The sequence below is a fragment of the Comamonas sp. 7D-2 genome, from assembly GCF_022749555.1.
Lineage (GTDB): Bacteria > Pseudomonadota > Gammaproteobacteria > Burkholderiales > Burkholderiaceae_C > Comamonas > Comamonas thiooxydans.
The window spans coordinates 3,314,175-3,369,751 of sequence record NZ_CP094238.1; the positions used below are offsets into that span (position 1 = coordinate 3,314,175).

The window sequence follows — 55,577 nt, forward strand, 5'->3', positions numbered from 1 at the left end:
CCAAAAAGCCTCTCCGCAGTCACACAGCATCTGCTTGAACAACGGCCTCGAGCCCCAGTGCCAGACGGCTACAACCATTGCTGCTTCTCGGCGTCGTATTTGTGGCAGTTATAGATGCCAGCCGCACCGGGAATCACATAACCCGAAATAGCGCCCATCACATCCTCTGGAGGGGCCTGGATGCATCGGTGAAACAGGTACTCGGCCAAGTCCCGAACCTGACCTGTCTCATACGCCCGTCTACCAGGGACTTATACCTATAAACCCAACTTTTAGCTTACGCAACAGCCTCCAGTCGCAACCCTGGACAACCTTGGATCACAATAGCATTCCCAGCGGACAGAGCTTTTGCGGCATGGGCATCAAGATAGATGCAACCTCCTTGGGCCAGCGTAGCTTTCAAAACCTGCGCCAAACCTACGCTAAGCTCTGGAGTGTGTAGGGTGCGCGTAGGGAATCTGGTGGCGTCGATTTGGCGTAAGTTTTCACAGAAGCAATCCTAAGCCTTTGATCGCATTGAATTTCATTCAATAAACTCAGCCACTTATTTAAGGATTCCAGTGGTGAACATCGTTATCCTGGACGATTACCAAGACGCGGTTCGCAAGCTCGATTGCGCCAAGCTGCTTGATGCCTTCAACGCAAAGGTCTATACCAACACCATCAAGGGCGTGGGTCAGCTCTCGGTTCGACTGCGCGACGCGGATGTCATCGTCCTGATTCGCGAACGCACCCAGATCTCGCGCCAGTTGCTCGATAAGCTGCCCCGGCTCAAGCTGATTGCCCAGACGGGCAAGGCTGGCGCCCATATCGATGTGCAGGCTTGCACCGAACGTGGCGTGGCGATTGCAGAGGGCGTGGGCTCTCCCATTGCGCCGGCAGAGCTGACCTGGTCTCTGATCATGTCGGCCATGCGCCGTCTGCCGCAGTACATCTCCAATCTCAAACATGGTGCATGGCAGCAGTCCGGTCTCAAGGCGGCCTCCATGCCGCCCAACTTCGGACTGGGCAGCGTGCTGCGCGGGCGCATGCTGGGTATCTGGGGCTACGGCCGCATCGGGCAACTGGTGGCGGGCTATGGCAAGGCCTTTGGCATGCAGGTCTGTGTCTGGGGCAGCGAAACCTCGCGCCGCAAGGCCGAGGCCGATGGTTATCTGAGCGCCCCGTCCAAGGAAGTCTTTTTCGAGCAATGCGATGTTCTGTCGCTGCATCTGCGCCTGCACGATGCGACGCGCGGCATTGTGACTGCACAGGACCTGGCACGGATGAAACCGACAGCCTTGTTCGTCAATACCTCGCGCGCCGAACTGGTGGAGCCCGAAGCATTGCTCTGTGCCCTGAACCGCGGCCGCCCGGGCCTGGCCGCGATCGATGTATTCGAGAGCGAGCCAATCCTGCAAGGCCATGCCCTGCTCAGACTGGAGAACTGCATCTGCACGCCCCATATCGGCTACGTGGAGCAGGACAGCTATGAGCTGTATTTCCGTGCTGCATTTGAGAACGTTGTGAACTTTGCCGACGGCCAGCCCAGCAACATTCTGAATCCTGAAGTTTTCAGCGGCCCACTGCGTTTGAACCGCTAACCGCTAACCGCTAACCGCGAGAGCTCGGCGACTACTGCCGGGCTTGGGCTTGCTGTGCCAGCTCGGCCTCCACGGCTTCGTAGACCGATTGACGCACCACGGTCTCCACTTCTTCACGAAGACGAAGCACCATGGATCGGGTCTGTGCTTCCACAACCTGAGCTATTGCTTCCTTGAGCTTGTGCTCCAGCACAATGTCCACCCGTTGCATCAGCCGGTGGACCAGATATTCTTCGGCCACCACGGCACCGTGCTCATCCAGTGCCTGCTGCAGGCCGACTGCCCCAAAGACCGGGGCGGGTTCAACAGCCTGCTCCACATCTTGTGCTTGGACGAGTGGCTCGGCGGCTTCCTCATCGAGTACCTCAGGCCCGGGTTGAAGTTCTTCATCCTGGGGCTGGCCAGCGTCCGTAACGGATGGCTGCTCCGCCTGGTCTGCAAGCGGAAATGCCTCCACGAGTTCGGCAGTTCCCAACTCAGTCTCAGGCTCCACCTGCCCGGCCGATATTGCCTCCACCACCTCCCCTGCCATGCTCTGCGCAAATGACTGCTGCGGCGGCAAGGATTCCGGCAAAGGGGGCAACTGATGCGGAATACCTGCAGGCCGGCCACGGCCGTAGAGACCATCCGCCAGCCATGAGGTGTGAAACGACGGCCTCGCCAGAGGGACAACGCTGTCTCCCAGCGTCCGCGGGCCTAGCACCTGCTGCACAGCTCCGTGAGACTGCTCCGGCGACGCAGACTGAGCGCTGTCCGCAGCGTCTTCGAGCGCGGCAGCTTCGGGCTGAACCACCTCGGTCAGGGTGGGGACGAAGCGTGGCGGAACTTTGGATGAGGAGTTCATGACCTAGCCCTTGAGATTCAGATCGTGCCGGACAATGGAAAAACCACGCGCTGCATAGTCGCGCCAGCGGGCACGCGCATCCTGGCGATCCATCTCATCGCCGGAAGAAACGATTTCCACCACGCGCGCGAAGCGCTCAAACCCCGACGGCACCTGCGGCATAAGATTGACCAGCACATCGTAATGAGGCAAGTCTTGCAGGTGTTCGGCCAGGATGACGGGAGAAGCAGCAAGCATCTGCGCTCCATCCGACTCACAAGCATGCGCGAGAAAATCCGTGGCCGACACGCTCCACAAACGGGGCGAAAGCCGGCTCAGCGCAGCTCCATCCCCCAGAACCACGATGCGCGCACCATGACGCAGAGCCTTGCGTGCGAATCGGCACACATAGCCCAGCTTGTCTGGTGCATTGAAATGAAAGGCAATTTCTGTCACAACTCTTGGCGGCAGATGCGGCCTGAAACCAGGCCGCATCTGCCGACTTTTCTTAAGCCGAAGCCTTGGCAGTCACACGCGCGCGGCGCGAAGCCGCAGGTTTGGTAGCACTCTTGCGAGCCGCCGGGGTCCTGGCAGCAGTCGCTGCTGCAGCGGCAACCCGGCCTTCCTGACCCAGCAGATATTGCACCAGCAGGCCTACGGGGCGACCCGTAGCTCCCTTGGCAGCACCGCTCTTCCAGGCAGTCCCGGCGATATCCAGATGTGCCCAGGGAATATCGCCCACAAATTTCTGCAGGAACTTGGCGGCCGTCACCGCACCTGCGGCGCGCCCTGCCACGTTGCCCATGTCCGCAAAATTGCTCTTGAGGCCATCGGCATACTCCTCGTCCAGAGGCATGCGCCAGCAAGGATCGAGTGCCATATCGCCAGCGGTCTGCAAGGCCGATGCCAGCTCGTCGCTGGTCGAAAACAGGCCGCTGCGCAAACCGCCCAGAGCGATCACGCAAGCGCCAGTCAGCGTGGCCATATCGACCAGCGCAGAAGGCTTGAAGCGCGCTGCGTAATGCAGCACATCGCACAGCACCAGGCGGCCTTCTGCGTCCGTGTTGAGGATTTCGATGGTCTGGCCGCTCATGCTGGTCACCACATCGCCGGGCTTGACGGCTGCACCGTCGGGCATGTTCTCGCATGCAGGGATCAGGCCCACGACATTGATAGCCGGCTGCAGCCTGGCCAGCGCCTGGAACACGCCCAGCACGCTGGCAGCACCGCCCATGTCGAACTTCATCTCGTCCATCTCGGCTGCAGGCTTGAGCGATATGCCGCCGGTGTCAAAAGTGATGCCCTTGCCCACCAGCACGATGGGAGCCACGCTCTTGGCCGCACCGTTGTAGTGCAATTCGATGAAGCGCAGGGGTTCGCGCGAGCCCTGGGCCACCGCCATGAAAGCGCCCATGCCCAGCTTGGCCACATCGGCAGGGCCGTGAATCTTGCAGCTCATGCGTGCTGCCTTGGCAATGCTCTTGGCAGCGTTGGCCAGCAAGGTGGGCGTTGCATGGTTGGCCGGGCGGTTGGCCCATTCGCGGGCCATGGCCACGCCCTCCTGCTGCGCCACTGCGGTATTGAAAGCAGCGGTAACAGCAGCCGTCTTGGACGATACGCCCAGCACGAGCTTGGTCAGCGCAATGGGCTTGGCCTGGGATTTGGTGTGGGTATAGAGGTAGGTCGCATCGGCAACCGCCTGTACGGCAGCCGCTACAGCCTGGGCATCGGCATCAAAGGCAAAGCTCACAACGGCCTTGGCAATGCCTTCGGTCTTGAGCACCGCGCCGCAGCCGGCCAAGGCATTGCGCACGTCCTTGGGAGTACCAGCTCCCGCGCCCAGCAGCACCACACGGCGTGCGGCAATGGCGGGCACTTGGTACAAAGGCAATTGCTTGCCGCAAGACAGGGCAAAATCACCCTGCTTCACCGCATGAGCCACCATGGCTCCGATGGCGTCGCTGCCGAATGTGCCCGATGCTGCCTGTTCAGAAACCAGCACCAACAGCAGATCACATTTTTCACGCGCTGCGGCGGCAGCGGTCAGAGCCTTCAGTTCAAAGTTCATAATCGGTGTTTTCCTTTTAGCCAATGTTATTCGATTCATCCATACGCAAAGAGCTGGCCCGCAGCTTTGGTGCGACGGCCGTGGTTCTGATCACTGTGGTGATGACCATGATGCTGATCCGCACCCTGGGTCAGGCTTACAAGGGCAGTGTCAGCCCTTCCGACGTGATGCTGGTCATGGGTTTCACCGTGCTCGGGCAACTCCCGACCATTCTGGGCCTGAGCCTGTTTGTCGCCATTGTGGGATCTCTTTCCCGCATGTACCGCGACAGCGAGATGGTCATCTGGTTTGCCGCCGGCCAGGGCCTGGCCAGTCTGCTCAAGCCCTTGCTGCGCTTTGCCTGGCCGGTGATTCTCATCACCGCCGTGCTGGCCCTCGGCGTGCTGCCCTGGTCCTATCAGCAAATCGAGCAGATCAAGACCCAGTTCCAGCAGCGCAGCGACTTGGATCGCATCGCACCCGGCGAGTTCCAGGAATCGGCGGGCGGCACACGCGTGTTCTTCGTCGACAAGGATTCCCCTTCTGACATGGCGGCCAGCAATGTCTTCGTGGTCTCGCGCGACCCCGGCAAGGAGTCCGTGACCTCCGCCAAGGGCGCGCATCTGGCCGTCATCAAGGGCCAGCGCATGGTGATTCTGGAGGACGGCCAGCGCATGGAGACGCGCAGCGACGACGGCTCGGTGCGCATCACCGAATTCAAGGAATACGGCGTGCAGGTCGACAACGACAACCCCGTCACCATCGAGGAGATGGCGGCGCGCAGCATGCCCACCAAGGACTTGATCGGCAAGGACGAGCCGATCGCCCGCTCCGTGCTGGCATGGCGCCTGGGCCTGCCCTTTGCCGCGCTGAATTTTGTCATTCTGGGCCTGGCCATCTCCAGCGTGAACCCGCGTGCGGGCAATAGCAGCAGCCTGATGATCGCCCTCTTCGCATTTATCGTTTACTACAACCTCATGACCCTTGGCGAGAGCTGGGTCAGCGCCAACAAGATAGGCATGTGGGGCATTCTGGGCCTGCTGCATGGAAGCATCCTGATCGTCAGCGTGCTGGTACTGCTGGCGCGCCACTTCCGCTGGTCACCGCGTGACCTGCTGCGGCGCTCGGGCAAGCGTCAGGAGAGCGCACGATGAAAGTTCTGCGCAACTTGATCTATCGCGAATTCATACAGGCCGTTCTGTACGTCTCGCTGGCCTTTCTGGCGCTGTTCTTCTTTTTTGATCTGGTCGATGAGATGCGCTGGGTGGGTAGCGGCAATGCAGGCTACACCGCCACGCGCGCGCTGCTGTTCGTGACTCTGTCCATTCCGGGCCACCTCTACGAGCTGATGCCGATTGCCGTGCTGATCGGCGCCATCTTCGTGATGGCAAAGTTCGCCCAGAGCTCGGAATTCACCATCATGCGCACCAGCGGCATGGGGCCCTGGCTGGCGCTGCGCACGCTGCTGGTACTGGGTATGAGCTTTGTAGTTCTCACCGTGCTGGTCGGTGACTATATTGCGCCCGCTGCCGACAACTTCAGCCAGAAATTGCGCGTGGTCGCCAAGGGGCAGATCTCCCGGGGCGCGACAGGCGCCTGGCTCAAGGAAAAGCAAGGCGATCACTCCGTCGCTATCAACGTCGGTGCCGTCAAGGCCCCTGGAGATTTCGTCAATGTGCGCATTTTTGAATTCGACAGCAAGGGCCGCATCGCTGCGCAGATCAACGCTCAATCCGCCCAGGTCGATGAAGACAAGGAGCTGTGGACCTTGAATGGTGTGCAGGGCAGCAAGGTCGCTCAAGAGGGCGATGTCACCAAGCTCAGCCGAATCAGCGAAGCCAGCATGAACTGGCCAACCAAGGTCACTGCGGCCATGGTCTCGGGCGCGCTGCTCAAGCCCGATCGCATGACCACGATTGCACTGTTCCAGTTCGTACGCCACCTGCAGGACAACGGCCAGGCGGCGCAGAAGTACGAAATCGAGTTCTGGCGCAAGGTCTTCTACCCGCTGAGCTGCCTGGTGATGGTGGTTCTAGCCCTGCCTTTTGCCTATCTGCATTTCCGCTCGGGCGGTATCACGGCCTATGTGTTTGGCGGGGTGATGGCCGGCATCAGCTTCTTCCTGCTCAACAACGTGTTCGGCTATATCGGCACCCTGCAGTCCTGGTGGCCCTGGCTGGCCGCCGCGGCGCCGGGCCTGCTCTACACCGCGCTATCGCTCTCGGCCTTTGGCTGGCTGGTACTGAGGCGCTAGGCCATGAACGACGAGCAACGCCCTTCTCCAGATCAAACCGGTCTGATCCTGCTGGCCCATGGCTCCAGAGACGCTCTCTGGCGCCAGCCCATAGAGGCAGTGCATCAGCTTGTACAGGCAATGCGCCCCGACCTGCCCTGCATCTGCGCCTATCTGGATGCCTGCGCACCGGATCTGCCTGCAGCCACGCAGACCCTGATTGCGCAAGGTGTCAAACATCTGATCGTGCTGCCGCTGTTTCTCGGTACCGGCAAACATGCACGAGAAGACATTCCGCGCCTGCTGGACGAATTGCGCCGACAGCATCCCGGCTGTCGGTTCGATCTGCAGACCGCGGCGGGTGAGAATCCTCGCGTCACGTCCCTGCTGGCGCAGCTGGCGATAGAGGCGGCAGCCGAGACCGAAGCACTCAAACATACAGATTTCAAATAAAAAATAGCTTCTTTAGATATTTGAAGCATAATGATGCAAGTTCTTAGTCCATGCCGTCATGAACCTGCATCAATTCCGCTTCGTTCAGGAAGCCGCCCGCCGCAATCTCAACCTCACCGAGGCGGCCAAGGCCCTGCACACCTCCCAGCCCGGAGTCTCCAAAGCCATCATCGAGCTTGAGGAAGAGCTGGGCATCGATATCTTTGCGCGCCACGGCAAGCGTCTCAAGCGCATCACCGAGCCGGGACAGGAAGTCCTCAAGAGCATAGAGCTGATCATGCGCGAGGTGGGCAATCTCAAGCGCATCGGCGAGCAATACAGCGCCCAGGACAGCGGCACGCTGAGCATCGCCACCACCCACACCCAGGCCCGTTATGTGCTGCCGCCCGCCGTGGCACGCCTGCGCGAGCTCTATCCCAAGGTCACCATCAGCCTGCACCAGGCCACTCCTGCCGAAGTCGCACGCATGGTGATCGACGAAGTCGCCGAGATCGGCATGGCCACCGAATCGCTGGCCGACTATCCCGATCTGGTGACCCTGCCCTGCTACGAATGGCAGCACGTGCTGGTCATCCCCACGGGCCACCCGCTGGCGCAGAAAGAGCGCATCACGCTGGAGGACATCGCCCAGGAGGCCCTGATCACCTACCACCCGTCGTTTACCGGACGCGGCAAGATCGACCAGGCCTTCGAGATGCGCCGCCTGCACCCGCATATCGTGCTGGAAGCCATCGATGCCGACGTGATCAAGACCTATGTGCGTCTGGGCCTGGGCATTGGCATCGTGGCCGAGATGGCCATGCGCGACGACCCCGTCAATGACCTGGTGGTACGCCCCGTCGGCCATCTGTTCGGCACCAGCGTGGCCCGTGTGGCCATCAAGCGCGGCGCATACTTGCGCAACTTCGTCTACAGGTTTGCCGAGCTGCTCAGCGACCGACTCTCGCGAGACCTCATCATGCGCGCCATGAACGGCAGCGTGGACGACTTCGGGCTCTGATCCGGCCCGCCTCAAGGGCTGGTGCCTGCGTGCCCGGCCCACGCATTGCAAGACTATCGTGACTCCCAACTTCCCCAGCAAGCTGCCCAATGTGGGCACCACCATCTTCACCGTCATGTCGGCGCTGGCCGCCGAGCACCAGGCCGTCAATCTGGGCCAGGGCTTCCCTGACTTCGGCTGCGACCCCAGGCTGCTCGACGCTGTCAACGATGCCATGCGCGCCGGTCACAACCAGTACCCGCCCATGGCGGGCTGGCCCGCGCTGCGCGAGGCCGTGGCTGCCAAGATCGAAACACTGCACGGCCGCCGCTATGACGCGGGCAGCGAAATCACCATTACCGCCGGTGCCACCCAGGCCATTCTCACAGCCATTCTGGCCACCGTGCATGCAGGCGACGAAGTCATCGTGCTCGACCCCTGCTACGACAGCTATGTGCCCAATATCGAGATGGCCGGCGGCGTGGCCGTGCGAGTGCCGCTGACTCCCGGCAGCTTCCGCCCCGACTTTGCCAGGATCGCGGCCGCCATCACGCCGCGCACGCGCCTGCTGATCATCAACAGCCCGCACAACCCCAGCGCCACCATCTGGACCGATGCGGAAATGCGCCAGCTCGAAGCCCTGCTGGCGCCCACCAATGTGCTGCTGATCAGCGACGAGGTCTACGAGCACATGGTCTTCGACGGTGCCGAGCATCTGAGCAGCGCCCGCTACCCGGGCCTGGCCGAGCGCGCCTTCATCGTCTCCAGCTTTGGCAAGACCTACCATGTCACGGGCTGGAAGGTCGGCACCGTGGCCGCGCCCGCCGCCCTCACCGCCGAATTCCGCAAGGTGCACCAGTTCAATGTGTTCACCGTGAACACGCCCATGCAGGCAGGTCTCGCGCAGTACATGCAGGACCCTGCGCCCTATATGGAGCTTTCGGCCTTCTACCAGGCCAAGCGCGATCTGTTCCTCGGCGGCCTGCGGGGCTCGCGCCTGAAGCTGCTGCCCACGGCCGGTACGTATTTCCTCTGTGCCGACATCTCCTCGGTCTCGGACCTCAACGAGGCCGAGTTCTGCCAGTGGCTGGTCCGGGAAATCGGTGTGGCAGCGATTCCGCTGTCGGCCTTCTACGGCGACGGTTTCGACCAGCGCGTGGTGCGCTTTTGCTTTGCCAAAAAGGACGAAACCCTGATCGAGGCAGCCGCGCGCCTGCGCAAGCTCTGAAACGCTGCGGCCCATAAAAAAGGAGCGCCTACCGCGCTCCTTTTCTCATTTTCAGCATATTTTCATGCTGAATCTGTTTATCAGCAAGCGCAAGCAGCTATCAAATTAACTCTGCTTCATGCCGTCTCTGCCAGATGGCGCAGCATCAGCACCGCCCCGAGCACAATGCCGGCCAGCGCCACAAAGCTGCCCAGGCTGAGCATGGAAATCGCACTGATGCCCTGGCCTACGGTGCAGCCCATGGCCGTCACGCCGCCCACGCCCATCATCAGCCCTCCCAGAAGATGGCGGGCCAGATCGCCACGGTCGGCAAAGCCCTGCCACTGAAAGTCCCTGCGCCACAGCGCATGGACAAAGCTGCCCAGAAGCACGCCCGCGACCGAGGCAATGCCCCAGGTCAGCACCTTGTTGCGGTCGCTGAAGAACATCAGCCAGTCCAGCGTGTGCGCTACCGGTGTGACAAAGCTGAAGGCCTCGATGCGACCGCTATAGGTCGCGGCATAGACCTGCTCCAGCGTCTCGGGGTGTTCGGCCACCAGCGCCAGATGGCCGCCTAGCCACCAGGCCGCCGTCACGCACAGGCCGACCAACAGCCCGCCCAGCAGCACGATCCGGCTGCGCTCGGCGCCGGGCCGGGGATCGAAGGCCAGCAACAGCAGCAAGCCCCCCAGGCCCAGGCCCAGCACGCCGCGCAATGGCGTCAAGGGCCAGGCCATATGGCCGGCCAGCCATTCGGGCAGCAGGGCCGGGGCCGGGAATTCAAGATGCACGCTGTCCAGCCAGCGCACCCGCGCCACGGCGGTAATGCCTTTGAGCGTGGCAAAGGCGGCCACGCCCATGACCAGCAGCACCACCAGCGCCTTGAGACTGCCGCTGCCCAGCCGGGTCAGATTCCTGGCCCCGCAACCCGATGCCAGCACCATGCCGCCGCCAAACAACAGCCCTCCCGCCAGGGCCGAAAGCCACAGCAAGCGGCGGCTGGCATAAAGGGCATCACCCACCTGCAACTGACCCCACAGCGCCAGCGCCGTGAAGCCCAGCATGCTCACGGCGATGGCCATGCACCACTGGCGTGCCCGTCCCCAGTCCTGCAGATACACCACATCGCTGATCGCGCCCACGGTGCAAAAGCGGGTCTCGCGCATCACAAAGCCCAGCACAGCGGCCAGCAACAAAATGGCCACCAGAACGGTGGCCGTCAGGGAATCAAACTCGGCAGGACTCATGCGGGCATTGGACGGCGCGGCCCGGCGTCAAGGCAATGGCATATACCCCAGCCCGCGCGATAACACTGTCTTAATCGGCTTTCCAATCAGCTTTCATCAGGCCTTGGCCAGCCCCTGATTGCCGCCGACATTGATCAGTCTTGGCTCGTCAAGCCGGCGCGGCCCGAGCGTCTTGCGGTCCTTGAGCCAGGGCTCGACCAGCTCCCAGATCGGCTTGTTGCCGGCCGTCCTAGCTTCCTCGGCCACCGGCGCCCAGCCGGCCACCTTGTATTTCTTGTCCGCCTCCAGCAGCTGACCGTTCAGGCGCATGTCGCTGATGCGCTGGCCCGCGCCGGCCGCCGGGTCGCACTGATAATGCAGGCCGCCCACGCGCACCATGTCGCCGCCCTGCTGGTAATAAGGATCGGGATTGAAGAGATTGTCGGCCACGTCTTCGAGCACGGTCTTGATCGTGACCCCTGTCATCTCGGTCACCGTGGCATAGGAATAAGTGGTGGCCGTCATGTCCATCAGCCATTCGCGCGTGATGTCCTGCCCGGCCAGCAACGATGTCCCCCAGCGAAAGCCCGGCGAGAAGGCAATCGGCGCATTCTGCACCTCCATCATGGCGTCCAGCAGCAACTGGTCGCCCGTGCCGTTGAAGTTGCCACGGCGGTACAGCGTGCCGTCGGTGCGCGCCAGCACTTCGCCCAGCCGGCTTTCATAGGGCGCACGCACTCGGGTGATCAGCGCCTGCATCTGGGCATCGGCCGGCAGGATGTTGGCGAACACCGGCAGCAGTCGGTACTGGAAGCCGCGCACCTTGCCGTCCCTCACATCAAAGTCCAGCACACCGAGAAACTTGCCGTTCGAGCCCGCGTTGGTGACTATGGTCTTGCCGCCCGCGTTCTGCACCAGCGTGGGCACAGGCATGCCGTCATGCGTGTGGCCGCCCAGGATGGCGTCTATGCCGCGCACGCGGCTGGCCATCTTGAGGTCCACGTCCATGCCGTTGTGCGAGAGCACGACCACCACCTTGGCGCCCTTGGTGCGAACCTCGTCCACCATCTTCTGCAGATTGTCGTCCTGGATGCCGAAGCTCCAGTCCGCCACCATGTAGCGCGGGTTGGCGATCGGCGTGTACGGAAAGGCCTGGCCGATGATGGCCACGGGCACGCCGTTGATCTCACGGATCACATAGGGCTTGAACACCGGATCGCCGAAATCGGCGGTCTTGACGTTTTGTGCCACAAAGTCGAGCTGCGTGCCGAAATCCTTGTCGATGATCTCCTGCACGCGCTGCATGCCGTAGGTGAATTCCCAATGGCCCGTCATCACGTCCACGCCCAGCAGCTTGCAGGCATCCACCATGTCCTGGGCATTGGTCCAGAGCGAAGTGGCAGAGCCCTGCCAGGTATCGCCGCCGTCCAGCAGCAGTGCGCCAGGACGCGAGGCGCGCATGCGCTTGACCAGCGTGGACAGATGGGCAAACCCGCCCACCTTGCCGTAGCGCCTGGCCGCCGCCTCAAAGTCCAGATAGCTGAAGGCATGGGCCGACGCCGAGCCTGGCTTGATGCCCACGGAGCGCAGCAGATGCTCGCCCACCAGATGCGGGCGCTGGTTCTTCATCGCAGCGATACCGAGATTGACACTGGGCTCGCGGAAGTGAATCGGGTTGAGCTGAGCATGGCAGTCCGTCATATGCAACAGGGACACATTGCCGAACGGTGCCACCTCATACAAGGCCTTGTCGGCCAGCGACTGATCGGCGTAGGCATAGCGCTGCAATCCCATGCCCGAGACACTGGCTGCCGCCAGCACTTGCAGAAATTCGCGTTTGGAAAGACTCATGGTGATATCCGTTGGTACTTGTGCCAACCAGGGACAAGCGCGGGCATTTCCGTCGACAGGACGCTCCGCGCTATCCAAACTGGCACAAGCCATGTCCGCAATGCTGCGCCGCCCGGTCTCGTCCCCCTGCCGGATGGCTCAGCACTGCGAGACGGGCAAGCAGCAAGGCCGCTTGAAGAAGGCTATTTGTTGACGGGAGAGGCAGGATCGACAAGCAAGGCGACAAGATCTCTTGTCTGCGCTTCGGTAAGGATGCCGGAGTGACCGAAGCGGGGCATGCCCGAGCAGGCGTTGTAGGCCTTGGCGTTCCAGATCTTGCCCCAGGTGTACTCGACGATGGCTCTGGATTCGGGGCTACCCGGATCCTTGATGCCGCGAATCTTTCCATAGTTGTAGAGACTGGGGCCCAGCGTGCCAAAGGAGATTTCTTCCTTGCTGATCTGATGGCAGTTGTAGCAATTGCCGCCATTGGCGCTGCCCGCCTTGTCGCTCCAGGTCATGCCACGACCGTTCTGGGCGATTTTTTCGCCCTCCTTCCAGTCGCCGAGCAGCTTGCCATCCTGAGGCCATTTGACGGTCTTGAGATTGGCAGCTTCGATGGCTTGCGCACGCGCAGGCGCAAGCGGCTTGCCGGATGCATCGGCAGCACTGCAGGCCGCATTCGATTCGTCCTGCTGCAGGCGATCGACCTTGGCGATGCCCTGATCGCGAAAAGAGGTCTGCACCATCTTGGCCGTCAAGGCATCGATGTCCGCAGCCCCGTCGACGGAGGCACAGCCCAGCACCAGCAACGATGCGGCTACGGCCAGGTACGACATGTGTTTTTGCTTGCGCATAGGGCCTCCTTATCGCTTGATGGCCGGTGCGGTCGACGTCCCGCCCTTGCCGTTGACGCCCATGAACACACCCAGCGCCACCGTCACGTCGCTGGCGTAACCGGGATAGGGAAAGCGCTGCTGACGGAAGCAGTCGTTGAGGCGGCGCTGCATGCTCCAAAGCTCGCCCGATGAGACCCGGTAGGCGGGCCATGCGCCAAAGCCTTCCGCAGCCCCGGGGTTCCTGGTCAGATTGGGCAGATCCTGCATGCGGATTCGCTTGCCATCCGCACCATGGCAGGAGGCACAGGCAAAATCATGCGGGCCGCCGCGCATATAGAACATGCGCTTGCCTGCCTCGTACATCTGCCTTTCCTGCGCATGGCCCTGGGGCAGGTTGAACTTCATGCCTTTGGACTGCGATGAAATCCAGGCCACCAGCCCTTCCATGTTCTTTTGCTCGTCCTTGCCGAACGGTGTTGCCGCAATCTTTTGCGCGTCCAGCCCCTGCAGCCTTTCCATGCAGGTCAGCAGGCGCGACTCCAGATCCTGCACCTTGCCCGTGTCGGCAAAATAGCGCGGCAGCTCCACAAATGCGCCCTTGACCACGCCCGCCCCCTTGCCCAGATCGCACTGCTCCATGGACGCCTTGCGGGGGCCGCGCTTTTGCTTCCACAGCTCCTCGCCCTTCATCTCGAACAGCTCGGCAGGGTTGCCGTCCTGCAGCATCTCGCGGTACTCGGCAATGCCGTCGGCTGTGGACTTTTGCGCCAGCACCGGCGCGGCCATGCACAAGGCCAGCACGGCAGCAGCCGCCTGGCCCGGGGAGGAATGTCTCATGGGGCACCTCTTTGTTTTTTGATTGATTCTGGACTGGGGTGAAGGCTGGCCGACGGCCAGCCGGTGTCTGCGCCGTGCTCAGCTCACGGTCGCTTCATCGGTGCGGGTCTCGCCCTTGTTGTCCTTCCAGCTCACCGAGATCTTGTCGCCAGCCTTGGCACCCTTGACCACGAACTGCAGAAACGGGTTCTTGGAAACCGCAGGCCCCCACTCAGCCTGCAGCACCTGCTTGCCGTTGTGCGCGGCCGTCACCTCCTGAATAAACCAGGCGGGCACGGTCTTGCCTTCCGCATCCTTGCGCTGGCCGGTCTCCATTTCATGGGACATCAGCACGCGCACGGTGGTCTTGTCACCTGCAGCCTGGGCACGAATACGCATTGGATCAGCCATGTTCTTCTCCTTTTTTAGATGATTGGTTGCAATCAACCGCCGCAGCCACCGAGGGTGACCTTGACTTCCTTCTTGGCATAGAAAGCCTTGCCGTCATTGGTGATGGCCACGGCATACACATCGGAGGACTGCCCCAGCTTGGCGCGGGTCAGGAAGTTGGCTTCCAGCGCCTCGTTGACGGTGAAGGCCGCAACCAGCGTATTGGGGTTCTTTTCCACCAGCACCAGCATCTGCTTCACATTGGGCAGGCTGGTCGCGGCGCCCAGGGGCACGACGGCCCCGTTTTCGGCGATGTCGGGCGCCGTCAGCGTCACGTCCTTGCTCTCGGCAGGCGCAGCAGCTCCCATGGCCTTGAGCACATCGGCCACGGTCTTGGCGTCGAAGGCGGTCTTGTTATAGGCCGCCTGCGCAGCCTGCGGCAGCAGACCGGCGGCCATCAGCATGCCGAGCACGGCCGCGCTGTTCCTGAGGGCGTCTCTACGTTTCATCTTTGTCTCCTTTTCATTCACTTCACAGTCGCACGACACAAGCTGCATCAGGGCTTGGCGCCCGCCGCCAGCCACTGGGCAATCACCTTGGCATCAGCATCGCTGAGATTGGGCTGGGGCGGCATGGGTGTTGATCCCCAGACGCCGGAGCCTCCGACCCTGATCTTGTTTTCCAGATAGTCCAGCTGGCCACCGTGCTTGCTGGCAATTTCGCTGAAGGCCGGGCCGACGATTTTCTGCGCCATGCCGTGGCAAGCCATGCAGGCGTTCTTCTCCAGCAATGCCGTCGGTGCCGCACTGCCCGATTTCTTGTCAACCGCAGGCTTGACCGCCTTGCTTGCACCGCCATCGGTCTCGATGCCGCGCTGGGCACCGACCAGCCGGTTCTGCTGGGCCAGATTGCCGTGGTTGTTGCTGGCATGCTCGGGCAAGGCCGAGCGCAGCCTGGGCGCGGGGCCGCAGTTGCTCATGCAGGCAGTGGCCTGCACATCGGGCCTGGCGCCTTTGCCGAACTCATTGCCGGGCCACAGAGCATGCCGAGTCGTCATGCCATTGCGGTTGGGCAGCTTCCGCTGCACCTCGGCAATGTTCGTGTCGCTGAGCGTGAAGCTCTCGGGCACCACGCCACCGAGGTTGAGCAGATAGGCCGTGACGGCATACACCTCCTCGGTGGACAGCGACTTGGGCGCATTCCAGGGCATGGCACGATTGATGTAATCCCACAGCGTGGACACCGTGGCCACCTTCATCATGGTCGTGCGGCCCGGAAAGGCCGGATCCTTGAGCCGCGCCACATGTCCGGTCTTGATGTCCTCGGCCGTGGTGCCGCCGACCAGCGGGCTGAACACCTCGTTGGATTCGCCGAACACCCCATGGCAGGACGCGCATTTGGCTTCCCACACATCCATGCCTTTTTGCACCGAGCCCGAGCCTGCGGGCAGCCCCTTGAAGTCGGGGCGCACATCGATATCCCAGGCCAGAACCTCCTTGCCCGTGGCATTGCGGCCCACACCGGGATAGCGGTCCTCGGCAGACTTGCTCTGCGCCGCAGCGGGCCCGGCGGCCACGCCCATGGCAAGCAGCGTCAGCAGGAGCAGAGGTTTACGCAAGCTGAACATTGGCGACCTCCCCGTTGGTTCGTACCGCCCAGGACTGAATGGAATTGTTGTGATAGATGGAGCGCGTGCCGCGCGCGGCACGCAGTTGCTGGTAAGTGGGCTGCACATAACCGGTCTCATCCATGGCGCGGCTCTGGATGATGCATTCCTCGCCATTCCAGACCCAGTCCAGATTGAAGCGCGTCAGGCATTTGCCCATCACCGGCCCTTCGAGCCGGGCCGTGCGCCAGTTACGACCGCCATCCACGCTCACATCCACGCGCTTGACCTTGCCACGCCCCGACCAGGCCAGGCCCGTGATGTTGTAGAAACCCTTGTCCAGCAGCATCTGGCCGCCGGACGGCGTGGTGACCACACTCTTGCACTCCTGAATGCTGGAATACTGGCGGTGCTGTCCGTCGGGCATCAGGTCCACATAGTGGATCGCCTCGTCCTTGGCTGCATAAGGCATGTCGCCCACCTCGATGCGGCGCAGGTATTTCACCCAGCTCACACCCTGCACGCCCGGCACCACCAGACGCAGCGGATAGCCCTGCTCGGGCCGCAGCATCTCGCCGTTCTGGCCGTAGGCCACCAACACTTCGCCCGAGGTAATCAGCTCTACGGGGATGGTTCGCGTCATCGACGAGCCATCCGCCCCCTCGGCCAGAATGAACTTGCCCTTCTTGAGATCGGCACCGGCCATCTCCAGCAGCGTAATCAGGGGAACGCCCGTGAACTCGCTGCACGACAGCATGCCGTGTGTGTACTGCACCGTGGGCACGGCCACATTGCCCCACTCCATGCCGGTGTTGGCGCCGCATTCTATGAAATGAAAGCGCGACACCGAGGGCAGACGCATGATCTCGTCCATGGTGAAGACCTTGGGATTCTTCACCAGACCATTGATCATCAGCCTGTGCCTAGAGGGGTCGATGTCCCACCAGCCCTGGTGGTGACGCTCGAAATGCAGACCGCTGGGCGTGACGATGCCGAACAGCGACTGCAGCGGCGCAAACGATACCGAGGCCTGCTTGGTCTGGGTCAGACCCGGGCTCTGGCGGCGCTGCACATTGGCCTCGTACCTGGAGGGCTTGCCGTAGCCGTCGGTGACCACCGGCTGACCCAGGCCCTTGCTGTGTGCGGGCAGCTCCAGAATATTGGGGTCTCCCTCAGCGCTCACGGCCTGCCGACCCTGCGCATGGACGGCTGCAGCGCTGGTCGCCGCGGCCGCGAAAGCCCCGCGAATGAAGTCACGCCGACCTGCCCGGGCTTCGGCAAACACCGTACCTACATCGTCCGCCCGCACAAAGTTTTCGGGTGCCTTGCGCACCTTGCCCATCAACTGGCTTTGCATAAGCTCTCTCTTTGATCTTTGGTGGCGCTTACCGGGAAAGCACGACACGCCTGTTTCATTTGGAACCCTTGAGAATCCAGGCCGCCAGCGTCTGGGTGTCCGCATCGCTGAGTGCTGGCTGGGCGGGCATGGGCACCGGCCCCCATTTGCCGGAGCCGCCGGCCTTGATGCTTTTGACCAGATAGGCCTGTGCATCGGCCTGTGCCGCATATTTCCTGGCCACATCCTGGAACGCCGGGCCTACCAGTTTCTTGTCCGCCGCATGGCAGGCCATGCAGGCGTTCTTCTGCGCCAGCGCCTGATCCGCCTGCGCCAGTGCAGGCACAGCCAGCCCCAGCAGCACCGTCAAGCCACTCAGCCAGGATGCAGTTTTCATCGCTTGGTCTCCTTATATTTATATATAAGCATGTTGTTATTTAAAGTATCCGGCAGCTCACCAGATTTGAGATCCCGCGCTAACCCTCGTTATTCCCGAACAGGAATAGCGATACCCATATCCGGCTCAACGCCCCTGCACCGCTGCCCGGGCAGTCTTCATGCGCTCATCCAGATAAGCGCCATAAAAATCGGGGATGGAACTGCCAATCAGGCGATCAGCCACTTCCCGTCGTCCTGCTCCATGAAAAAGCACGGTGGGAGCAACCTCGATCTCCAGTTGCCTGACCATGTCGCCATGCGTGGTCGCCGTGCCATCCCAGCTCTGCAAAGGCTCACGCGACTGAAAATGAATCTGAGTCACCAAAGCCCCGGACTGCTGCAACGGCAGCAGGTAATGTTCGCGCACGATCTTGCAATACGGGCAGCCATGCAGGCTTGCCATCACCACCAACGGCTGCTTGCGGGCCAGCGCAAAGGTCAGGTCGTGCTGCAGACTCTGACTGGTGGGCAGCAGGCGCTCAGAGGCATCGAGAGCCGCCCACGCCGGGGCCGCGCCCGCCAGCAGCAGCTGCAAGCACAGTCTTCTGCGGGCACGAAAGGAGCTGGCTGTTTCCATCACGGCTTTTCCTGCTCCATCAGCAAAAAGGTGTTGTAGGCATTCATGCGATTGGCCTCCTTGAACAGCGGGTAAGCCGAGAACCTGGACCAGTCCGTCGCCTGATAGGCCTCGTCAAACGGGTCAAGATTGGCTGCGGCCTTGCCCATGGCCTCGCGCAGATAGTGCAGATAGTCTCGCGTCAGCTGCATGTCCTGGCGCGGCTGCTCGGAGGCCGGGCCGTGGCCCGGCACCATGACCTTGACGGGGAGCTTGAGCAACTCATCCAGCGCGGCAATCCAGTGGCGGCTGTCGGCCTGACCCACATAGGGAATGCGGTTGCGGAACACCACATCGCCAATGAACAGCACACCGCTTTGCGGCAGGAAGATGGCCGTATCCTCCGGCGTATGCGATGGCCCCATATGCTGCAGCACAAAGTCCACGCCCCCCACCTTCAGCGTGGAGCTATCACCCGACACCCATTGACTCGCGGGCACCAGGCGCGTGCCCTGGTCGACCCAGGGAGCCAAGTCCTTGCGCGAAGCCTCAAGCCGCAGATGCGCGGTTTCTGAGTTGATGTATTCACGCGCCTGGGCATGGGCCACGATTTTTGCGCCCAGGGCCTCGAACACCTGCAGGCCATAGATGTGGTCGGCGTGATAGTGGGTCAGCAGCACATGGCTGATGGGCTTGGGCGTCAGCGTACGGATTTTCTGCACCAGCTCCTCGGCCAGTGCGGGCGAACCCAGCGCGTCGATCACAACCACGCTGTCATGGGTGATGACAAAGCCCGCATTGGAGATGAAGTTGCGATTGACCGCACTGCCCAGCGCCGATACGCCCTGCACAAAAAACACATTGGCCGCCACCTGCTGCAACTCCATCACGGGCGCGCTGACCGCTTGCGGAATGAGCGACCTGGGGGCTGCATCATGCGCTGCCGCTGTACCTGTCGCTGCAACCGCTGCCCACACAAAGCTCCTCAGCGCAGCTCCTGCCCAGCTTGTCATGGCTTTGTCTCCCTTGCATGGGCAGCGCGTCATGCATGAATGCCGCCACTAGCGCTTGCCCTATTTTTGAATGTTTGCGTCATCGTTAATATAAGCAAGTGGCAATATTTAACCAAGGGCATCTTCCCTGATTCCCACAGACACCACAGGAGACACTCCATGAAGCGCCAGTTCGTTGCCCTGAGCTTTGCCCTGTGTACGGCGATTGCCGCCGCTCAGGATGTGAAAGTGGTCTATCACGTCAACACCGGCGTGGAGACCGCGGCCGCCATACTCGCCAATATCAATAACGAACTCAATGCCTCGCCCACGGACAAGATCGTGGTAGTCACCCATGGGCCCGGCATAGACTTTCTTCTGAACAATGCCAAGGACAGCAAGGGCCGCGAGTTCAGCGGCCAGGTCAGCGCACTGGTGGGGCGCGGCGTGGAGTTCAAGGTCTGCAACAACACGCTGCAAACGCGCAAGCTCGATGCCTCAAGCCTGCTGATGGAGGCCTCGCTCGTCCCCTCGGGTGTGGCCGAAGTCGCACGCCTGCAGGCCAAAGAGGGCTTTGTCTATCTCAAGCCCTGAGCAGCATACGGCCATGAAAAAAGGCGCCTGGTGCGCCTTTCTTCTTTTGGGGCTCAAGCCATCAGTTCTGTTCGATGGCAATCTGCACGCAGATGGTGCGGCACATATGGACGACCTTCTCGTTGGCGATGAAATAGTAGATGCTGACCCCTTCACGCCTGCGGCCCAGAATGCCGGACTGGTACAGCGTGTTCAGGTGCTGAGACATATTGGGCTGGGTCGTGTCTATGGAAGCCAGCAGCTCGGAGACGTTTTTTTCTCCGTTGCACAGCGCGCTGATGATCTTCAGCCGCATGGGCGCAGCCATGGCTTTGAACAGCTCGGCCGCACTCTCGAAAACGCTGTCATCCTCAAGCTCTGACGATTCCATGAAACACTCCTGAACACCGCTTCAGACTGCAACCTTCAAACAGAGGTGGTAGGCCATGGTGCATGGCACCAGTTTATAGGAAGGTCATGCAGCGCCTGTCATCACCCGACGACAAACACTGATTGGCATCAGGCAATCCCGAAAAAGAAGCAGCCAGCGCCTAACTGATATGAATTTCAAGCACTTTCATAGCTGAAATCCATATTCAGCGTACGCAAGCAGCTATCAAAAAATCAAGCCGGCCTCCACTCCAGAGACCAGGCACCGCTTTGCACATTCTGCAGCCACAGGCAGCAGCTCAGGGTTTTGGCATCCGTGACCTGGCCGCTACGCACGCCGTCCAGCAGCTCGTCAGCCGTCATGCTGCAGACATCGAGAAACTCGTCGGCATCGAGCTGGCGCTCGCCCGCGGTCAGGCCGCGCGCGAAGAAGATGTGAATGACTTCGTCGGAGTAGCCGATCGCCAGATGCATGGGGCCGGCATAGGCCCATTCACGCGCGCTGTAGCCGGTTTCCTCCAGCAGCTCGCGCTGGGCACAGACCAGCGGCTGCTCGCCCGCATCGAGCTTGCCTGCGGGAAACTCCGTCATGACCCGGCCCACGGGGTAGCGAAACTGCCGCTCCAGCAGCACGCGGCCATCGTCGAGCAGGCCTATCACCACCACGGCGCCGGGGTGCACCACATACTCGCGCGTGGCCTGCCCGCCATGAGGCAGGCGCACGGTATCGAGCCTCACCTGCAGAAAACTGCCCTGGTGCACCAGCTCGCTTTTGATGGGGTGCTCGATCAGATGGGCTTCCTGAGCCTGTTTGTCTTGTTGGGTCATCTCCGACTCGTCTTTCAAAGCGCTGTGGTGACAGCGCAAATACATCCAAGGTCTTAATCTTCGCAGAAGCCGGCTTCACTTTCCCCCTCAGACCATGATGCATCCCATCGACACAGCCCAGACAGACATACAGCGCCACCAGTTTGGCCGCGTGACGGTGTTTCGCGGCGCCAAGGGTGGCAAGTATCCGGACGGCAACCAGATCATGATTCGCGGCAGCGATACGCTGGCAGCGCTGGATACGCCTATCGTTGCCAACCATATCGGGGCCGAGTTCGATGCCACCGAGCTGGTGGTGATGGGTCATGTGCATGAGGACCATATGGCCGGCCTGCACCGCCTACCGGACGCGCGGGTCTTTGCTCACGTAGGCGATCTGGCGGCCTTGCAAAGCTGGGAGGGCCTGGTTGCCACCTTTGGCTGGGCCGATTCGGCTCAGGCCGGCATCCTGCGCAGCAAGCTGGAGAGCGAATTCTTCTACGCCCCCAGACCCGATGCCAGGGGCTACGAAGATGGAGCCGTCTGGGAGCTGGGTCAGTCGCAGATTCACGCCATTCATATGCCTGGCCATACCGCCGGCCATACCGTGCTGCTGATCGAGCCCGAAGGTGTTGCCTTTATCGGCGATATCGACCTGACAGGATTCGGCCCTTATTACGGCGATGCCTGCTCCTGTCTGACGGACTTTCGCCGCAGCCTGGCGCGGCTGCCCGAGATCGATGCCCGGGTCTGGGTGACCTCGCACCACAAGGGCATTTACACGGAACGCGAGGCGTTTATGCGAGACCTCAAGCGCTTTGCTGCCGTCATTGACGAGCGTGGTGCACGCATTCTCGAATGGCTGGCGCAGCGGCCCATGACGCTCTCGCAGATGGTGGAGCAGCGCCTGCTCTACCCGCAAGGCTTTGATGCGCCCTGGGTACAGGGGGCCGAGACGCGCAGCATTTCCCAGCATCTGGATGAGCTGCTGACGGTCGGAGAAATCCTGCAGGAGCGCAACGTGCGCGGCGAAGACCTTTATCTGCGGGCCTGAATCCAGAGAAATAAAAAAGCCGACTTCTCAAGGAAGTCGGCGGGGGTAGGCGCTTGGCCACGCATCCACCAGGCAAGCGTGACAAACGCACAGCGGCTAGATCAGCCGGGCCCGGTCACCCGGGCTTTGAGACTCAGGCCACAGCGTCCATGGGCTTGCGCAGAAAGCCCTGGTTGGCGCCCTTGCGGTTGGGCGCGAAGCCGTTCCTGGCCAGGGTTTCGTCGGCGGTTTCGTAGAACACGCCGATCTGCTTGATCTCGCGAGCCTGCTGGGCCGTGGCAATCGGGCGACCGAACTCGCCCGCAATGCGCACCAGCTGCTTGATCTGCTCCACGGTGCTCATCTTGCCGGTGCGGGTCTGATTCCACAGCACGTCTTCGATACCGCAGCGCACATGCAGACCCAGGGCCATGCCGATCATATTGATGGGCAGCACGTTCAGCACCGAGCTTTCCACCGTCACGATGGCGTTGTCGGGCACGGCGCGCAGCATATTGGCCAGGTTGTAGATATTGGCCTGGTCCATGCCGCCGCTGATGGCGACCCAGTTCATGACCAGCGGCCCCTTGTAGACGCCACGGCGGATCATGCGCTCTATGGTTTCGAAACTGTTGATGTTGTAGACCTGGAAGGCGCTCTGGATGCCCTTTTCGGACAGGCGACGGATATGTTCTTCGACGAAGCTGGGGTTCGATGGAACAATCATGTCCTTGTAGGTCTTGTGCAGATGCGGGAAGCCGCGCGAGACACCGCGGAAGTCGTCTTCGCCGGCATGCTCGGTCACGTTCATCTGCGTGGTGTTCACGGTCACCGTCACCTGGTCGGGTACAGGAGTCAGCTCGGCCAGCATATGGCGGGTATCGTCGGAGAGCCACTTGGCTTCGCCGTCAGGGCCTTCGGGCGCAAAGCTGATGGAGCCGCCGACCTGGATGATCATCTCGGGCACACGCTCACGCACACCGGCAATAAGCTCGTTGAACTTGGACAGGCGCTTGCTGCCCTTGCCGTCGTCTTCACGCACATGCAGATGCAGCACGGTGGCGCCGGCCTCATAGCAATCCACGGCCTTCTGAATCTGCTCTTCCATGGTGATGGGGATGTCCTCGGGGAAGTCCGAGGGAATCCAGCCCGGAGCGTAGGGAGCTGCAGTGATGATCAGCGGTTGCTGGTTTTCGGGATACAGGTGACCGTCAAGAAAGTTCATGGTTGTTGTCTCCGGTTTGAGTGCGAGAAATCAGTGTCTGGACAAACTGCATCAGCCGATTTCAGGCCATTGCCGATGCGTGAGGCCAGTATCAAATGCCGTGTGAGATGCCACTTTGCATTTCAAGACACGCGCTTTCTCAAACGCGACAAGACCGGCAAACCGTGCCTGAAGATGATTGGGGCAGGCAACGGAGAGACGACATCGGTTCATGCACTGCAAAAGTCCAGGCGACTGCTGCGCACCATCGGCAACCTGCGATCTCCCCCTCCTCGCGGCTCCGATTGCAAGGCGCCCATACCGCGCCACAAGCACGCATCGAAGCCATGCAGGCTGCAGCCCTACATCGGGTAAGTGCGGAGTACTGCAGTCATCAAATGCGAAGTCGCAGGCATGAAACGCCAAGTCACCGAACTTGCGGACCTCCATCATGAATTGGTGCATTACTACACCCCAAGCACAAGAACGCAGGGACATGCCGGCAGGTTCAGCGGATCACCTATTTGCTGGGTCTGCCCCCTGCGAGACAGAGATCGGCGTCATGCCGAATGTCTGCCCCCCCATGAAAAACGACAGGAGACATCAATGACAACCGCTGTGAATTTTGCTGGACCACCCGGCCCGCAAGTGATGCCCGTGATTCGCGTCTTGCGAGCCAGAGCCGATAGCACCGCTGCAAGACAGGCGCTGAATGCCTACGTTCTTGAAGATGGGCGGGTCACAGACTCTCCCGCCAGCGCCATCTGAGCAACTCCATTTAGGGAGCAACACATGCGAAACATTCCTCGAACCCTGCGTTCCTGCGCCGCAATTCTTTGCGTCGGCGCAATGGCCAGCACCGCCGTACAGGCTCAGACCCCTGCACCCGCCTGGCCCGTCAAACCCATCCGCCTCGTCGTTCCTGCGCCTCCTGGTGGCATCACCGATGGTGTGGCGCGCCTGGTGGCCGATCATCTGCAGACCAATCTGGGCCAGCCCGTGGTCGTCGACAACAAACCCGGCGGATCGGCCGTGATTGCCGAGCGCGCCGTGATGAATGCACCTGCCGACTGGCATACGCTGATGATTGCGCCTTCCAGCATCTGGACCGACTTTCCACTCACCGTGAAGACGCCGTTTGACGTGCACAAGACATTTACCTATGTCTCGGATGTGGCCTCCATGGTGCATATGCTGGTGGCCAACAACAGCTTTCCCCCCAACAGGATTCAGGAGGTGCTGGACTATGCAAAGAAGAGCTCCGGCCCCATCAATATCGCCAACCTGAGCCCCGGCACTCGCTCCGACATGCTGGGTGCGTTGCTGAGCGAGAAAAGCGGCGGCAAGATCACCGCCGTGCCCTACAAGGGCTCGGCCCCTGCCATCGTCGACCTGATCGGCAATCAGGTACAACTGACCTTTGAAGTGGTGACCAATGCAGCCCCGCTGGTCAAGGCCGGCAAGATCAAGGCCCTGGGCGTGGTCTCGCCCAACCGCTCGCGCCTGCTACCCGATGTGCCCAGCTTTGCCGAGCAGAACATGCCCGACTTTGTGCTGCCCGATGCCAGTGTGGGATTGTTCGTGCTGAGCAGCACGCCCCCGGCCCTGATCCAGAAGGTGCGCCAGGAAATGGACAAGGTGACTCAATCCGCCAAGTTTCAGGCGCAGCTCAAAACCCAGGGCTTTGACGCACCCCAGCCCAGCACGATGACGGAGCTGCAACAAAAAATGCTGAACACGGTGGAGCAGAACCGCAAAATTCTGAGCAAGCTCAGAATCGCCAGCAACTGAAGGACGCTGGCGTAGCCGCCCTCTCCCTGGGGGGGGGTACTTTGGTAGTGTGTTTGGCGGGCCCTTACGGCCCGCTTTTTTATGCGCCGCCCGTGCCTTCGGTCTGCGCCTTGGCACGGCTGTCCTTGGCACTGCAGCCGAACTGGCTCTGATACCAGCGTGAAAAACTGCTGGGGGCCGTAAAGCCCAGCAGCTCGGCCACTTCGGTCAGAGAGCGGTTGCTCTCGAACACATAGCGCACGGCCAGCTCCTTGCGGATATCGTTCATCAGCGAGGAAAAGCTCTGGCCCTTTTCCGTCAGCCGGCGCTGAATGGTGCGTGGCACCACACCCAGGTGCTCGCTGACTTTCTCAATGCTGCAGCGCCCGCTGGGCAACAGCAGCAAGATGGTGCGACGCACATCGTCCAGCACTGCTTCCTCGCTCATGGGAGCCACGGACTCCAACAGCTTCTGGGCATAGCGCACCATGGCAGGGTCGGCAAATTCGTTGCGCGTATCGAGATCGGCCTTGACGCAAACAATGCAGTTGAACTCTTGATTGAACTCCACGCGCGGGCCGAACATCAGGTGATGCATGCTCAGGTCCTTGGGCGCGGCGTGCTCGAAACACACCATGCGAGGCTGCCAGTCGCGACCTATCAGCTGCCGAATGGCGCGCACCATCACGCCCAGCGCCAGCTCCACGCGCTGGCGCGTAGGCTCATGGGCACGGCCGGCCAGCAACAGCTCACGGATCAGCACCGTGTCGGCCTGCTCGTCCAGCTCCAGCGTCATGGCGCCGTTGAGCAGGGCCAGATGACGCACCAGCAGGTTCAGCGAATCGCGCAGCGTAGCCTGATCGCGAATCAGCAGGCCCACCGGCCCCATATTGGACAGCAGGCGCGAGCGCGCCATGCACAGACCAAAGCTTTCATTGCCCGACTGCGTGGCCGAGGCCTGCAGCAAACGCCCCACCTTGTCCACCGGAATCATCAGATCCGGCTCGTCGAGCACACCGGGGCTCAGGCCGGCATCGAGCAGCATGCGCGCGCCATTCAGCCCTGAAGCCTGGGCGACTTCGGCGTAATTGGTCAAGCAGGCGGCGCGAACGAGAGAGGCCATGGGGTTTCACTAACTTGGCACTAATTGCAAAGCACCAGTCATGTAATGACAAGCGCCGATCGAGGGGAGTTTTCACACTGGCGACATTGATTCTATAAGGAGACTTCCCAATGAAAAACAAGGTTGGCGCAGCACCCGCCCTTATCCGCTCCAGCTCTTTGACCCGCTCGCTGGAAGTCAATCCTCTGACCTGCTCCATCGGTGCGGAGCTGTCCAACGTTCACCTGGGAGCGGCCGCCGAGGACGAAGGCTTGATGGCCGAAATCCGCCAGGCACTGCTCAAGCACCGCGTGATCTTTTTCCGCGACCAGGACATCACACGCGCCGAGCATGTGGCGTTTGCGCGCAAATTTGGCGAGCTGGAAGACCACCCGGTGGTGGGAAGCCACCCCGAGCACCCAGGCCTGGTGCAGATCTACAAGACCCCCGACAACCCTCTGGACCGCAACGAGAACTCCTGGCACACCGATGCCACCTGGCGCGAGCAGCCCCCCATGGGCTGCGTGCTGCGCTGCGTTGAATGCCCGCCAGTGGGCGGCGACACCATGTGGGTGAACATGGTGATGGCCTATGAGAACCTGCCAGACGACATCAAGGTCAAGATCGAGCATCTGCGTGCCCGCCACAGCATCGAAGCGAGCTTTGGTGCCGTCATGCCTATCGAAAAGCGTCTGGCACTCAAGGCCCAATACCCCGACGCCGAGCACCCCGTGGTCCGCATCCACCCCGAAACCGGCGAGAAGATTCTGTTCGTCAACAGCAGCTTCACCACCCATTTCACCAACTACAACACACCCGCCAATGTGCGCTTCGGCCTGGACAAATCGCCCGGTTCCTCGCAACTGCTCAATTACCTGACCAGCCAGGCCATGATTCCCGAGTACCAGGTGCGCTTCAAATGGAGCAAAAACAGCGTAGCCTTCTGGGACAACCGCTCCACCCAGCACTACGCAGTGATGGACTACCAGCCCTGCCACCGCAAGATGGAACGCACCGCCATCATCGGCGGCCCCACGGACTGAGCCAGGAGACAGAAGATGACCTTGAAGCACACGATTCTCATCATCCCCGGCCTGCGCGACCATGTGGAAGAGCACTGGCAGACGCTGCTGGCCAAGGAGCTGACTGCGCAGTCCGTCCCCTGCGTCACCGTGCCACCGCTGGAGCAGGACAAGCTCAGCTGCCAGGCCCGCCTGGACGCGATCGACCGGGCGCTGGACGGTATCGACGGCCCCGTCATCATCGTGGCGCACAGCGCCGGCTGCATGATGGTCGCGCACTGGGCGCTGCGCCGAGCCCGTCCCATTCTCGGAGCCTTGCTTGCAGCCCCCGCCGATGTGGAAACCCAGATGCCTGCCGGCTACCCCCCCAAGGATGTGCTGGCAGCCCACGGCTGGACGCCCATCCCGCGCCAGCGCCTGCCGTTTCCCACACTGCTGGCAGCCAGCAGCAATGACCCACTGACCGAGTTGGAGCGCGCGCGCGGCTTTGCGCGCGACTGGGGGAGCGAGCTGGTGGAGCTGGGCCCCCAGGGCCACCTGAACCCGGCCTCGGGCCACGGTCCCTGGCCGCAGGCAACACAGCTGATCGAGGATTTGCAGGCTCGGATCGAAGCCCGACAGCCCGAGCCAACGGCCTGAACCGCCCGAAGACCATCACGATGAATGCGCAGCCACCCACAAGATATAAAAGGTGCGCGCAGATGGGGAGCCAGATCTCCCCATTGAAGGAGACAAGCAATGAAGGCAACGACACCCGCCTCACGCAATTCAGTGGACACCGCAGGTTCTCGCGCACTGCGCCGGAAACTAGGCTTGGCCGTCATGGCCGTGGCCGCCAGCCTGGCCCTGCCCGCACAGGCCGAGCAGACCGATGACTGGCCGACCAAGCCCATACGCCTGATCGTCACCGGGCCTGCCGGTGGCACGGCTGACACCCTGGCCCGTCTGCTGGCAGAGGGCATGCAGCAAGAGCTCAAGCAGCCCGTGATCGTGGAATCCAAGGCCGGAGCCTCGGGGGCCATCGGCATCCAGGACCTCAAGTCCCATGGCAAAAACGGCTACACCTTTCTGGTGATTCAGGACGGAGCACTGAGCGAGGCGCCCCTGGCCCAGAAAGTCAGTTTCGACCCGTTCAAGGACCTGACGCCGCTGGCCCAGCTCACACGCACCGGACTGGTCATGGTCGCCAACAAGGATCTGCCGTTCCAGACCCTGCCCGAATTCATCAGCTACGCCAGACAGCAACGCGACGGCGTGGACTTTGCCTCCTACGCCACGGGCCTGAAGGGTCACACCTCGGGCATGCTGCTGGGCCAGTTGGCCAAGATCAATATGCGCCATGTGGGCTACAAGGGCTCGCCCCCTGCTCTGGTGGACCTCATGGGCGGCCATGTCCCGGTGATGTTCGATGGCGTCACCACTTCGCTACCCCTGATTCGCAGCGGCAAGATCAAGGCGCTGGCAGTCGTCTACCCGAGCCGCCTGCAGACTTTGCCAGAGGTACCAACCTTCACGGAGCTGGGCTACCCCCAGCTTTCCAAACCAGGCTGGTTTGCCGTGTGGTCCCATCCTCAAACCCCGGCAGCCATCCAGCAGAAGCTGCGGGATGTGGCGCTGGCACATTTCCGCAAGGAGTCCGTGCTCAAACAGCTCGCCACGGTGGGCATGGAGCCCGGCCAGCCCCTTACCACGGCAGAAATGACGGCCGACCTCAAAGAGGCCAGCCGCAAGCAGGCAGCCCTGCTCAAGTCCATAGGCTACAAGCCCGAAAACTGAGGCCCGGGTCCTTGAGCAGTTGCCCTCAAGCTGCTCCATTACTTATCTGCTTCAAGACCTCTGCCCGGTGCCCCCTTGGCACCGTGGGCGGCCGCACCCGGCTCAAGTCCTTTGGCGGGATTAGAGCTGGGGGCTTGCCTGCGCCTTCAACCCATCCCCAGGCCCGGCCTTGCCCTGCTGTGTTTTTCGTCGGTTTGCCATCAGGCATCTTTTTTCAACGGTTCAAGGAGACATGAATGACTACAAAAAAAATGGCTTTCAATGCGCTGAGCGCTCTCGCATGCACGCTGGCGCCGCTGGCGGCCTCGGCACAATCCTCTGTGCAGGTCTATGGCGTGGTGGATATGGCCGTATCCAATTACCGCGGCGCTGGCGCAGGCTCGCGTCAGATGCTGACCTCCAGCGGCAATCAGGCCAGCCGCCTGGGCTTCAAGGGCCGTGAAGATCTCGGCAGCGGTCTGGCCGCCGGCTTTGATCTGGAAGCGGGTCTCAATACCGACAACGGCACCGGCCAGGCCTCCAACACCAACAACCAGCCTTCGGGGGCAGGCAGCAGCAACGGCCTGAGCTTCAACCGCAAGGCCCTGGTCTATCTGCAGAGCAAGCAATGGGGCGAGGTACGCCTGGGCCGCGACTATGTGCCCGCCTTCTGGAACATGTTCAACTACGACCCCTTTCGCCTGGGCGTGGGCATGAGCCTGCATGTGCTGCACGGCACCACTGTGACGGGCTTTCGGGCATCGAACAGCATTGGCTACTTCTCGCCCGGCTGCTCCAGCTCCAGTTGCAAAGGCCTGTTCTATCAGTTGATGACTGCATTCGGTGAAAACGATGCCGGCCCCAACCGCCAGGACGGCCGCGTCTACGGTGCACGCCTGGGCTATGGAGGCGAGAACTGGGATGCAGCCGTCGCCATCACGTCCACCAAGAACCGTGCCGCCGACGATTACAGACAGATCAATGCCGCCGCATCCTACCTCTGGGAAGGCCACCGCCTCATGGTTCTGGCTGCCGATCACCGCACCGGCAACCGCCTGGCAGGTCTGGACAATGCCGACCATGTACGCTACTGGCAGCTGGGTGCCATCTGGAAGGTCGGCAACGGCAATATCCCCATGAGCTTCATGCGCCTGAACCGCAATGACAACAGCGGCAGCAGCTCCAACAAGTACGCCGTGGGTTATGTGCACAACCTCTCCAAGCGCACCGCACTCTACGGCACCTATGCCTATGTAGACAACCGCGGCAGCATCAACCTGCCGGTGGCCACGGGCGCGCTGCAAGGCCCGATTCCAGTCGCAGGCGGCAATGCTTCAGGCTTTGACATCGGCATTCGCCACACGTTCTGAGTCCAATCCATGGCAACCGGCGCCTGCCGGTTGCCGGCCAGAGGACATCAATCCTGAAACCATAGAAGAAGGCCCGCAGAGAAAATCTGCGGGCCTTCTTCATCGCACATCGGCGCTCGATGGAGTATCAGCAGTTGTCAGGCGGTTTGAGCCAGAGCAGTCCCTCTCTGACAAGAACTTCATAGAGAGGAATCGTCATCTGCGGCGATGCCGTGCACTTGCCGCTGCGGATATCGAACTTGAGTCCATGCGCGGGGCAGCTCAGCACATGGGCATCGCAATTGCCGCTAGCCATGGAGGCACCCGCATGCGGGCAGCTGTTCTCCAAGGCATAGAACTCGCCTTCGACATTCAGCAGCAAGATGCTCTGGCCACCAGGCGTGAAGACCAGCTTTCGCCCGCCAGGCGGCAAGTCCCGCACGGCACCGGCGGCCAGCAATGCGGGATCAGGCGAAGATGCTGTCGGCAACACGGGCATGCTCCATGGCGCGCAGCAGCTCCGCGGGCGCCACAGCGCCCGTCACCTGCAGACGCTGGTTGAACACCATATGCGGCACGCCGCCGGTATGGCCGGCCTCGCTTTGGTAGCGCAGCGCATCAAAGCGGGAAGGATTCCAGTCCAGTGCCGCCGAGTGCGCCAGCTGCTGCAGCACCATGACCGAGCCTATATCGCGGCCCTGCACAAAGTAAGCGGCAAAGATGGACTCCACAAAGCGGATCATGGATTCGCCATCGAGCAGAGTCTGGGCGTAGTTGGCCAACGCACAAACCAGGCGCGTGCTGGGGAAGGTTTCAATCAGCGCATGATTGATCTGCAGGCCCGCCGCGTGGGCCGCCGAACGCACCTGGGCACGGCGAACCTCCACGGCCCTGGGACCGCCCAGCCTGGCTTCGTAGAAGGCCTGGTAAGGCACTCCATGCTCCGGGATCTGGGGCAGCAGAGTGTCTGCATGCCAATGGATTGCAAGCTGCTGGTCGGGATATCTGGCCAGCAGCATCTCACGGGCGGCCAGCAGATTGCGCAGACCGATCCAGCACCAGGGGCAGATCAGGTCCAGCGAAAAGTCGACCTGCAATGTCGTTGCAGCGGAGCTTTGAGTCATGGCATTTATTTCCTTGGGCAATCACCGGGGTTGATGCAAAAAGGGCTGAATGGCTCAGCCCTTTTCATACCGACCTGCTGCCTTCGATATCTCAGAGCGTGAAGATGGCCGATCCCACAATCTTGCGGGCTTCCAGATCGCGGTGAGCCTGCACGGCGTCTTCCAGCACATAGCGCTTGCTGATGTCCACCTTGATACGACCTTCGGCCACATGGGCGAACAGCTCGTTGGCCAGCTCTGCACGCTCCGTGGGGTCGGCGATGTAATGCGCCGATGCAGGACGGGTCAGGAAGAGCGAGCCCTTGCCGGCCAGAATCTGCGGGTTGAATGGTGGAATGGAGCCTGAAGCCGTGCCCAGACAGACCATCAGCCCACGCACCTTCAGGCTGTTGAGCGAGCCCTCGAAAGTGTCCTTGCCCACGCTGTCAAAGACGGCATTCACGCCCACGCCGTCCGTCAGCTCACGCACGCGCTTGGCCACGTCCTCATGGCTGTAGTTGATGGTGTGAACACAGCCGTTGGCCTTGGCCACTTCGGCCTTGGCATCGCTGGAGACTGTTCCGATCACGTTCAGGCCTTCCAGCTTTGCCCACTGCGACACCAGCAGACCCACACCACCGGCTGCAGCATGCAGCAAGATGGTGTCGCCCTTCTTGAAGTCCCAGATGCGGCGCATCAGGTAAGCCGCCGTCAGTCCACGCATGGTGATGGCTGCTGCGGTTTCAAAGCTGATGTTGTCAGGCAGACGGATCAGGGGGGCTGCAGAAATCAGGCGCTCCGTGGCGTAAGCGCCGATGGTGTTCAGCGCGCCGGTATAGGTCACGCGATCGCCGACCTTGAATTCCGTCACGCCGTCGCCCACGGCCGTGATCGTGCCGCAAGCCTCGCTGCCCACGCCTGCGGGCAAAGGAGCGGGATACAGACCGGAACGGAAATAGGTATCGGCAAAGTTCAAGGCCACAGCGCCTTGCTTGAGGCGGACCTGACCTGGACCGGGTTGGCCGACTTCAATGTCTTCCTGTCGCAACACCTCGGGGCCGCCAACTTCGTGATAACGGATTACTTTAGCCATACAAACTCCCAGTCAGATACCAATCGAAAGGTGATACAGCACACTGCCTCACCTCGAACAGAAGCAATACGAATCAATGACTTAGGTCATATTCCCGGTATTCTTCCATTCAGACTGGACTGAATTTATGGGAATTTTTCTCTAGGACATTTCCCGAGAACGCCGCTCTCTTGTCTTTACGCGACACCACGGGTAAATACCAGGACAGAAAAGTTTACTCAAAAGTTTCTATTTAATTGAAAGCTTGCCGCAAGCGTTGGCCACCATATTGCGCGTCTGCGACTGCGGCAAGCCCGTCACAGCCTCTAGAATCATTCCGTTTACGTAAACGTCAAACCAATGCGAGGGCCTGACATTCTTGCCAGGCGCCGGACATGAAGTCGAGGGAAGCCCCTGCCATCCGTGGCTGGCAACATCCCCAACAATCCAAGGCACAAACCAGGTCTGGCAGCCAGCCGGGCCAGCATTCAAGGAAACAGAGACGATGACCTACAAAGCGCCCATCAAAGACATGCTGTTCGACATGGAGCATCTGGCCCAGATCGAGCAGGTCGCCCAGATTCCCGGCTTTGAAGATGCGGGGCTGGAAACCGCGCAGGCCGTTCTCGAAGAATGCGCCAAGCTCTGCGAAGGCGTGGTCGCCCCCCTGAATGTTCCCGGCGACCTCAATCCCTCGTCCTTCAAGGATGGTGTGGTCACCACCACGCCCGGCTTTGCCGATGCCTTCAAGCAGTACGCCGAAGGCGGCTGGCAAGGTCTGCAGCATCCTGCCGACTTTGGCGGCCAGGGCCTGCCCAAGACCATTGGTGCGGCCTGTATCGAGATGCTCAACAGCGCCAACCTGAGCTTTGCGCTGTGCCCGCTGCTGACCGACGGCGCCATCGAGGCGCTGCTGACTGCGGGCAGCGACGAGCTCAAGTCCACCTACCTGGAAAAGCTGGTCACCGGCGAGTGGACCGGCACCATGAACCTGACCGAGCCCCAGGCCGGCTCCGACCTGGCCCTGGTGCGCACCAGGGCCGAGCCTCAGGGCGACGGCAGCTACAAGGTCTTCGGCACCAAGATCTTCATCACCTATGGCGAGCACGATATGGCGGACAACATCGTCCACCTGGTGCTGGCCCGCGTGGCGGGGGCGCCCGAAGGCGTCAAGGGCATCAGCTTGTTTGTCGTGCCCAAGTTCCTGGTGAACCAGGACGGCTCTTTGGGCAAGCGCAACGATGTGCACTGCGTCAGCATTGAGCACAAGATGGGCATCAAGGCCTCGCCCACGGCCGTGCTGCAATTTGGCGACAACGGAGGAGCCATCGGCTACCTCGTGGGCGAGGAAAACCGCGGCCTCGAATACATGTTCATCATGATGAACGCAGCGCGCTATGCCGTGGGCCTGCAGGGCCTGGCCGTGGCCGAGCGGTCCTACCAGCACGCCGTGGCCTACGCCAAGGAACGCGTGCAAAGCCGCCCCGTCGACGGCTCGGTCAAGGCCAGCGCCACCATCATCCACCACCCCGATGTGCGCCGCATGCTGATGACCATGCGTGCCAGCAACGAGGGCTGCCGCGCCATGGCAACCGCCGCCGCTGCCGCCTACGATGCCGCCCACCACCATCCGGACGCCGAAGTGCGTCAGGCCAACCAGACCTTCTATGAATTCATGGTGCCCCTGGTCAAGGGCTACAGCACCGAAATGAGCCTGGAAGTCACCAGCCTGGGCGTGCAGGTGCATGGCGGCATGGGCTTCATCGAGGAAACCGGCGCTGCCCAGTACTACCGCGACGCCAAGATCCTGACCATCTATGAGGGCACGACCGCCATCCAGGCCAATGACCTGGTCGGCCGCAAGACCGCGCGTGATGGCGGCCAGACCGCCAAGGCCATTGCCGCCCAGATCGAAAAGACCGAGGCGGCTCTCATTGCCAGCGGCACCGATGCGGCCAAGGCAGTCGCGAGGAATCTGGCCCAGGCCCGTCAGGCCTTTGTGCAGGTGGTGGACTTCATCGTGGCAAAGGCCAAGGCCGACCCCAATGCGGCCTATGCCGGCAGCGTTCCCTATCTGATGCTCACCGGCAATCTGGTCGCCGGCTGGCAGCTGGGCCGCTCGGTGCTGGCCGCGCAGGAGCTGCTGGCCAAGGGCCAGGACACGGCCTTCATGCAGGCCAAGCTGGCCACGGCACAGTTCTATGCCGAACATATCCTGACCCGAGTGTCCGGCCAGGCCGATGCCGTGATCAACGGTGCGGCCAGCGTGATGGCATTGCCCATGGATCTGTTCTGATCCTGTACCTGAGGGCGGGGCGATAACGCCCTGCCCCATCATGATGTGCATAGAAATAGCGGCTAGCGCTTATGAATAAAGCGCAAGCCGCTATTTTTTTGAATCCCTAGAACACATCTGCCAGGACTTACGCAAACAAGATTGCAGCGACGGCCTGCCTCATGCAGCAGTCATCCTGCCTGAACCCGTTCCATGCCATCCTCATTGCTTTTCACCGGGATTATGACGCGGATGTACAAACCCTCAGTCAGGCCTCGTGGTCATTTAGATTCGCAGGAGTTTTCCATTTAATCCGTAGGCGTCGCCTAACTTCCCACACTTCTGCTACCTGGAAATGCCATATGCAAATAGATCAGTTTGGAGAAGTTGAGCAACAAATTACTTTGAGCATTGTCTAAATTCGGAAAACGATTTCCAAATCAAATGACGCTGAATGCACTCTCACTCACAGCAGCACGATATCGTATTGCTCCTGCGCCATCGCAGTCTCGGCCTGCAGCGAAATGGGCTTGCCGATGAAGTCGGAGAGGCTGGCTAGGTGCTGGCTTTCCTCGTCGAGGAACATCTCCACCACTTTGGGCGATGCCACGACGCGGAACTCATGCGGATTGAACTGGCGGGCTTCGCGCAGGATTTCACGCAGCACTTCGTAGCAGATGCTGCGCGCAGTCTTGACGTTGCCCTTGCCGGAGCAGGCTTCACAGGGCTCGCACAGCATATGGGCCAGCGACTCGCGCGTACGCTTGCGCGTCATCTCCACCAGGCCCAGTTGAGAGAAGCCTCCAGCCATGGTCTTGACGCGGTCGCGTGCCAGCTGGCGGCGGAATTCGGAGAGCACCTCGCTCTGGTGCTCCTCGCGCACCATGTCGATGAAGTCCACGATGACGATGCCGCCCAGATTGCGCAGGCGCAGCTGACGTGCAATGGCGTGCGCCGCTTCCAGGTTGGTCTTGAAGATGGTGTCGTCAAAATTGCGCGCACCTACATAGCCGCCGGTATTCACATCGATGGTGGTCAGGGCTTCGGTCTGATCGACGATCAGATAGCCGCCCGACTTCAGATCCACACGCCGCCCCAGCGCACGCGCGATTTCCTCGTCGATGTTGTAGAGGTCGAAAATCGGCCTCTCGCCCTTGTACAGCGCCAGCTTGGGTACTGCCGCCGGCATGTATTCCTGGCCAAAGCTCTTGAGCAGCGCAAACTGCTCGCGCGAATCGATGCGAATGCTCTGGGTGTTCTCGCCGACCAGATCCCGCAGCACACGCTGCAGCAGGTTCAGGTCCTGATGCAGCACCGACATCACAGGCAGCTTCTGCGCCGCATCCTTGATGCGCGTCCAGGTCTTGCGCAGATAGCGGATGTCATCGGCCAGCTCGGCATCGCTGGATTCCTCGCCATTGGTACGCAGAATGAACCCGCCGCCACCGCCCCCCTCCTTGGTGCCTACCAGCTCCTGCAGACGGGCCCGCAAGGCATCGCGCTCGTTCTGGGGAATTTTCTGGGAGATGCCGATATGGTCGTCCTGCGGCAGAAACACCAGCAGGCGCCCGGCAATGCTGATCTGCGTGGACAGGCGCGCACCCTTGGTACCTATGGGGTCCTTGATGACCTGCACCATGATGGACTGCCCCTCGAACACCTGTTTTTCGATGGGCGTCAGCGGCTGGTCCTTGCGCGCGAACATCGGGGCTTCGCCATTTTCCTGACGCTGCCAGACATCGGCCACATGCAAAAAGGCCGCACGCTCCAGACCGATATCGATGAAGGCGGACTGCATGCCTGGAAGCACACGCGAGACCTTGCCCAGATAGATGTTGCCGACGAGTCCCCGCTCCAGCGGGCGCTCCATGTGCAGCTCCTGCACGGCGCCGTTTTCGACAATCGCCACCCGCGTTTCCTGCGGCGACCAGTTGATCAAAATATCTTGCTGCATTGACTGTCGTTCTTTCTTTATATGTCCTGGCTTTTGCTGCGCCCAGTGTGCGACGCGTGCATGGCTGGCGCAAGACAGCTGCCATGCAGACCTTCCCTTGGGGGAAGCCTCAAGAACAGAGTGTCGATTGCGCCAAAGGTTCAGAGCGGCCAGCCCAGCTGACGCAAAAGCTCGGCAGTTTCGTAAACAGGCAGGCCCATGATGGCCGAATAGCTGCCGCGGATCTCTGCAATATGTGCGGCCGCCCTGCCCTGTATGCCATAGGCACCAGCCTTGCCCATGGGCTCGCCCGTGAGCACATAGGCATCGATCTGCGCCTCGGTCATGGGCGCAAAGCGCACGGTGGACACCGACAAGGCCTGCAGACGCCGCACGCCGCTTTGCAGCGCCACGGCAGTCAGCACCTCATGTTCGGCCCCGGAGAGCAGACGTAGGATACGTCGCGCGTCTTCGGCATCGGCGGGCTTGCCCAGAATCTGCTTTCCCAGGGCCACGGTGGTGTCGGAGCACAGAATGGGGGCTACCGGCAAACCGCGCCGCGCATGGCGGGCCACGGCCGCATCGAGCTTGCCGGCCGTCACGCGCTGCACATAGTCATGGGGGTCTTCCCCAGCCAGCTCGGCCTCTATGGCCTCGGCATCCTCGGCGATGTCGCCGGCTGCATTGGGCAGCAGCAATTCATGCGCCACCCCCAGCTGCTCTAGCAACTGACGACGGCGGGGACTTTGGGATGCAAGATAGAGAATGGGCGCCATGATTTTGATTAAAAATGGCCTCTAGCGCCCATATATAAAGCGCAATAGGCTATCAAAATCATAGTATCACGCACTGCGTGAAATTGCACGCAGAGTCCGATCACAAGCGCTTATTCGCGATGGTAGGGATGGCCGGCATTGACCGACCAGGCGCGGTAGAGCTGCTCGATCAGCAGCACGCGCACCATGGCATGCGGCAGGGTCAGATCGGAGAGGCGGATGCGCTCGTGTGCCGCTGCCTTGAACTCGGGGTCCAGCCCGTCGGGGCCGCCGATGACCAGGGCCACATCATCGCTCTCGAGCTGCCAGCCCTTGAGACGCTGGGCCAGCGCCTTGGTGGTCAGATTCGTGCCGCGCTCGTCGAGCACCACGATGCGGGTGCCTCTGGGAATGGCGGCTTCGATGCGCTTGCGCTCTGCCGCATACAGGGTCTCCAGCGTCTTGGAGCCGCGCGGCTCGGTCTTGACGGCCTTGAGTTCGACCTTGAGTTCGGGCGGAAAGCGCTTGGCGTAATCGTCGTAGGCCGTCTGCGCCCAGTCGGGCACATGCAGGCCTACAGCCACGATGGTCAGCTTCATTTAGGCCTTGACGCGGGGAGCACGCTTGGCTGCGGGTTTGGCCGCAACCGGCTTGGCCGTACGGGGCGTGCTGGGCTTGACGACCACGGTCTTGACCGTCTTGGTGGCTGCGGACTTGGCAGCAGGCTTCTTGGCTGCAGGCTTGGCACCGGCGGCCGTCTTGGCTGCGGGCTTCTTGGCCGCAGCGGCCGCAGCCTTCTTGGCAGCAGGCTTTTTCTCGACCACGGTGTTTTCCGCTGCTGCCTTTTCCACGGCCAGCTTGGCAGCCAGTTTCTTGGCTGCCACTTCTGCGGGCTTGGGCTTGGCGGCACCGATCTTCATACGCACCGGTGTCTCGCCCCAGATTTCTTCCAGGCGGTAGTACTGGCGGATGGCCGGCTGCATGATGTGGCAGACAACCGAGCCGCAGTCCACGATGATCCATTCGCCGTTTTGCTCACCTTCCTGGCGGGGCACGGGAAAACCTGCTTCCTTGACGGCTTCGCGCACGCTGGAGGCAAGTGCCTTGGTCTGGCGGTTGGAAGTACCCGAAGCCACGATCACGCGCTCGAACAGCGGGGACAGTGCTTCGGTGTTGAACACCTGGATGTCGTGGGCCTTGACGTCTTCGAGGCCGTCAACAATGGCTCGCTGGAGTTTGGTGACGTCGCGCTTGGCTGCGGAATCCGATTTGGTGGAGGTGGTCATCAGGCGATGGAATCAGTAAATGATGGGATCAATATAGCGTGTGCTGCGCCACACCCGTATCAGGGTTGGGTTAGCGTCTGCGTTCAGGCCTCTAAGACCTGCGCTCTTCACGCATTGAAAAAGGTTGACGCGCCAGTCGATAGCGCGCATCCAGCTATGGAAATTATAGTTTTCTAAAAATTTCCCTGCTGACAGGGCTTTATGCCCGATCAGCAGGGGAATCCGGCCTGTTGAACGCCTGTGCCTCAGAGCCAGTCACGGCGAATCAGGAATTTCTCGAGCAGATCGCGCTCGGGTGTACCGGGCGCATCCTCACGCTGATAGCTCCAGTCCGCATGAGGCGGCATGGACAGCAGAATGGATTCGGTGCGGCCGCCGGACTGCAGGCCGAAATGCGTGCCGCGGTCCCAGACCAGGTTGAATTCCACATAGCGGCCACGGCGGTAGCGCTGGAAATCCACCTGCTGCTGCGTGTACTGCGCATGCCGGCGACGCTCCACGATGGGCAGATAGGCCTTCAGAAAGGCATCGCCAACCGAGCGCAGCATGGCAAAGCTCTGCTGCTGACCCAGTTCGCTGAAATCATCGAAGAAGATGCCGCCAATGCCGCGCTGCTCGTTGCGATGCTTGAGGAAGAAGTACTCGTCGCACCATTGCTTGAAGCGCGGATAGAGCTGATCGCCAAATGGCGCCAGCGCATCACGGCAGATCTGATGGAAATGCACGGCGTCTTCCTCGAAGCCGTAGACCGGCGTCAAATCCATGCCGCCGCCAAACCAGCAGGTCTTGGGCTGTCCCTCATGGCCGGCCGAAATCATGCGCACATTCATGTGCACCGTTGGCACCAAGGGACTGCGCGGATGAAATACCAGCGACACGCCCATGGCCTCGAACGGCGCACCGGCCAGTTCGGGCCGATGCTGTGTGGCCGAGGGCGGCAGTTGCGGCCCGCGCACATGCGAGAAACCGCAGCCTGCGCGCTCGAACACACGCCCGCCCTCCATGATCTTGGTGACACCGTTGCCCTGCAGCTTTTCGCCCGGCTCCTTGTGCCAGGCGTCGGCCAGGAAACGCGCACCACCCTCGCCTTCGATGGCTTCCAGCGCCTCGGTGATGCGGGTCTGCAGACCCATGAGGTACTCACGCACCTCGGCCGCAGGCAGCTGATCAGCCACAGAAGATGAGGATGTCTGGTTCATCAGTCGGCCTTCTTGACGGCACGGAAGCCGATGTCGCGACGATACTGGGCACCATCGAAATGGATACCACGTGCCACGTCATACACCTTCTGCTGCGCCTGCTTGACACTGTCGGCCAACACGGTCACGCAGAGCACGCGACCACCGCTGGTCACAGGCTGGCCGTCATCGCCCAGCTGGGTGCCTGCATGGAAGACCATGGCATCGTCGGCTGAGGCGGGCAGACCGGTGATGACATCGCCCTTGCGCGGGTCTTCGGGGTAGCCGGCAGCAGCCATGACCACGCCCAATGCGGTACGGCGGTCCCACTGCAGCTCCAGCTGGTCGAGCCTGCCTTCGCAGGCTGCCAGCATCACATCCACCAGATCGCTCTTGAGACGCATCATGATGGGCTGGGTTTCCGGATCGCCCATGCGGCAGTTGAACTCCAGCGTCTTGGGGTGACCTGCCTTGTCGATCATCAGACCTGCGTACAGGAAGCCGGTATAGGGCACACCGTCTTTTTCCATGCCACGGATGGTGGGCAGAATGATTTCGCGCATGGCGCGGGCATGCACATCGGCGGTCACCACAGGTGCCGGCGAATAAGCGCCCATGCCGCCGGTGTTGGGGCCCTGGTCGCCATCCTTGAGACGCTTGTGGTCCTGGCTGGTCGCCAGCGCCAGCACGTTCTTGCCGTCGCACAGCACGATGAAGCTGGCTTCCTCGCCGTCGAGGAATTCCTCGATCACGACGCGTGCACCGCCTTCGTTGTGCTGCACACCGTATTTGTTGTCCACCAGCATGAAGTCCACGGCGTCATGGGCCTCCTGCAGCGACATGGCTACCACCACGCCCTTGCCTGCCGCCAGGCCGTCGGCCTTGATGACAATGGGCGCACCGAGGCGATCCACATAGGCATGGGCAGCAACCGGGTCGGTGAAGGTTTCATATTGCGCCGTGGGGATGCTGTGGCGCGCCATGAAGTCCTTGGAGAAGGCCTTGGACGACTCCAGCTGGGCTGCCGTCTTGGTCGGGCCGAAGACCTTGAGTCCGTGGGCTCGGAACTCATCGACCACGCCAGCCGCCAGCGGAGCCTCAGGCCCCACGACGGTCACGGCAATCTTTTCGGCCTGGGCCCATTCGCGCAGAGCCTTCACATCGGTGATGTCGAGGTTCTCCAGCTTGCCGCCAGCCAGGGCAGTGCCACCGTTACCGGGAGCCACATAGACCTTGGTCGCCTTGGGCGATTCGGCCAACTTCCACGCCAGAGCGTGCTCACGGCCACCGCCGCCAATCACAAGAATTTTCATAGTTCTGCGTTGTGGTAGACGTCCTGAACGTCATCCAAGTCTTCAATCATGTCCAGCAGCTTCTGCATGCGAGCTGCATCATCGCCTTCGAGAGCGATTGTATTTTCGGGGCGCATGGTCACCTCGGCCATGTCGGCGGTAAAGCCGGCGGCCTGCAGTGCGTCACGCACGGCTTCAAAGTCGCCGGGGGCCGTCAGCACCTCGATGCCACCTTCATCATCGGTGATCACATCATCGGCACCGGCCTCCAGCGCGATCTCCATGACTTTTTCTTCGTCCGTGCCGGGGGCGAACATGATCTGCCCCACATGCTTGAACTGGAAGGCCACCGAGCCTTCGGTGCCCATATTGCCACCGTACTTGCTGAATGCATGGCGAACATCGGCCACCGTACGTACGCGATTGTCCGTCATTGTGTCCACAATGATGGCCGCGCCGCCGATGCCATAGCCTTCGTAACGGATTTCCTCGTAGGTCACGCCGTCGAGGTTACCCGTGGCCTTGTCGATATTGCGCTTGATATTGTCGGCCGGCATATTGGCGGCCTTGGCCTTGTCCACCGCCAGACGCAGACGCGGGTTGGCGCTCAGATCGCCGCCGCCTTGGCGGGCTGCGACCATGATTTCACGAATGATGCGCGTCCAGATGCGGCCACGTTTTTCATCCTGACGACCCTTGCGGTGCTGGATGTTGGCCCATTTGCTGTGTCCTGCCACAGGGAATCCTTTGATATTTGATTTAACCTAGCGGGAGCGATTTTACTTTTGACTGCATGCCCCCCCAGAGGAAACCCGAAATGGCTTCACCCCTTTTGATTGCCCAGCACTCTGCCACAGAATGTGTACTGCTGCCCGGACTGGCCAATCGGCATGGCCTGATCACCGGTGCCACCGGCACCGGCAAGACCGTCACGCTGCAAAAACTGGCCGAAAGCTTCTCGCAGATAGGCGTGCCGGTCTTCATGGCCGACGTCAAAGGAGACCTGAGCGGTATCAGCCAGGCCGGCAAGATAGGCGACAAGCTGGCCGCCTCGCTCAAGGAGCGCGGCCTGGACCTGCCCCAGCCCCTGGCCTGCCCCGCCACGCTGTGGGATGTGTTCGGCGAGCAGGGCCATCCCGTGCGCGCCACCATCTCGGACATGGGCCCTCTGCTCATAGGCCGCATGCTGAATCTGAACGAGACCCAGATGGGCGTGCTCAATCTGGTGTTCAAGATCGCCGACGACAACGGCATGCTGCTGCTGGACCTCAAGGATCTGCGCGCCATGCTGAACTTCGTGGGCGACAACGCCAAGCAGTTCACCACCCAGTACGGCAACATCAGCTCGGCCAGCGTGGGAGCCATACAGCGCGGACTGCTGACCATCGAAAGCCAGGGCGGCGACAAGTTCTTTGGCGAGCCCATGCTCGACATCAACGATCTGATGCAGACCGACGCCAACGGCATGGGCGTGGTCAATGTGCTGGCGGCGGACAAGCTGATGAACGCGCCGCGCCTGTACTCGACTTTTTTGCTCTGGCTTCTGTCCGAGCTGTTCGAGCAATTGCCGGAAATCGGCGACCCCGAGAAGCCCAAGCTGGTGTTTTTCTTTGACGAGGCCCACCTGCTGTTCAACGATGCGCCCAAGGTGCTGATCGAGCGCATCGAGCTGGTCGTGCGCCTGGTGCGCTCCAAGGGCGTGGGCGTGTACTTCGTCACCCAGAACCCGCTGGACGTTCCCGACAGCGTGCTTGGGCAGCTGGGCAACCGCGTGCAGCATGCCTTGCGCGCCTTCACCCCGCGCGACCAGAAGGCCGTGGCCTCGGCCGCCTCCACCATGCGCCCCAATCCCGGCCTGGACATTGCCGCGGCCATCACCGAGCTGGCCGTGGGCGAGGCCCTGGTCAGCTTCCTCGACGAAAAAGGCCGCCCCAGCGTGACCGAGCGCGTGTTCGTGATCCCGCCCGGCAGCCAGCTCGGCCCCATCACGGCCGAGCAGCGCAAGGCGCTGATCGATGGCTCCCTGGTCGCCGGCGTCTACGAGAAGGCCGTAGACCGCGAATCCGCCTTCGAGATATTGCACGACCGCACTGCGAGCGCCACGCCTGCCAAGCCCGGTGACGCCCCTGCCGCTGCCGCTGCGGCAGGCTCGACCCAGCAAGCCAGCGCCACAGACTCCATGATGGACGGACTCAAGGAGCTACTGTTCGGTCGCACCGGCCCGCGCGGCGGCCAGCACGACGGCCTGGTGCAGACCATGGCCAAGTCCACGGTGCGCACCGTGGGCAACAGCCTGGGCAAGGAAATCCTGCGCGGCGTGCTGGGCGGCATTCTGGGCAACAAGAAACGCTGAGCGCTAAACCACGCCCCGCTCCCAAGGCCTGCTTCAGCAGGCCTTTTTCATGGCCGCAGCAGAGAAAATCCTCAAGGCCGCACTCATTATGTCGATACATAATAAATCCAGCTCCTGGTGCCTGCCGCCAGTCTCCTGGAACGGTGCTGTGCCTGCACAGCCGCTTCTTTCTCTACGCTAACCACGCTGCCCGGTCTTGCCGCAGACCACCAGTTCGCTCCGGCCAGGCAGTGCTTTTGCAATATTTTCAGCCAATGCAATTCAATCAATGGCGTGTCTCCACCAAGCTGTGGTGCACTTTGGGCGGGCTTCTGACCATGATGCTGGCCGTCTCGCTCTGGAACCAGCACTCGTCCACCCAGGCCCTGCAGACCGGCATGCAGACCCTGGCCGACTATGACAATCGCATCAACCTCGCCCTGCAGTGGAAAGGTGCGACCGAGACCACGGGCGAGCGCGTGCTCACCAGCAATATGACCACCGACGAGGCGCTGACCCAGCGCATGGACGAGCGTGTCAGCGAAGGCGTGGCCGTCAATGGGGCACTGCAGGCACAGGTCATCAAACTGGCTCAAAGCGATGCCGACAAGGCCGCCCTGCAGAAGATCGCAGCCGTGCGTGCCGAGGTTCTGGCGCTGAACAAGCAGGCGCGCGAGATCAAGCTGACCGGCGATATCGAAGCCATGCGCGACTTCATCCGCCAGCAATATCTGGGTGCCATTGGCCGCTACGCCGATTCGCTGCAGGACTTTGTGAAGCTGCAGGAGCAGCAGCGCGACGCCGCCAGCCTTCAGTTGCAGCAAGATCAGCAAAAAGCGATCTGGCTGTCCTGGGTGGTTCAGGCCCTGGTGCTGACGGCCGCTCTGGGCCTGGCGCTGGCCCTCACCCGCTCCATCACCCAGCCTCTGAACGAAGCCGTGGAGCTGACCCAGGCCATTGCGCAGGGCGATCTCACGGTAACCGCCGGCAACGACCGCCATGACGAGTTCGGCCGCCTGCTGAGCTCCGTCTCGACCATGGCTGCCCAACTGCGCAGCCTGGTGGCCGATGTACGCACCAGCGTGCACTCCATCAGCACCGCCTCGGCCGAAATCGCCACCGGCAACCACGATCTGTCCGCACGCACCGAGCAGACCGCCGCCAATCTTGAGGAAACCGCAGCCAGCATGGAGCAGCTGACCGCCACCGTCGCCCAGGCCTCGGACACCGCGCGCCAGGCCAACCATCTGGCAGGCAATGCCGCACAAGTGGCCCAGCGTGGCGGCCATGTGGTGCAGTCCGTGGTCAGCAGCATGGGACGCATCAGCGACAGCGCGCACCGCATCTCCGACATCATCGGCGTGATCGACTCCATCGCCTTCCAGACCAATATCCTGGCCCTCAACGCGGCTGTCGAAGCCGCGCGCGCCGGCGAGCAAGGCCGGGGCTTCGCCGTGGTCGCCGGCGAGGTGCGCGCCCTGGCCCACCGCAGTGCCGAGGCCGCCAAGGAGATCAAGGCGCTCATCACCACCTCCGTGGATGCCGCCCAGGAAGGCGCCGACCAGGTCTCCCAGGCAGGCCGCGTGATGGAAGAGATCGTCAGCAGCGTCGGCAAGGTCTCGGACATGATTGGCGAGATCAGTGCCTCGGCCATGGAGCAGCATGACGGCATCAGCCAGGTCAACCAGGCCGTGACCAATCTGGATCAGATGACGCAGCAGAATGCCGCCCTGGTCGAGGAATCCACGGCTGCCGCCGTCTCGCTGAGCGACCAGGCCCAGCGCCTCACCGGCATGGTGGCCGTATTCAAGGTCCAGGCTGCGGACAGAGCGCCGGCCCTGACTGCCTGATCCTGGTTGAAGTTGCTGGAACACAGCATCCATCTCTTCACCAGTTTCTCCGCCGTTCCCTCCATTGCACCCAGGAAGGAATGGCTGACACCGCAGGTTTGACCCAGACCGGTTTTTCTGTCTGCAGTCGCAAGTGTGACTGGCGCAGCCTACGCAGCAAGACACCATGCCGGCATGCCCCATACCTCTGACGACACCTTGCTGACCGCCGGTCTGAGCAGCTTTCGCCTGGACCTGGTTGACCATATTGCCCATCTGGTGCTCAACCGCCCCGATGCCTTCAACACCCTGAATCCCAGGTTCTGGCAGGAGCTGGACCTGGTGCTGGATACGCTGCAGCGCAGCGGCCAGTCGCGCGCCCTGGTAATCAGCAGCACGGGCAAGCATTTTTGCGCCGGCATGGCACTCGAGACCTTTGCCGACCCTGCCTTTGCGCCCAACGACCGCACGCCCGAGGGCCGCGCAGCCATCATCGACACCCTGGCCCAGTTGCAGTCCACCTTCAACAAGATCGAAGCCCTGCGCATGCCCGTGATCTGTGCCATTCAGGGCGCCTGCGTGGGTGGTGGGCTGGATCTGGTGGCCACTGCCTGCATACGCTATGCCAGCGCCGAGTCCTTTTTCTGCGTGCAGGAGATCAATATCGGCATGACCGCCGACCTGGGCAGCCTGCAGCGCCTGCCCAAGCTGATGCCGCTGGGCATCGTCAAGGAGCTGGCCTACACCGGCCGCCGCATGACTGCACAGGAGGCCGCCAGCCACGGTCTGGTCAACGCCGTCTACGACACGCCCGAAGCCACCGTCACAGCAGCTCTCGCCTGCGCGCGCGAAATTGCGGCCAAGCCGCCCGTGGCCATCTGGGGCAGCAAGCAGGTGATCAATTACGCGCGCGACCACAGCGTGAGCGACTCGCTGCAGCAAATGGGCTGGGTGCAGAGCGGTATCTGGAGCAACCGCCATGTCATGGAGGCCGTGAGTGCCATGCAGGCCAAGCGCGCCGGCGACTTCCCCCCGCTGGAGCCGCTGCAGGCGTTTGCACCAGCGCTGCCCCAAGCGGGCAATCGCTCCTGATTAGATAGCAACCAGCCCTTTTCAAAAAAAGGGCCGCATGCTATCCCTGCTCTTGTTTGCCTATCTTTTCGATGCGCTGCAGCACACCATCGAAGTGTCGATGAGCTGCAACGCAGCAATTCGGGTTGAAGTGGACCATGCCCCGCTATCATGGATCAGTCACCACCCCAGCCTGTCTTGCCATGAGCACAAATACCGCCCCCCTGCCCACTTATGACGATGTCGTGGCCGCTGCCCAGCGCCTGCAGGGCGTAGCCCACCGCACGCCGGTACTGACCAGCCGCACCATGGACGAACAGCTGGGCGCGCGCCTGTTCTTCAAGTGCGAGAACCTGCAGCGCATAGGTGCTTTCAAGTTTCGCGGCGCCTACAACGCTCTGGCACAGTTCACGCCCGAGCAGCGCAAGGGCGGTGCCCTGGCCTTTTCCTCAGGCAACCATGCCCAGGCCATTGCCCAGGCAGCGCAGTTGCTGGACATGCCTGCCCTGATCGTCATGCCCGAGGATGCACCGGCCTCCAAGATGGCGGCCACGCGCGGCTATGGCGCCCAGGTCGTCACCTACAACCGCTTCACCGAAGACCGCGAAGCCATCGCCGACAAGCTGGCGACCGAGCGCGGTATGACGCTGATCCCGCCCTACAACCACCGCGACGTGATTGCCGGCCAGGGCACGGCCGTCAAGGAGCTGCTGGAAGAAGTACCGGATCTGGACTATCTGTTTGTCTGCCTGGGCGGCGGCGGTCTGCTCTCGGGCAGTCTGCTGGCCGCCAACGCCCTGGCTCCGCAATGCAAGGTGATCGGCGTCGAGCCCGAAGCCGGCAACGATGTGCAGCAGTCGCTGCGCGCCGGCCATATCGTCAAGATAGCTACGCCGCGCACCATTGCCGACGGTGCTCAGACCCAGGCGCCGGGCGATCTGACCTTTGCCATCATCCAGCAGCGAGTGAACGAGGTTCTTACCGTCAACGACGAGCAATTGGTCCAGGCCATGCGCTTTTATGCCGAGCGCATGAAAATCGTGGTCGAGCCCACGGGATCGCTGTCTCTGGCAGCCGCCATCCACGGCGGTTTGCCGCTCAAGGGCAAGCGCGTGGGCATTGTGATCAGTGGCGGCAATGTGGATTTAGAGCGTTTTGCCAGCCTGCTGTCCGAGTGACAGCGAAAATAGCGTCCGTTGCGGCCCGGCCCGCATCCGCCTGATCTCAATTTTGCAAGCACGAGCCCGCCACAAGCGGGCCTGCCTGCCTTCACCACAAAGACCAAGAACATGAGCACTTTGCATTTGATCGACCACCCCCTGGTCCAGCACAAACTGACACTGATGCGCCGCAAGGAAGCATCGACCAACAGCTTTCGCCGCATGCTGGGCGAGCTGTCCACGCTGATGGCCTATGAGCTGACGCGCGACTTCCCGCTGCAGGATGTCGAGATCGAAACCCCCATGGAAAAGACCATGGGCAAGGTCATCGACGGCAAAAAGCTGGCGCTGGTCTCCATCCTGCGCGCAGGCAACGGCTTCCTGGACGGCATGCTCAACGTGGTGCCCGGTGCCCGTATCGGTCACATCGGCCTGTTCCGCGACCCCGAGACCCTCAAGCCCGTCGAGTACTACTACAAGATGCCCGAGAACATGGGCGAGCGCGACGTGATCGTGGTCGACCCCATGCTGGCCACCGGCAACTCGGCCGTGGCGGCCGTGCAGCAGCTCAAGGACAAGAGCGCGCCCAAGTCCATCAAGTTCATGTGCCTGCTGGCCGCCCCCGAAGGCGTGAAGACCATGCAGGCCGCCCACCCCGATGTGGACATCTACACCGCCGCCGTGGACCGCGAGCTGGACAGCCATGGCTACATCCTGCCCGGCCTGGGTGATGCGGGCGACCGTATCTTCGGCACCAAGTAAGCACGGCTGCTTGCCAACAAAAAGCCCCAGGCGCAAGGTCCTGGGGCTTTTTTCATGCTCAGAACAGCCTGCAGAGCTTATCTATCAAGCGCTGGCAGCTATCAATTTCAGATCCAGCTCAGACCTGATTCAGCGCCATATTGTTGAGCTTGTCCAGCCGTGCAGGCCAGCTGTCCTGCCGGGCCGACTGCAGCAAGATACGCGTCCAGGCAATCCAGGCATCCCACTGCACGCGCTTGTCCCAGGCATTGCCCCAGGTGCAAAAGCACTGCAGCGCGCTCTCGGCGGCTCTAGCAGCATCGGCGCTGCGGCCCGCGCTCAGATAGAGCTGGGCCAGCACCATCTGCGGCTCGCCCACCCAGGGGTTGAGGACCACGGCCTGCTCCAGCGTGGCGGTGGCAGCGTCCAGATCGACCAGCGGCTGATCGAGCTGAATCACCGACCAGTACAGTGCCACGGCCGCAGCCTCGCTGCCTGCGCTCAACAGCTGGCTGCAGTTCGCAAATACGGGTGGCAGCGGCAGCTGGGTCTTGAGAGCAGGATGCTGCAGCGCCTGGCCCAGGCCGCTGATCTGGCTGAGCATGCGGCTGCTGGGGCGCATGGGGCCGGGCCACAGCGACGCTGCCCAGTGCACGGCCTGCTGGCGACTGTGGTCCACGGAAGGGAAACGCGAATAGATGTCTTCCTGCCAGCTGAACCACTGCTCCATGCTGTCGGCCATGCTGACGATCGCGAACACAGCCACTTCATAGGCGGTGAGTCTGATGGTCTCCCGCGGCTCGGGGCCGTTGCGCTCAATCTGCAGGCTGCCGTCGGCGCCCAGCTCGCCTGCCAGCAGCTTTTGCACGAACTGGGTGCGGCTCATGGTGCAGAAAAGATAGACCAGATGCTCGGCCTGCTCCCCGACCAGGCGCTTGAGCTGATCGCGCTCGTTGCCGGCATCGAACTTGACCAGATCGACAAAGGCATTGCCGTAGACACTGTGCAGCAGACCCAGCTGGCGCACCTCCCTGGGTTGCTGCCACAGCGCCAGAGAGCGCGCCACGCCTGCCAGGTGGTGGCGAAAAGTACCGGCCTTGTGCCAATCCTGGCCCACGCCGCGCTCCAGTACCACGGGCAGCAGCGGCGCCAGATCGGCGTCACGGCTCAGCCACTCCTCGTCCAGCAAGGCCTTGGCGCGCTCGAACAGCGGCGCATCCAGTTGATTCCAGGGCTGATTCATGCGGTCACCATGCGGTTGTGTAAGCACCCTTGAAGGTCTTTTCCACAAAGGCCTTGACCTCGGGTGACTGGTAGGCCTTCACAAAGGCCTGCAGGCCTTTGCTGTTTTCATGACCGACGCGCGTGACGATGAGCACGGTCACATAAGGCGTGTTCACATCTTCCAGCGCCAGCGAATCGCCCTGGGGGGACAGACCGGCTGCCACGGCATAGCTGCTATTGACAGCCGCGGCATCCAGATCATCGAGGGCGCGGGCCAGCTGGGCGGCTTCGAGCTCGACAAACCTGAGCTTTCTGGGATTGGCCGTGATGTCCAGCACCGAAGCCCGCGCACCGGCATCGGCCTTGAGCGTGATCAATCCTTGCTTGGCCAGCACCATCAGAGCACGCGAGCCATTGGTGGGATCGTTGGGAATACCCACACGCGCGCCGCTCTTGAGATCGGCCAGCTTTCTGACCTTTCTGGAGTACACGCCCATTTGCTGGTTCACGGCCTTGGCTACGGGCACCAATTTGTAGCCACGATCCTTGTTCTGGGCATCGAGGAAGGGCTGGTGCTGATAGATATTGGCGTCGAGATCGCCGGTGGACAGCGCCGCATTGGGCTGGATGAAGTCGCCAAACTCCACCAACCTGACCTTCAGGCCCTGCCTGGCTGCAACCTGCTTGGCCACTTCGGCAATCTGGGCGTGGGGACCGGCCGTCACGCCAACGGTCACGGCCAGATCCTGGGCCTGGGCCAGCAATGCGGCAGGTACGAAGACGGCAACCGCCAGGGCTTTTACGAGAGAGCGCTTGTGCACCATGGGCACCTTTCAAGACAAATCCGGGAAACTCAGGTCCGCCGAGCATGTGCACACTCAGGGACAGCAGCTTGAAACTTAACGCATAAAGCCCGCCACAACAGCCAGGCTGGAGCCCACCCCCATCACAAAGCGGAATGGCTGGCAGCGCGGCTCGGAAAATATCAATAAGAACAGCCAAATCCCTTACCCATAAAGCGATGAAAGCTATCAAAACAGGAATACCTCAAGCACACCGCATGCTTGACATTGAACTGCACTTCAAGCTTAAGTTGGGAGCCACAGGAGACACCCCATGCCTCGTCGCATTCTTCACGTCGTCAGCAACGTCGCCCATTACGATGACCCTGCCGAGCCCACCGGCCTGTGGCTGTCGGAGCTCAGTCATGCCTGGGAAGTCTTTGCTCGGCGGGGTTATGCGCAGCACCTGGTCAGCCCGCTGGGTGGCCGCTCGCCACTGGAGCCGCGCTCGCTGAAATGGCCGAACCGGGATGCCACGGCCAGGGCGTGGCTGGCGGATGCAGCGCGCATGGCCCTGCTCTCCAACACGGCTGCGCCTGATGCCGTGGACGCGCAAGACTTTGATGCCATTTATTTCACTGGCGGCCATGCCGTGATGTGGGACTTTCCATCCTCTCAGGGGCTGCAGCGCATCACGCGCGACATTCATGAGCGCGGTGGCGTCGTTGCCTCGGTCTGCCACGGTTATTGCGGCCTGCTCGAAACCCGTCTGTCCGATGGCTCGCTGCTGGTCGCCGGACGCAGGCTGACAGGCTTTTCCTGGCTGGAAGAAAGGCTGGCCGGCGTGGCCGGCCAAGTGCCATACAACGCCGAAGCGTTGATGCGCCAGCGCGGTGCCCGGTATGAGAAAGCCTGGCTGCCCTTTGTCTCCAAGATCGTGACGGACGGCAGGCTGGTGACGGGGCAGAACCCGCAGTCGGCCCGGGCCACTGCCCTGCAAGTGGCTCAGTTGCTGGGCTGAGCGGGCCGGCCCGTCGCCTCCCCCTCCCGCCCCAGCAAGCGCATCTGCGACAGCACGCGCCTTGCATTGCCAGCGCAGTCCATGTCTTCGGGTCTGGCCTCGATCTGGGCGATCAGCTCGCCCAGTTCGGCTCGATTTTGCGTCAGCTGTGCCAGCATCAGATCGATGCTCTGCAGCTTGCGATGCAGTGTGGCCAGCAACTCGTCATGCGGCCACTGCTTGAGATCGCCCGGCAGCAACTGGCGCAGCTCCTGCAGGCTGAAGCCGGCCCGCTGCGCCGTGGCAATCAGCCTGAGCGCCAGTACCGCCTCCTCGGGATAGCTGCGATAGCCGTTGGCCTGGCGCTGGGCAGCGCTCAGCAAACCGATGCGTTCGTAAAAGCGAATGCGCGATGCGGCAAGACCTGTGCGCTGGGCGAGTTCTCCGATCTTCATGTCCGCCATTCTCGCGCAATCCGCGCTTGACCTTGAACCAAGCTTCAAGCTTACGCTTGCCTTATTCCCGGCCATCAAGGCTGGTGAAGCTATTCATCCAGGAGCAGGAATGCAGACCATATTGGGCGCCAACGGGCAGATCGCCACCGAGCTGGCGCGCGAACTCAAGCGCAACTACAGCGATGAGCTCAAGCTGGTGAGCCGCAACCCGCGCAAGGTACATGACACCGACCTGCTCGAAGCCGCCGATCTGCTCGATGCCGAGCAGACTGCCAGGGCCGTTCAGGGCAGCAGCGTGGTGTATTTCACCGCAGGCCTGCCTCCCGATACCCGGCTTTGGGAGCAGCAGTTTCCGACCATGCTGCACAACGCTCTGGCGGCCAGCCGCGCTGCAGGCGCTCCATTTGTCTACTTCGACAACACCTATATGTACCCGCAGAACGCGCAACTGCAGACCGAGCAGACGGCGTTTGCCCCTGTGGGGCGCAAAGGCCGGGTGCGCGCCGCCATGGCCGAGATGGTGCTGTCCGAGATGGCGCGCAGCGAGATTCCCGTGCTGATCGCGCGCGCCCCCGAGTTCTACGGCCCGGCCCAGACGCAGAGCATTACCAACACCTTGGTGATTGACAGGTTCAAGGCCGGCAAGACCCCGCTGGCCCCGGTGCGTGACGACCGTCTGCGCACCCTGATCTGGACGCCCGATGCCAGCCGCTCGCTGGCCTTGCTGGGCAACACGCCAGATGCTTACGGCCAGACCTGGCATCTGCCATGCGACGATGAGCGTCCCAGCTACAAGCAACTGATCGACTGGGCCAGCCAGAGCTTTGGTCGCCCTCTCCGGTCTTCCCGCCATCACCTGCTGCCCCGCTGGGCACTGAGCGCAGCCAGCCTGATCTCCAAACCCGTGGCCGAGCTGCAAGAGCTGCTGCCCCGCTATGCCCACGACAATCTGTTTGACTCCAGCAAGTTCAAGCAGGCATTTCCGGGGTTTGCCGTCACCAGCTACCGGCAGGGGCTGGCGCTGATTGCCGATGAATTCCAGAGAAATCAGCAGCAATCCCTTGCCCAACCTTCGGAAGCAGCTATCAAATAAGAATCGATAGTTAAAAAACTACCAGCTCAGCGCCTGGGCCAGTTGCTCGGCCCGGGTTTGCTCGCGCGGACTCGCCACCGAGGCGCGCAGGATGGCGCGGCTTTCGCCCTGATCAACGATCCAGAAGACGACGCGCTTGACGGGAGCAGAGCCCGGCCGGCTCTCCTGCGGGCTCACTTCAAACGTCCATTGGCGACCTTCAGGCCGGCGGTCCCTGGAGCGCGTCTGCGCAGTGAAGCTACGCTTCTTCAAGCTCCCCGCCTTCAGGCGGAACTGCTTTTCCAGCGCGGTGCGCAACAGCTTTTCCTGCGCTTCGTCGGACTCGGGGATCTTCAGCCCCGTGGTCAGGCCAAGCAACTGCCCGGTCATCAGATCGCGGTACATCATGCGCTGCGAGTCCCGTGGCTCCTGCAGATGAAAGCCCGCCGCGCGCATGGGCAGCACCATGCCGGTGCGCCGATTTTCCAGCTCGGCCACCTTCGGGTCCTGGGCCTGCACCCAGATGTTCTGCAGCCCGCCAGCATTGCGCAGGTACTGGCGCATCAGTCGCGCGGCATCGCCGTCGCGGCCCTGCTGCGCTGCCAGCTCGGCCCCATATTGCTGGGCCAGGTCCACCAGCTCGGACTCCAGCCTGAACAGGCTGACATAGGGCCAGGCCTGCAGTGCCTGATCCAGATAGCGGCTGGCCTCGGCTTGCTGACCGGCCTTGAAGGCCGAGATGCCCGCCACCGTATTCAGGCGTGCCAGCTCGGCGGGAAACTGGGCATCGGCCAAGGCCGCGCGGGCCAGTTGACCGGCCCTGGGCCAGTCGTCATCGACCCGCCAGGCGTGGCTCACCTCGCGCTCCTGGCGCGGTAGCTCTGGCGGCAGCTCGGGCGCTTTGGGCCATTGCATGGCCTGCCACAGCAGGGGCAACTGCTGCAGCGCGCTATCACGCTCGCTGTCCATTTGCTCGGCGTGCAGGTTCAGATTCCAGTTGCCGCGCACCAGACCCCAGTCCAGGTGCAGGATGTCGGGCCTCCCCTCTTCTCTTTTCTCGCGGCTGGCTTGCTGGATTTGCAAGGCGTCGGCAAACGGCAGGGCCGGCAGCCTGAGCGCAGGCTCGGGCGTCTGCTCGCTGGCCAAACTGCCGCGCTCCTGCTTCAGCAACTGCTGCCTGGCTGCAACGTCCATGTCTTTCAGACCATCGTCATAACCGAGCCGCATGCGGACCCGCAGGCGCCTGCCATCGGGCTTCAGATAGACGTACTCCAGGCTCGCGACATCCTTGCGATCCCTGGCCGGCTCCAGCTGGACCAGTACCCAGCGCCCCTGCACCAGCGGCACGCTGAGCTGCGCGGCCTGGTAGTGCAGCTGCTGGTCTGCCGTATTCCACTGCCACAGCGGCTCAAAAGCCTTGGACTCCTGCCGGAGCGCCTGCAGATAGCGAGTCAGTGCGCCCTGATCGCCGGCCATCATGGCGGCCGTCAGACCGCGCTGTATCAGCGCCTGCATCTGACCGCTGACCGGGTCGTAGCCCTCGGCCGCGGCCAGAGCCATCATCCGGTCGGTCTGCAACACGGCCTGCGCGTACTGCCCTTGCTGATAGAGCAAGGCGTAGAGCAAACCGGAGGCATCGAGCTGCTCGTAAGGATTGCCGCGCGGCAGCGTCATGTCCAGCAGCTTCCGCGCCTGGGCAACGGCATCGTCCCAGCGCCTGCCCTGTGCCGCCTCAACCACGGCACGGCGCAGCCTGAAAAAAGGCGAATCCTGTTCGGCAGGCGAATCCGCCTGTCGCGCAACCCCCGTCTGCCTTTCAGGCTCGGCCGCCTGCGGCGCAGGGCCCGCCAGCAACAAGGCCACCGCCATCGCGGTCAGGGAAACAGGCGCGGGAATGCGAGGTAAGAAAACCATGAAGTCGATCCACAAGACAGTTCAGCAGGCTTGCAGTATAGAAAGCGGCTGCCGGGCCGCTGGTCTGGGACGACTCGGGGCAAAAAAAAGAGCGGCCCTCGGGGCCGCTCGTTTTGCCATGCTGCGATGACTTCAGTCCACCAGACCTGCGTAGACATGCTGCACGTCGTCGTCGTTTTCCAGACCGGCCAGGAATTCCTGCACTTCTTCCTGCTGCTCGGCAGACAGGCTGCTCATGCTGATGGGGTTCTTGGCCTTGTAGCCCAGCTTGACCGACAGCACCTTGATGCCTTGCGCGGGCAGAGCCTTGCTCACGGCATCCAGATCGGCAATATCGGTAATGAACAGGGTGGTACCTTCTTCTTCACCAGCTTCGAAGTCTTGCGCGCCGGCTTCGATGGCGGCCATTTCGACGTCGGCACCGTTTTCAGGCTCGCCTTCGATCATGCCCACATGGTCAAAATCCCAGGCCACGGCGCTCATCTGTCCCTTGCGGAAGCAGACACGCATATTCGGAGCCGTGCGATTGGGATTGTCGGTCAGACATTCCACCATCACGGGCACACGATGAGGAGCATAGCCCTCAAACAGCACGCTGGAATAGTTCACGGCATCGGCGCCAACGCCGGCGCCCTTCTTGATGGCGCGATCCAGCGTGTCCTTGGGCATGGAAGCCTTGCGGGCCGCTTCCACCGCCATGCGCAGGCGTGAGTTGGCAGCAGGGTCGCCGCCGCCCAGACGGGC

General features: G+C 62.0%; 54 protein-coding genes (1 of these 54 only partly in view). 21 read left to right on the plus strand and 33 right to left on the minus strand.

The genetic code is table 11. The features are described from left to right. The first annotated feature begins 563 nt into the window (after nt 1–563). A complete protein-coding gene (locus MPZ60_RS15305; RefSeq protein WP_034358613.1) occupies nt 564–1,583 on the plus strand; it encodes a D-2-hydroxyacid dehydrogenase family protein in 1,020 nt (339 codons plus the stop codon). Nucleotides 1,584–1,614: 31 nt separating this feature from the next. Here the strand turns inward: MPZ60_RS15305 and MPZ60_RS15310 are convergent, their stop codons facing one another. Genes MPZ60_RS15310 through MPZ60_RS15320 form a run of 3 tightly spaced genes read right to left on the minus strand, consistent with a single transcriptional unit; the run spans nt 1,615 to nt 4,474 of the window. Beyond that, nucleotides 1,615–2,427, minus strand: coding sequence for a hypothetical protein (locus MPZ60_RS15310; protein ID WP_034358319.1), 813 nt, complete (start codon nt 2,425–2,427; stop codon nt 1,615–1,617). Between the two features lie 3 nt (nt 2,428–2,430). Next, nucleotides 2,431–2,862 carry a DNA polymerase III subunit chi gene (locus MPZ60_RS15315; RefSeq protein ID WP_034358321.1) on the minus strand — a complete coding sequence of 144 codons (432 nt, stop codon included), beginning with the start codon at nt 2,860–2,862 and terminating at the stop codon, nt 2,431–2,433. 52 nt (nt 2,863–2,914) lie between these two features. Further along, on the minus strand, nt 2,915–4,474 hold the full coding sequence (locus MPZ60_RS15320) for a leucyl aminopeptidase (RefSeq protein ID WP_034358324.1): 1,560 nt from the start codon (nt 4,472–4,474) through the stop codon (nt 2,915–2,917). 23 nt (nt 4,475–4,497) lie between these two features. Between MPZ60_RS15320 and lptF the strand changes: the two genes are divergently transcribed. Genes lptF through MPZ60_RS15345 form a run of 5 tightly spaced genes read left to right on the plus strand, consistent with a single transcriptional unit; the run spans nt 4,498 to nt 9,346 of the window. After that, the gene (gene lptF, locus MPZ60_RS15325; protein ID WP_003062830.1) at nt 4,498–5,607 is read left to right on the plus strand and encodes an LPS export ABC transporter permease LptF; all 1,110 of its coding nucleotides are present in this window, start codon (nt 4,498–4,500) and stop codon (nt 5,605–5,607) included. Then, entirely contained in the window at nt 5,604–6,707 is a 1,104-nt protein-coding gene (gene lptG, locus MPZ60_RS15330) for an LPS export ABC transporter permease LptG (RefSeq protein ID WP_034358327.1), read from the plus strand. Before lptF ends, lptG begins: the two co-directional genes overlap by 4 nt. Nucleotides 6,708–6,710: 3 nt before the next feature. Further along, a complete protein-coding gene (locus MPZ60_RS15335; protein WP_034358329.1) occupies nt 6,711–7,139 on the plus strand; it encodes a sirohydrochlorin chelatase in 429 nt (142 codons plus the stop codon). A 58-nt stretch (nt 7,140–7,197) separates the two neighbouring features. Continuing rightward, complete coding sequence (locus MPZ60_RS15340; RefSeq protein WP_003062823.1) at nt 7,198–8,139, plus strand: CysB family HTH-type transcriptional regulator; 942 nt, start codon at nt 7,198–7,200, stop codon at nt 8,137–8,139. Between the two features lie 55 nt (nt 8,140–8,194). Continuing rightward, nucleotides 8,195–9,346, plus strand: a complete 1,152-nt coding sequence (locus MPZ60_RS15345) for a pyridoxal phosphate-dependent aminotransferase (protein ID WP_034358331.1) — start codon at nt 8,195–8,197, stop codon at nt 9,344–9,346. A 116-nt stretch (nt 9,347–9,462) separates the two neighbouring features. On the opposite strand, the gene MPZ60_RS15350 is transcribed toward MPZ60_RS15345, so the two are convergent. From MPZ60_RS15350 to MPZ60_RS15400, 11 genes are all read right to left on the minus strand, one after another. Further along, a complete protein-coding gene (locus MPZ60_RS15350) occupies nt 9,463–10,572 on the minus strand; it encodes a YeeE/YedE family protein (RefSeq protein ID WP_034358333.1) in 1,110 nt (369 codons plus the stop codon). 96 nt (nt 10,573–10,668) lie between these two features. Continuing rightward, nucleotides 10,669–12,402 carry a thiosulfohydrolase SoxB gene (soxB, locus tag MPZ60_RS15355; protein ID WP_034358335.1) on the minus strand — a complete coding sequence of 578 codons (1,734 nt, stop codon included), beginning with the start codon at nt 12,400–12,402 and terminating at the stop codon, nt 10,669–10,671. A gap of 182 nt (nt 12,403–12,584) precedes the next feature. Further along, nucleotides 12,585–13,238: a sulfur oxidation c-type cytochrome SoxX gene (gene soxX, locus MPZ60_RS15360; RefSeq protein ID WP_034358338.1), complete on the minus strand. Its 654-nt coding sequence runs from the start codon at nt 13,236–13,238 to the stop codon at nt 12,585–12,587. 9 nt (nt 13,239–13,247) lie between these two features. After that, complete coding sequence (gene soxA / locus MPZ60_RS15365) at nt 13,248–14,057, minus strand: sulfur oxidation c-type cytochrome SoxA (RefSeq protein WP_034358340.1); 810 nt, start codon at nt 14,055–14,057, stop codon at nt 13,248–13,250. A 78-nt stretch (nt 14,058–14,135) separates the two neighbouring features. Beyond that, nucleotides 14,136–14,447 carry a thiosulfate oxidation carrier complex protein SoxZ gene (gene soxZ, locus MPZ60_RS15370; RefSeq protein WP_003053938.1) on the minus strand — a complete coding sequence of 104 codons (312 nt, stop codon included), beginning with the start codon at nt 14,445–14,447 and terminating at the stop codon, nt 14,136–14,138. Nucleotides 14,448–14,479: 32 nt separating this feature from the next. Beyond that, entirely contained in the window at nt 14,480–14,935 is a 456-nt protein-coding gene (gene soxY / locus MPZ60_RS15375; RefSeq protein WP_034358616.1) for a thiosulfate oxidation carrier protein SoxY, read from the minus strand. 47 nt (nt 14,936–14,982) lie between these two features. Continuing rightward, nucleotides 14,983–16,053: a c-type cytochrome gene (locus MPZ60_RS15380; RefSeq protein ID WP_034358343.1), complete on the minus strand. Its 1,071-nt coding sequence runs from the start codon at nt 16,051–16,053 to the stop codon at nt 14,983–14,985. Then, the gene (gene soxC, locus MPZ60_RS15385; protein ID WP_034358345.1) at nt 16,037–17,389 is read right to left on the minus strand and encodes a sulfite dehydrogenase; all 1,353 of its coding nucleotides are present in this window, start codon (nt 17,387–17,389) and stop codon (nt 16,037–16,039) included. Before soxC ends, MPZ60_RS15380 begins: the two co-directional genes overlap by 17 nt. A gap of 55 nt (nt 17,390–17,444) precedes the next feature. Beyond that, entirely contained in the window at nt 17,445–17,765 is a 321-nt protein-coding gene (locus tag MPZ60_RS15390; protein ID WP_034358347.1) for a c-type cytochrome, read from the minus strand. 126 nt (nt 17,766–17,891) lie between these two features. Beyond that, on the minus strand, nt 17,892–18,383 hold the full coding sequence (locus MPZ60_RS15395; RefSeq protein ID WP_034358350.1) for a hypothetical protein: 492 nt from the start codon (nt 18,381–18,383) through the stop codon (nt 17,892–17,894). After that, entirely contained in the window at nt 18,383–19,375 is a 993-nt protein-coding gene (locus MPZ60_RS15400) for an MBL fold metallo-hydrolase (protein ID WP_034358618.1), read from the minus strand. Before MPZ60_RS15400 ends, MPZ60_RS15395 begins: the two co-directional genes overlap by 1 nt. Nucleotides 19,376–19,534: 159 nt before the next feature. Here MPZ60_RS15400 and MPZ60_RS15405 point away from each other — a divergent pair, with 159 nt between their 5' ends. Continuing rightward, nucleotides 19,535–19,948 carry a DsrE family protein gene (locus MPZ60_RS15405; RefSeq protein ID WP_034358353.1) on the plus strand — a complete coding sequence of 138 codons (414 nt, stop codon included), beginning with the start codon at nt 19,535–19,537 and terminating at the stop codon, nt 19,946–19,948. Nucleotides 19,949–20,009: 61 nt separating this feature from the next. Here the strand turns inward: MPZ60_RS15405 and MPZ60_RS15410 are convergent, their stop codons facing one another. Further along, nucleotides 20,010–20,318, minus strand: coding sequence for a metalloregulator ArsR/SmtB family transcription factor (locus MPZ60_RS15410; protein ID WP_003053925.1), 309 nt, complete (start codon nt 20,316–20,318; stop codon nt 20,010–20,012). A 233-nt stretch (nt 20,319–20,551) separates the two neighbouring features. After that, nucleotides 20,552–21,145 carry an NUDIX domain-containing protein gene (locus tag MPZ60_RS15415; protein WP_052057658.1) on the minus strand — a complete coding sequence of 198 codons (594 nt, stop codon included), beginning with the start codon at nt 21,143–21,145 and terminating at the stop codon, nt 20,552–20,554. Nucleotides 21,146–21,239: 94 nt separating this feature from the next. Here MPZ60_RS15415 and MPZ60_RS15420 point away from each other — a divergent pair, with 94 nt between their 5' ends. Then, nucleotides 21,240–22,178, plus strand: coding sequence for an MBL fold metallo-hydrolase (locus MPZ60_RS15420; protein WP_034358359.1), 939 nt, complete (start codon nt 21,240–21,242; stop codon nt 22,176–22,178). A 133-nt stretch (nt 22,179–22,311) separates the two neighbouring features. On the opposite strand, the gene MPZ60_RS15425 is transcribed toward MPZ60_RS15420, so the two are convergent. Next, nucleotides 22,312–23,382, minus strand: a complete 1,071-nt coding sequence (locus tag MPZ60_RS15425; protein WP_034358362.1) for a 3-keto-5-aminohexanoate cleavage protein — start codon at nt 23,380–23,382, stop codon at nt 22,312–22,314. A gap of 771 nt (nt 23,383–24,153) precedes the next feature. On the opposite strand from MPZ60_RS15425, the gene MPZ60_RS15430 reads away from it, so the two are divergent. Beyond that, nucleotides 24,154–25,152, plus strand: a complete 999-nt coding sequence (locus MPZ60_RS15430; protein ID WP_242607132.1) for a tripartite tricarboxylate transporter substrate binding protein — start codon at nt 24,154–24,156, stop codon at nt 25,150–25,152. Nucleotides 25,153–25,231: 79 nt separating this feature from the next. Here the strand turns inward: MPZ60_RS15430 and MPZ60_RS15435 are convergent, their stop codons facing one another. Continuing rightward, entirely contained in the window at nt 25,232–26,254 is a 1,023-nt protein-coding gene (locus tag MPZ60_RS15435; protein WP_003062790.1) for an AraC family transcriptional regulator, read from the minus strand. Between the two features lie 110 nt (nt 26,255–26,364). Here MPZ60_RS15435 and MPZ60_RS15440 point away from each other — a divergent pair, with 110 nt between their 5' ends. The 4 genes from MPZ60_RS15440 (at nt 26,365) to MPZ60_RS15455 (ending at nt 30,380) form a co-directional block, all read left to right on the plus strand. Further along, complete coding sequence (locus tag MPZ60_RS15440) at nt 26,365–27,276, plus strand: TauD/TfdA family dioxygenase (RefSeq protein ID WP_012838853.1); 912 nt, start codon at nt 26,365–26,367, stop codon at nt 27,274–27,276. Nucleotides 27,277–27,291: 15 nt separating this feature from the next. Next, nucleotides 27,292–27,894 (plus strand): alpha/beta hydrolase, encoded by a 603-nt coding sequence (locus MPZ60_RS15445; RefSeq protein WP_034358371.1) that lies wholly within the window; start codon nt 27,292–27,294, stop codon nt 27,892–27,894. A gap of 99 nt (nt 27,895–27,993) precedes the next feature. Next, nucleotides 27,994–29,031: a tripartite tricarboxylate transporter substrate binding protein gene (locus MPZ60_RS15450; protein ID WP_034358373.1), complete on the plus strand. Its 1,038-nt coding sequence runs from the start codon at nt 27,994–27,996 to the stop codon at nt 29,029–29,031. Between the two features lie 236 nt (nt 29,032–29,267). Continuing rightward, nucleotides 29,268–30,380 carry a porin gene (locus MPZ60_RS15455; RefSeq protein WP_224648416.1) on the plus strand — a complete coding sequence of 371 codons (1,113 nt, stop codon included), beginning with the start codon at nt 29,268–29,270 and terminating at the stop codon, nt 30,378–30,380. A 127-nt stretch (nt 30,381–30,507) separates the two neighbouring features. Here the strand turns inward: MPZ60_RS15455 and MPZ60_RS15460 are convergent, their stop codons facing one another. The 3 genes from MPZ60_RS15460 to MPZ60_RS15470 all read right to left on the minus strand — a co-directional run bounded on the left by MPZ60_RS15460 (nt 30,508) and on the right by MPZ60_RS15470 (nt 32,555). Next, a complete protein-coding gene (locus MPZ60_RS15460; protein ID WP_034358379.1) occupies nt 30,508–30,858 on the minus strand; it encodes a Rieske (2Fe-2S) protein in 351 nt (116 codons plus the stop codon). Continuing rightward, nucleotides 30,827–31,483 carry a DsbA family protein gene (locus MPZ60_RS15465; protein WP_034358382.1) on the minus strand — a complete coding sequence of 219 codons (657 nt, stop codon included), beginning with the start codon at nt 31,481–31,483 and terminating at the stop codon, nt 30,827–30,829. The genes MPZ60_RS15460 and MPZ60_RS15465 overlap by 32 nt, the downstream gene beginning before the upstream one ends. A gap of 91 nt (nt 31,484–31,574) precedes the next feature. Beyond that, nucleotides 31,575–32,555 (minus strand): quinone oxidoreductase, encoded by a 981-nt coding sequence (locus MPZ60_RS15470; protein WP_034358385.1) that lies wholly within the window; start codon nt 32,553–32,555, stop codon nt 31,575–31,577. A 484-nt stretch (nt 32,556–33,039) separates the two neighbouring features. Between MPZ60_RS15470 and MPZ60_RS15475 the strand changes: the two genes are divergently transcribed. Next, nucleotides 33,040–34,830, plus strand: a complete 1,791-nt coding sequence (locus tag MPZ60_RS15475; RefSeq protein ID WP_034358388.1) for an acyl-CoA dehydrogenase — start codon at nt 33,040–33,042, stop codon at nt 34,828–34,830. Nucleotides 34,831–35,275: 445 nt separating this feature from the next. Here the strand turns inward: MPZ60_RS15475 and rng are convergent, their stop codons facing one another. The 7 genes from rng to MPZ60_RS15510 all read right to left on the minus strand — a co-directional run bounded on the left by rng (nt 35,276) and on the right by MPZ60_RS15510 (nt 41,990). Continuing rightward, nucleotides 35,276–36,763, minus strand: a complete 1,488-nt coding sequence (gene rng / locus MPZ60_RS15480; protein WP_034358391.1) for a ribonuclease G — start codon at nt 36,761–36,763, stop codon at nt 35,276–35,278. Between the two features lie 140 nt (nt 36,764–36,903). After that, complete coding sequence (locus MPZ60_RS15485) at nt 36,904–37,518, minus strand: nucleoside triphosphate pyrophosphatase (RefSeq protein WP_034358393.1); 615 nt, start codon at nt 37,516–37,518, stop codon at nt 36,904–36,906. 110 nt (nt 37,519–37,628) lie between these two features. Next, nucleotides 37,629–38,096, minus strand: a complete 468-nt coding sequence (gene rlmH, locus MPZ60_RS15490) for a 23S rRNA (pseudouridine(1915)-N(3))-methyltransferase RlmH (protein ID WP_003053899.1) — start codon at nt 38,094–38,096, stop codon at nt 37,629–37,631. Then, complete coding sequence (rsfS, locus tag MPZ60_RS15495) at nt 38,097–38,783, minus strand: ribosome silencing factor (RefSeq protein ID WP_034358394.1); 687 nt, start codon at nt 38,781–38,783, stop codon at nt 38,097–38,099. A 245-nt stretch (nt 38,784–39,028) separates the two neighbouring features. Continuing rightward, nucleotides 39,029–39,982: an oxygen-dependent coproporphyrinogen oxidase gene (gene hemF, locus MPZ60_RS15500; protein WP_052057659.1), complete on the minus strand. Its 954-nt coding sequence runs from the start codon at nt 39,980–39,982 to the stop codon at nt 39,029–39,031. Next, nucleotides 39,982–41,274 carry a phosphoribosylamine--glycine ligase gene (purD, locus tag MPZ60_RS15505; RefSeq protein WP_034358395.1) on the minus strand — a complete coding sequence of 431 codons (1,293 nt, stop codon included), beginning with the start codon at nt 41,272–41,274 and terminating at the stop codon, nt 39,982–39,984. Before purD ends, hemF begins: the two co-directional genes overlap by 1 nt. Then, on the minus strand, nt 41,271–41,990 hold the full coding sequence (locus MPZ60_RS15510) for a YebC/PmpR family DNA-binding transcriptional regulator (RefSeq protein WP_003053891.1): 720 nt from the start codon (nt 41,988–41,990) through the stop codon (nt 41,271–41,273). Before MPZ60_RS15510 ends, purD begins: the two co-directional genes overlap by 4 nt. A gap of 80 nt (nt 41,991–42,070) precedes the next feature. On the opposite strand from MPZ60_RS15510, the gene MPZ60_RS15515 reads away from it, so the two are divergent. From MPZ60_RS15515 to upp, 5 genes are all read left to right on the plus strand, one after another. Then, on the plus strand, nt 42,071–43,606 hold the full coding sequence (locus MPZ60_RS15515; protein WP_034358396.1) for a helicase HerA-like C-terminal domain-containing protein: 1,536 nt from the start codon (nt 42,071–42,073) through the stop codon (nt 43,604–43,606). Nucleotides 43,607–43,860: 254 nt separating this feature from the next. Next, the gene (locus MPZ60_RS15520) at nt 43,861–45,435 is read left to right on the plus strand and encodes a methyl-accepting chemotaxis protein (protein WP_034358397.1); all 1,575 of its coding nucleotides are present in this window, start codon (nt 43,861–43,863) and stop codon (nt 45,433–45,435) included. Nucleotides 45,436–45,609: 174 nt separating this feature from the next. After that, nucleotides 45,610–46,506, plus strand: coding sequence for an enoyl-CoA hydratase-related protein (locus MPZ60_RS15525; protein WP_034358398.1), 897 nt, complete (start codon nt 45,610–45,612; stop codon nt 46,504–46,506). A gap of 182 nt (nt 46,507–46,688) precedes the next feature. Continuing rightward, nucleotides 46,689–47,663, plus strand: coding sequence for a threo-3-hydroxy-L-aspartate ammonia-lyase (locus MPZ60_RS15530; protein ID WP_034358401.1), 975 nt, complete (start codon nt 46,689–46,691; stop codon nt 47,661–47,663). Between the two features lie 111 nt (nt 47,664–47,774). Beyond that, complete coding sequence (gene upp, locus MPZ60_RS15535) at nt 47,775–48,407, plus strand: uracil phosphoribosyltransferase (protein WP_003062768.1); 633 nt, start codon at nt 47,775–47,777, stop codon at nt 48,405–48,407. Between the two features lie 118 nt (nt 48,408–48,525). On the opposite strand, the gene MPZ60_RS15540 is transcribed toward upp, so the two are convergent. Further along, nucleotides 48,526–49,629, minus strand: coding sequence for a DUF6817 domain-containing protein (locus tag MPZ60_RS15540; protein WP_034358403.1), 1,104 nt, complete (start codon nt 49,627–49,629; stop codon nt 48,526–48,528). Nucleotides 49,630–49,633: 4 nt separating this feature from the next. Further along, nucleotides 49,634–50,434: a MetQ/NlpA family ABC transporter substrate-binding protein gene (locus tag MPZ60_RS15545; RefSeq protein WP_034377632.1), complete on the minus strand. Its 801-nt coding sequence runs from the start codon at nt 50,432–50,434 to the stop codon at nt 49,634–49,636. A gap of 292 nt (nt 50,435–50,726) precedes the next feature. On the opposite strand from MPZ60_RS15545, the gene MPZ60_RS15550 reads away from it, so the two are divergent. Then, nucleotides 50,727–51,413, plus strand: coding sequence for a type 1 glutamine amidotransferase domain-containing protein (locus MPZ60_RS15550; RefSeq protein ID WP_034358407.1), 687 nt, complete (start codon nt 50,727–50,729; stop codon nt 51,411–51,413). On the opposite strand, the gene MPZ60_RS15555 is transcribed toward MPZ60_RS15550, so the two are convergent. Then, entirely contained in the window at nt 51,398–51,847 is a 450-nt protein-coding gene (locus MPZ60_RS15555) for a MerR family transcriptional regulator (RefSeq protein WP_034358626.1), read from the minus strand. The genes MPZ60_RS15550 and MPZ60_RS15555 overlap by 16 nt on opposite strands. 109 nt (nt 51,848–51,956) lie before the next feature. On the opposite strand from MPZ60_RS15555, the gene MPZ60_RS15560 reads away from it, so the two are divergent. Next, complete coding sequence (locus MPZ60_RS15560) at nt 51,957–52,940, plus strand: NAD-dependent epimerase/dehydratase family protein (protein ID WP_034358409.1); 984 nt, start codon at nt 51,957–51,959, stop codon at nt 52,938–52,940. Nucleotides 52,941–52,958: 18 nt separating this feature from the next. Here the strand turns inward: MPZ60_RS15560 and MPZ60_RS15565 are convergent, their stop codons facing one another. Together MPZ60_RS15565 and MPZ60_RS15570 are read right to left on the minus strand one after the other, a co-directional pair. Continuing rightward, entirely contained in the window at nt 52,959–54,833 is a 1,875-nt protein-coding gene (locus MPZ60_RS15565; RefSeq protein WP_242607133.1) for a hypothetical protein, read from the minus strand. A 132-nt stretch (nt 54,834–54,965) separates the two neighbouring features. Further along, nucleotides 54,966–55,577: the 3' portion of a YebC/PmpR family DNA-binding transcriptional regulator gene (locus tag MPZ60_RS15570; protein WP_003053809.1), read on the minus strand. Its footprint extends 93 nt past the window's final position; the window shows 612 of its 705 coding nt (coding positions 94–705); its start codon lies off the right edge, out of view — the gene reads right to left on this strand; it ends in the stop codon at nt 54,966–54,968.

Excerpts from the sequence above, each read along its gene's own strand:
- MPZ60_RS15440 (WP_012838853.1), top strand. The coding sequence starts at position 26,365 with ATGAAAAACAAGGTTGGCGCAGCACCCGCCCTTATCCGCTCCAGCTCT.
- MPZ60_RS15530 (WP_034358401.1), top strand. The coding sequence starts at position 46,689 with ATGAGCACAAATACCGCCCCCCTGCCCACTTATGACGATGTCGTGGCC.
- MPZ60_RS15445 (WP_034358371.1), top strand. The coding sequence starts at position 27,292 with ATGACCTTGAAGCACACGATTCTCATCATCCCCGGCCTGCGCGACCAT.
- MPZ60_RS15555 (WP_034358626.1), bottom strand. The coding sequence starts at position 51,847 with ATGAAGATCGGAGAACTCGCCCAGCGCACAGGTCTTGCCGCATCGCGC.
- MPZ60_RS15465 (WP_034358382.1), bottom strand. The coding sequence starts at position 31,483 with ATGACTCAAAGCTCCGCTGCAACGACATTGCAGGTCGACTTTTCGCTG.
- MPZ60_RS15395 (WP_034358350.1), bottom strand. The coding sequence starts at position 18,383 with ATGGAAACAGCCAGCTCCTTTCGTGCCCGCAGAAGACTGTGCTTGCAG.
- MPZ60_RS15400 (WP_034358618.1), bottom strand. The coding sequence starts at position 19,375 with ATGACAAGCTGGGCAGGAGCTGCGCTGAGGAGCTTTGTGTGGGCAGCG.
- soxB (WP_034358335.1), bottom strand. The coding sequence starts at position 12,402 with ATGAGTCTTTCCAAACGCGAATTTCTGCAAGTGCTGGCGGCAGCCAGT.
- MPZ60_RS15430 (WP_242607132.1), top strand. The coding sequence starts at position 24,154 with ATGCGAAACATTCCTCGAACCCTGCGTTCCTGCGCCGCAATTCTTTGC.
- MPZ60_RS15460 (WP_034358379.1), bottom strand. The coding sequence starts at position 30,858 with ATGCCCGTGTTGCCGACAGCATCTTCGCCTGATCCCGCATTGCTGGCC.
- MPZ60_RS15560 (WP_034358409.1), top strand. The coding sequence starts at position 51,957 with ATGCAGACCATATTGGGCGCCAACGGGCAGATCGCCACCGAGCTGGCG.
- purD (WP_034358395.1), bottom strand. The coding sequence starts at position 41,274 with ATGAAAATTCTTGTGATTGGCGGCGGTGGCCGTGAGCACGCTCTGGCG.
- MPZ60_RS15450 (WP_034358373.1), top strand. The coding sequence starts at position 27,994 with ATGAAGGCAACGACACCCGCCTCACGCAATTCAGTGGACACCGCAGGT.
- upp (WP_003062768.1), top strand. The coding sequence starts at position 47,775 with ATGAGCACTTTGCATTTGATCGACCACCCCCTGGTCCAGCACAAACTG.
- hemF (WP_052057659.1), bottom strand. The coding sequence starts at position 39,982 with ATGAACCAGACATCCTCATCTTCTGTGGCTGATCAGCTGCCTGCGGCC.
- MPZ60_RS15455 (WP_224648416.1), top strand. The coding sequence starts at position 29,268 with ATGACTACAAAAAAAATGGCTTTCAATGCGCTGAGCGCTCTCGCATGC.
- MPZ60_RS15350 (WP_034358333.1), bottom strand. The coding sequence starts at position 10,572 with ATGAGTCCTGCCGAGTTTGATTCCCTGACGGCCACCGTTCTGGTGGCC.
- MPZ60_RS15340 (WP_003062823.1), top strand. The coding sequence starts at position 7,198 with ATGAACCTGCATCAATTCCGCTTCGTTCAGGAAGCCGCCCGCCGCAAT.
- MPZ60_RS15415 (WP_052057658.1), bottom strand. The coding sequence starts at position 21,145 with ATGACCCAACAAGACAAACAGGCTCAGGAAGCCCATCTGATCGAGCAC.
- lptF (WP_003062830.1), top strand. The coding sequence starts at position 4,498 with ATGTTATTCGATTCATCCATACGCAAAGAGCTGGCCCGCAGCTTTGGT.
- MPZ60_RS15435 (WP_003062790.1), bottom strand. The coding sequence starts at position 26,254 with ATGGCCTCTCTCGTTCGCGCCGCCTGCTTGACCAATTACGCCGAAGTC.
- MPZ60_RS15420 (WP_034358359.1), top strand. The coding sequence starts at position 21,240 with ATGATGCATCCCATCGACACAGCCCAGACAGACATACAGCGCCACCAG.
- MPZ60_RS15545 (WP_034377632.1), bottom strand. The coding sequence starts at position 50,434 with ATGGTGCACAAGCGCTCTCTCGTAAAAGCCCTGGCGGTTGCCGTCTTC.
- rlmH (WP_003053899.1), bottom strand. The coding sequence starts at position 38,096 with ATGAAGCTGACCATCGTGGCTGTAGGCCTGCATGTGCCCGACTGGGCG.
- rsfS (WP_034358394.1), bottom strand. The coding sequence starts at position 38,783 with ATGACCACCTCCACCAAATCGGATTCCGCAGCCAAGCGCGACGTCACC.
- MPZ60_RS15565 (WP_242607133.1), bottom strand. The coding sequence starts at position 54,833 with ATGGTTTTCTTACCTCGCATTCCCGCGCCTGTTTCCCTGACCGCGATG.
- MPZ60_RS15335 (WP_034358329.1), top strand. The coding sequence starts at position 6,711 with ATGAACGACGAGCAACGCCCTTCTCCAGATCAAACCGGTCTGATCCTG.
- MPZ60_RS15320 (WP_034358324.1), bottom strand. The coding sequence starts at position 4,474 with ATGAACTTTGAACTGAAGGCTCTGACCGCTGCCGCCGCAGCGCGTGAA.
- MPZ60_RS15390 (WP_034358347.1), bottom strand. The coding sequence starts at position 17,765 with ATGAAAACTGCATCCTGGCTGAGTGGCTTGACGGTGCTGCTGGGGCTG.
- lptG (WP_034358327.1), top strand. The coding sequence starts at position 5,604 with ATGAAAGTTCTGCGCAACTTGATCTATCGCGAATTCATACAGGCCGTT.
- soxY (WP_034358616.1), bottom strand. The coding sequence starts at position 14,935 with ATGAAACGTAGAGACGCCCTCAGGAACAGCGCGGCCGTGCTCGGCATG.
- MPZ60_RS15515 (WP_034358396.1), top strand. The coding sequence starts at position 42,071 with ATGGCTTCACCCCTTTTGATTGCCCAGCACTCTGCCACAGAATGTGTA.
- MPZ60_RS15410 (WP_003053925.1), bottom strand. The coding sequence starts at position 20,318 with ATGGAATCGTCAGAGCTTGAGGATGACAGCGTTTTCGAGAGTGCGGCC.
- rng (WP_034358391.1), bottom strand. The coding sequence starts at position 36,763 with ATGCAGCAAGATATTTTGATCAACTGGTCGCCGCAGGAAACGCGGGTG.
- MPZ60_RS15470 (WP_034358385.1), bottom strand. The coding sequence starts at position 32,555 with ATGGCTAAAGTAATCCGTTATCACGAAGTTGGCGGCCCCGAGGTGTTG.
- soxZ (WP_003053938.1), bottom strand. The coding sequence starts at position 14,447 with ATGGCTGATCCAATGCGTATTCGTGCCCAGGCTGCAGGTGACAAGACC.
- soxA (WP_034358340.1), bottom strand. The coding sequence starts at position 14,057 with ATGAGACATTCCTCCCCGGGCCAGGCGGCTGCTGCCGTGCTGGCCTTG.
- soxC (WP_034358345.1), bottom strand. The coding sequence starts at position 17,389 with ATGCAAAGCCAGTTGATGGGCAAGGTGCGCAAGGCACCCGAAAACTTT.
- MPZ60_RS15405 (WP_034358353.1), top strand. The coding sequence starts at position 19,535 with ATGAAGCGCCAGTTCGTTGCCCTGAGCTTTGCCCTGTGTACGGCGATT.
- MPZ60_RS15540 (WP_034358403.1), bottom strand. The coding sequence starts at position 49,629 with ATGAATCAGCCCTGGAATCAACTGGATGCGCCGCTGTTCGAGCGCGCC.
- MPZ60_RS15310 (WP_034358319.1), bottom strand. The coding sequence starts at position 2,427 with ATGAACTCCTCATCCAAAGTTCCGCCACGCTTCGTCCCCACCCTGACC.
- soxX (WP_034358338.1), bottom strand. The coding sequence starts at position 13,238 with ATGCGCAAGCAAAAACACATGTCGTACCTGGCCGTAGCCGCATCGTTG.
- MPZ60_RS15520 (WP_034358397.1), top strand. The coding sequence starts at position 43,861 with ATGCAATTCAATCAATGGCGTGTCTCCACCAAGCTGTGGTGCACTTTG.
- MPZ60_RS15425 (WP_034358362.1), bottom strand. The coding sequence starts at position 23,382 with ATGAACTTTCTTGACGGTCACCTGTATCCCGAAAACCAGCAACCGCTG.
- MPZ60_RS15525 (WP_034358398.1), top strand. The coding sequence starts at position 45,610 with ATGCCCCATACCTCTGACGACACCTTGCTGACCGCCGGTCTGAGCAGC.
- MPZ60_RS15475 (WP_034358388.1), top strand. The coding sequence starts at position 33,040 with ATGACCTACAAAGCGCCCATCAAAGACATGCTGTTCGACATGGAGCAT.
- MPZ60_RS15380 (WP_034358343.1), bottom strand. The coding sequence starts at position 16,053 with ATGTTCAGCTTGCGTAAACCTCTGCTCCTGCTGACGCTGCTTGCCATG.
- MPZ60_RS15485 (WP_034358393.1), bottom strand. The coding sequence starts at position 37,518 with ATGGCGCCCATTCTCTATCTTGCATCCCAAAGTCCCCGCCGTCGTCAG.
- MPZ60_RS15550 (WP_034358407.1), top strand. The coding sequence starts at position 50,727 with ATGCCTCGTCGCATTCTTCACGTCGTCAGCAACGTCGCCCATTACGAT.